Below are 56,463 nucleotides of genomic sequence, written 5' to 3'. Positions count from 1 at the left end.
AGCCGCCCGGCGCTTCCTGGACGCCCTGGCCGCCGACCTGCAGGCGCATCCGGGGGAGGCGGTGGCGCTGGCCGGCCCCTGGGCGCCGCCGGAGCTGCATGCGCTGGTGCATTGGATCAACGTCCGGCTTGGTGCCCCGGTCGATTACCTGCCGGCACCCGAGCCCGCCTTGCCCCTGGCGCCGCTGGCCGAGGCGCTGCGGGACGGCAGCCTGGACACCCTGCTGATCCTGGGCGCCAACCCGGCCTATGACGCGCCGGCCGATCTCGGCTTCGGTGAGGCGCTGGGCAAGAGCCGTGCCCTGACCATCCATCTCGGCCCCTGGCGCGACGAGACGGCGATGCTCTGCCGTTGGCACCTGCCGGAGCGGCACCCGCTGGAGGATTGGGCCGACCATCTGGCGCCGGACGGCACCGCCAGCATCGCCCAGCCGCTGATCACGCCACTGCACGGCGGCCATTCCGCCGCCACCGTGCTGGGCCTGCTAGGCGGGCGCGATGGGCTGGATGCCCATGCCGCCCTGCGCGAAACCTGGATGGAAGCCTGGGGCGAGGCTGCCTTCGAGCCGCTCTGGCGCCAGGCGCTGCATGACGGCGTGGTGGCCGGCAGCGCCGCCGTGCCCGTGCTGCCGCCCGCGCCAGCCCTGCCGGACCTGCCGCCCGCGCCGCTGCCGCCGGGCCTGGCCCTGTTGCTGCGGCCGGACCCCATGCTCTGGGACGGGCGCTTCGCCAACAATCCCTGGCTGCAGGAATGCCCGAAGCCGCTGACCCGGCAGGTCTGGGGCAATGCCCTGCTGCTGGCGCCCGCCGAGGCCCGCGCCCGCGCGCTGCGCGACGGCGATCTGGTGCGCCTGCGCCTGGGCGGCCGTGAGCTGACGGCGCCGGTGATGCTGCAACCCGGCATGGCGGAAGGCGTGGCGGCGCTGCATCTCGGCGGCGGGCGGCAGCGGGCGGGGGCGATCGGTGATGGCATCGGCGCCAATGCCTATGCGCTGCGCCAGGATGCGGCGCGCTGGATGCTGCCGGGCCTTGAACTGGAAGCCTCCGGGGAACAGGCGGAACTGCTGCGCCCGCAGGAAGCGCATAAGCTGGAAGGCGAGAGCACCAGGCTGCTGCCCACGCTGTCGCTGGAGGAATTCGCCGCCCGCGCCGCCATGCCACCGGCGGAACAGCCGCAGCCTGCCAGCCTCTTTCCGGCGGTGGGCGGGCAGGCCGGTGCCGCCTGGGCCATGGTGATCGACACCACGCTCTGCATCGGCTGCAATGCCTGCGTCCTTGCCTGCCGGGCCGAGAACAACGTGCCGGTGGTGGGGCCGGAGGAGGTGGCGGCCCGGCGGGACATGCACTGGCTGCGCATCGACACCTACCACCTGGGCGAGAGCGAGCAGGACCCGCGCCCCGGTTTCCAGCCCGTGCCCTGCATGCATTGCGAAACCGCGCCCTGCGAGCCGGTCTGCCCCGTCGCCGCTTCCGTCCATGATGCGGAGGGGCTGAACGTGCAGGTCTACAACCGCTGCATCGGCACCCGCTTCTGCCAGGGCAACTGCCCCTACAAGGTGCGGCGCTTCAATTTCCATGGCTATGCCGACGGGCAGGAATACGCCAACCAGGGCGACCCGCTGGTGGCGGCGCAGCGCAACCCGGAAGTGACGGTGCGCGGCCGTGGCGTGATGGAGAAATGCACCTACTGCACCCAGCGCATCTCCGCCGCCCGCCGCGCCGCCGCGCGGGAAGGGCGGGAGATCGCGGATGGCGAGGTGCAGACCGCCTGCCAATCCGCCTGTCCTGCCCAGGCGATTTCCTTTGGCGACCTGAAGAAGCCGGGCTCCGCCGTATCGGCCCTGCGGCGGGAGCCGCAGCATTACGCGCTGCTGGAGGAGCTGAACACCCGCCCGCGCACCACCTATCTGGCGCAGGCCCGCAACGCCAACCCGGCGCTGGAGGATGAGGCGTGAGCGCGCCCGACCCCGCCGCCGGCCTGCTGCCCCCGCAGGCGACCTATCGCCAACTGGTCGCTACCATCTCCAACCGCGTGCAGCGGCGAAAGCCCGGACGTGCCTGGCTCATCGCCTTCGCCCTGGCCTCGCTGATGACGCTGATGCTGGCGGGCTGCATCGCGCTCCTCTTCGTGCGCGGCATCGGCATCCTGGGCAACAACACCGGCGTGGTCTGGGGTTTTCCCATTGCCAACTATGTCTGGTGGATCGGCATCGGCAATGCCGGCACCTTCATCTCCGCGGCCCTGCTGCTGACGCGCCAGCCCTGGCGCGCCGCCATCAACCGCTTCGCGGAGGTGATGACGATCTTCGCCGTCTCCATCGCCGGGATCTTTCCCATCCTGCACCTGGGGCGGCCGGGCTATGCCTATTGGCTGACGCCTTATCCCAACAGCATGGACCTCTGGCCGCAATGGCGCAGCGCGCTGGTCTGGGACTTCGCTTCCATCGTCGCCTATCTCGTATTTTCCTTGATCTTCTTTTTTCTCGGCCTGATCCCGGACATGGCGACGCTGCGGGACCGTGCCCGCACCCGCGCGGGGCAGGTTATCTACGGGCTGCTGGCACTCGGCTGGCGCGGCTCCGCCCGCCATTGGCAGTTGCACGACAGGCTTTACCGCACGCTGGCCGCCCTGGCGCTGCCGCTGGTGGTTTCGGTGCACAGCGTGGCCGCCATGGATTTCGCCGCCAGCCTGATGCCCGGCTGGCAGGAGACGATCTTTCCGCCCTATTTCGTCATCGGCGCGCTCTTCTCCGGCTTCGGCATGGTGGTGGTGCTGGCGGCGCTGATCCGCCAGGGGCTGGGGCTGCAGGCTGTTATCACGCATCGGCATTTCGCGGTGATGGGCAAGATCATCCTGGCTGGCTCGCTGGGCATGGCGCTCTCCTACGGCACCGAATGGTTCAGCGCCTGGACCAGCGGCGACCCAGCGGAACGCGAGCATCTGCGCTTCCTTTTCACGGGCGATTACGCGCCGCTCTACCTCGCCATGCTGGGCTGCAACCTGCTGGTGCCGCAACTGCTGTGGTCCGGCCGCGCGCGGCGCAGCATTGCGGCGGTGGTGGCGGTGGCGGTGGTGCTGAATATCGGCATGTGGCTGGAGCGCATCCTGATCATCTGGAACACGCTCTCCCATACCCACCTGCCGGCCATGCGCGGCGTCTTCGTGCCCACGCTGTGGGACTGGCTGATCCTGGCGGGCTCTCTTGGCTTCTTCGCCTTCCTGATGCTGGTCTTCGCGCGCATCCTGCCGGCCGCCGCGATGCATGACCTGGGCAGGCTGCTGCACCAGCGGGAGCAGTCCCGATGACGGCGCCGCTGCTGCTGGCCGAGTTCGAGAATCCCGAGACGCTGTTGCAGGCCGCCCGCCGCGCCCGGGAGGCGGGGCTGCGCGGGCTGGATGCGCATACGCCTTTCCCCGTAGAAGGCCTGCCCGATGCCCTGGCGCTGCCGGAGCCACGGCTGCGGCTGCCGATGCTGCTGGCGGGGCTCGTCGCCGCCGGGCTGGTCTTCGCCATGTGCTGGTACAGCGCCGTGGTGGATTACCCGCTGAACCTCGGCGGCCGGCCGCTGAACAGTTGGCAGACCTTCGTGATCCTGGCTTTCGAGGCCGGCATCCTCTGCGCCACGCTGGTGGGGGCGCTGGCCTTCTTTCTCGGCAGCGGCTTGCCCCGGCTGCATCACCCGGTCTTCGCCGTGCCGGGCTTCGAACGCGCCAGCCAGGACCGTTTCTTTCTCAGCGTGGCGGACCCGCTGGCCGATATCCCGCGCCTCATGGCGCTGCTGGAGGGGATCGACACGATTTCGGTCCATGCGGTGCCGCGATGAGGCGGGCGTTGCTGGCCCTGCTGCTGCTGGCCCTGCCGGGCTGCAAGCCGGAGATGACGCAGCAGAAGCGGCTGGACACCTATGGCAATACCAGCGCCTGGCCCGGCGGCGCGGCCCGTACCCTGCCGGAAGGCACCGTGGCGCGCGGCGAGTTGGCGCGGCAGGCCGCCGGCGCCACGCCGCCACCGGTCGATGCCGCGCTGCTGGCGCGCGGGCAGGAACGCTACGCCATCTTCTGCACCCCCTGCCACGGCGCGGCCGGGGAAGGGGATGGCATGATCGTCCGCCGCGGCTTTCCGGCGCCGCCCTCCTACCACATCGCCCGGCTGCGCGCGGCGCCGGCCCGGCATTTCTTCGACGTCATCACGAACGGCTATGGCGTGATGTATTCCTATGCCGACCGCGTGGAGCCGGCCGACCGCTGGGCCATCGCCGCCTATATCCGCGCGCTGCAACTCTCCCGCCACGCGCGGGTGGCGGAAGTGCCGGGCCTCGCGGAGCAATTGCCATGAGGATGCCGCCCCCGCGCAGGGCCGGGCTGTGTGGCGCCGCCGCGTCGCTGCTGCTGCTGCTGGGCTGGGCGCTGCTGCTGCCGGGCGGCGGGCGGGATGCGGTGGCGGGCTGGCTGGTCGGGCTGGTCTTCTGGCTGGGGCTGTCGCTGGGGGCCATGGCGCTGCTGGCGCTGCATGCGCTGACCGGCGGCCGCTGGGGCGATGCGCTGCGCCCGGTGCTGGCCCCCGCCGTGTCGGGTCTGCCGCTGTTTCTGCCGCTGGCGGTGCCGCTGCTGGCGGGCGCCGGCGCGCTCTACCCCTGGACGGGCGGTGCCGCTGCGCTGCCGGCGGATCTGGTGCATCTCTATCTCAACCGGCCGGGCTTCGCGCTGCGCGGGGCGGTGGCGCTCTGCGGCTGGGCGCTGGCGGGCTTCCTGCTGCTGCGGCTGCGCCCCGGCGGCAGGCGGGAGGCCGCGGCGGCCCTGGCGCTGGTCTTTCACCTCGCCGCCACCACGATGCTGGGTTTCGACTGGATGCAGTCGCTGCAGGCATCCTTTTCTTCCACCGCCTTCGGCTTGCAGTGGCTGCTGTTGCAGGTGCTGGCGGCACTGGCGTGGGCCTGCCTGCTGCGCCCGGCGGGGCGGGGGGCGACGGGCGATATCGCCGGGCTGCTGATGGCCACATGCCTGGCCGCGCTCTACCTCGGCTTCGTGCAGTTCCTGGTGGTCTGGTACGGCAACCTGCCGGGCAAGGTCGCCTGGTACCTGCCACGCCAAGCCTCCGGCTGGGTCTGGCTGGGCGCGCTGTCCCTGCTGCTGGCGGGGCTGCTGCCGGCGCTGGCGCTGCTGGCCGGCCCGGTGCGGCGTAGCCCGGCGGCGCTGGCCGGGCTGGGCGGCTGCATCCTGGCTGGGCTCGGCGCGCACTGGGTCTGGATCGTGGCGCCCGCCCTGGGGGCGGCTGCGGCGGTGGCGGCGCTGCCGGGGCTGCTGGCGGTGGGCGGGCTCTGGCTCGGCGGGGCATCGCTGCTGGCGGCGCGGCAACCGGCGAGCGCCGTGCCATGACCGCCCCAACAGACCTTTCCGAACGGCGGGACCGCCTGCGGCTGCGGCCCTGGACCATTCTGGGCGTCGGCCTCGGCACGGCGGCGCTGCTGGCGGCGACGCTGGGTGGGGTGATGCTGCTGCGCCATTCCGCCGAATGGCCGCAGGCTGGCCAGCCGCCCAGCCGCTTCCCCGCGCCACGCCTGCAGGCCGACCCCGCCGCCGACCTGCAGGCCTTCCAGGCCGAGCAGGCGCGGGCCTTGCAAGGCTACGACTGGGTGGACCGGGAAGGCGGCCTCGCCCGCATCCCCGTCGCCCGTGCCATGGAGATCCTGGCCGGCCGTGGCCCCGCCGCCTATGACCCGCTGGAGCCGGCGCCATGACGCGCTGGCCCCGCGCCGCCTGGCTGCTGGCCTGCCTCGCTGCGCCGGCCTCTGCCGCCACGCCGCCCGCCGGCGGCCTGACCGAGGCCGCACTGGCCGAGGTCGCCCTCGCCCCGGCCCCCGGTGCCAGCCTGCCGCCCGGCCTGCCGCTGCGCGACGAGGCCGGCCGCGCGACCAGCTTCGCCGCCGCGCAGGGCGGCAGGCCCGCCGTGCTGGTGCTGGCGGATTACAGTTGCACCGTGCTGTGCGGCACCACGCTCGGCCTCGCCAGCGCCGCGATGCGGCAAGGTGGGGAAGGGGCGGTGCTGCTGGCCCTGGGCATCGACCCGCGCGACGGCCCGGCCGAGGCCGCCGCCATGAAGGCGGCCTATGTCGCGCCCGATGCCGCCTGGGCGCATTTCCTGCTGGCGGACCAGCCGGCGCTGGAGCGCGCCGAGGCCGTGCTGGGCTACCGCGCCGCCTATGACGCGGCGACGGACAGTTTCGCGCATCCGGTGGGGCTGGTGGTGCTGGCGCCGGATGGCCGCGTCTCCCGCGTGCTGCCGGGGCTGGAGACGGACCCGGCCACGCTGCGGCTGGCGCTGGTGGAAGCCTCGGAAGGCCGTGTCGGCTCGCTGGGCGAGCGTGTCCGGCTGTTCTGCTACGGCTTCGACGCGGCGCGCGGCATCTATGCCGCCATGGTGCGGCGGATGCTGACCATCGGCACGGTGCTGACCATGCTGGCCATGGCGCTCTTCCTGCTCTGGACCTGGCGGCGGGGGCGGGCGGCATGATGGGCAGCCTGCCCTTCTGGCCGCCGCAGGCCAGTGCCGGCGCGGCGCTGGTGGATGCCATCGTGCTGGGCATGCTGGGGGTCAGCGCCGCCATCGTGCTGCTGGTGACGGGGCTGCTGGTGACCTTCGCCATCCGCTACCGGCGCGGCGCCGGCCGCCCCGCCCAGCTATTTCAGCGCGGAGCAGGGCATCGCCTCCTGGCTCGGCACCACCGACCACAAGCGGGTGGCGCTGCTCTACATGGCGACGCTGCTGGGCTTCTTCTGCATCGGCGGCTTCGCGGCGGCGGCGATCCGGCTGGAGCTTTTCACCCCCGCCGCCGATGTCATGACGCCCGACGCCTATAACCGCATGTTCACCCTGCATGGCACGGTGATGGTGTGGTTCTTCCTGGTTCCCTCCATCCCGAACACGCTCGGCAACTTCCTGCTGCCGCTGATGATCGGCGCCAGGGATCTTGCCTTCCCCCGGCTCAATCTTTTCTCCTGGTACCTCTTCGTCTCGGCGGGCCTGCTGTTGCTGCTCTCGCTGCTGCTGGGCGGCGTGGACACGGGCTGGACCTTCTACACGCCCTTCTCCACCATGTTCTCCAACGGCTATGTCATGCTGGCGGCGCTGGCGGTGATCGTGGCGGGGTTTTCCTCCATCGCCACCGGGCTGAACTTCATCGCCACGGTGCATATGCTCCGCGCGCCGGGCATGCACTGGTTCCGCCTGCCGCTGCTGGTCTGGGCCATCTACGGCACCAGCCTGGTGATGGTGCTGGCGACGCCGGTGCTCTCCGCGTCCCTGCTGCTGATCGTGGCCGAGCGCGCCTTCGGCCTGCCGGTCTTCGATCCCGCCCAGGGCGGCGATCCGCTGCTGTTCCAGCACCTCTTCTGGTTCTACAGCCACCCCGCCGTCTATATCATGATCCTGCCGGCCTTCGGCGTGATCAGCGAGATCGTCACCTGCTTCGCGCGGCGCCGCGTCTTCGGCTACCGCTTCATGGTCTATGCCATTCTCTGGATCGCGCTGGTGGGCTTCCTGGTCTGGGGGCATCACATGTTCGTCTCCGGCCAGTCGCTGTTCGCCTCCATGGCCTTTTCCTTTCTCTCCTTCGTCATCGCGGTGCCCTCGGCCATCAAGGTCTTCAACTGGACCTTCACGCTCTACCGCGGCCAGATCACCTTCGAGGCGCCGATGTTCTACGCCCTCGGCTTCATCGGCCTCTTCACCATCGGCGGGCTGACGGGGCTGTTCCTGGCGGCCATCCCGATCGACGTGCATGTCACCGACACCTATTTCGTGGTGGCGCATTTCCACTTCATCATGGTGGGCGGCGCCGTCACGGCGCTCTACGGCGGGCTGCATTTCTGGTGGCCCAAACTCACCGGCCGCATGTATCCGGAAAGCTGGGCGCGGCTGGCGGGGCTGACGATGTTCTTCGGCTTCGTCTTCACCTTCTTTCCCATGTTCGTCATGGGTTTCGCCGGCATGCCGCGCCGCTATCAGGTCTACCCGCCAGAGTTTCAGGCCTGGAACGTCATGTCCTCCTCCGGCGCCGTGCTGCTGGCGGCGGCCTATCTGCTGCCCATCGGCTACCTGACCTGGTCGCTGTTCTTTGGCCGCCGCGCCGGCGACGACCCCTGGGATGCCACCGGCCTGGAATGGCGCACCGCTTCCCCACCCCCGCGCGAAAACTTCTTCGAGCTGCCGGTGGTGGATGAGGAGCCGTATCTCTACCACCCCGAGGCCACCGGCCCGCACCACAGCGCGCGTGAGCCGCACCGCAACCAGGGGCGCAACGCCCGATGAAGCCGGTGCCCCTGCTGCACGAGCCCTGGCGCAGCACCCAGCGGCAGGAACGCGCCGCCAGCTTCGGCATGTGGATCTTCCTGGGCAGCGAGGCGCTGCTCTTCGGCGGGCTGCTGCTGGCCTTCGCCGCCACCCGCGCCCTGCATGTGGAAGGCTTCCGCGCCGCCGGCCGCGCCACCGATGTGGCCCTGGGCACCGCCAATACCCTGATCCTGCTGACCAGCAGCCTCGCCGTCGCCATCGCGGTGGAGGCGGCGCGGGCGGAGCGGCGGCGGCTGGCCCTGGGCGGGTTGCTGGCCGGGCTGCTGCTAGGCCTCGGCTTCCTGGTCGTGAAGGGCTTCGAATGGCACAGCGACATCGCCAAGGGGCTCTTCCCCGGCGGCGCCGCGCTGCAAGGCATGCCGGGCGCGACGCTGTCGTCATCCTTCTACTGGCTGCTGACGGGGCTGCACGGGCTGCATGTGCTGGGCGGGCTCACCCTGCTGGGCTGGATGGGCTTGCAGGCCTGGCGCCGCCTGCGCCCGCTGCGCAGCCCGGGGCTGGAGGCTGCCGGGCTCTACTGGCACCTGGTGGACGTGGTCTGGGTGTTTCTCTACCCGCTGCTCTACCTGGACGGGCGTGCGTGAGCGGGCGCCGCGGCCTGCTGCCGGCGGAAGCCCGCGGCGCCGGTGCCATCCTGGGCCGTGCCCTGGCCGTCTGGCTGGCGCTGGTGGCGCTGGCGCTGGCCAGCCTCGCCATGGCCTATGTCCCGCTGGGCCGGGGCAACATGGCGGTGGCGCTCGGCATCTCCAGCCTCAAGATGCTGCTGATCGCCGCCTTCTTCATGCGGCTGCGGCAGGCGGAGGGGCTGCGGCGGCTGGCGGCGGCGGCCTGCCTGCTCTGGCTCGCCTTTCTCTTCGCGCTGACCTTCACGGACCTGCTGACGCGGGCGCCGGCCAGCCAGCCCGCGCCCTCCGACCTGGCCCGGCCGCCGGCGCCCACCACCGGGGAAGGGGCCTTCTGAAGCGACTCGGCTGCCCGCTGTTGCCTGCCGGGGCGCATAGATGTAGTGGCTCCCGCTCGCCAAAACCCTGACATGTTGTGGCTGAAAAGGTTGATCAGGCATTGCGGCCCGGCGCCGCTATGATCCGCCTTTGCCCGATGCGCCTCTACCGGAGACTGTTGATGTCCGAGACCCAGGACGCCCCCCAGAAGTTCGACCTGATGACGGCCAACCCCGTCTACAAGCCGTTCCGCTACCCCTGGGCCTATGATGCCTGGATGACGCAGCAGCGCGTCCACTGGCTGCCGGAAGAAGTTCCGATGGCCGATGACGTGAAGGACTGGCAGCGCACCCTGACGGACGGCGAGCGCAACCTCGTCACCCAGATCTTCCGCTTCTTCACGCAGGCGGATGTCGAGGTGAACGGCGCCTACATGAAGCATTACAGCCAGGTGTTTAAGCCCACCGAAGTGCTGATGATGCTCTCGGCCTTTTCCAACATCGAGACCATCCATATCGCGGCCTATTCGCACCTGCTCGACACCATCGGCATGCCGGAGGTGGAGTACCAGGCCTTCCTGAAGTATCAGGAAATGAAGGACAAGTATGACTACATGCAGTCCTTCTCTGTGGAGAACAAGAAGGAGATCGCCAAGACCCTGGCGGCCTTCGGTGCCTTCACGGAGGGCCTGCAGCTCTTCGCCTCCTTCGCGATCCTGCTGAACTTCCCGCGCTTCAACAAGATGAAGGGCATGGGGCAGATCGTGACGTGGTCGGTGCGCGATGAGACGCTGCACTGCCTCTCCGTCATCCGCCTGTTCCGCACCTTCATCCAGGAGAATCCGGAGATCTGGACGGAGGAGTTCCGTCAGGAGCTGGTGGATATCTGCACCACCATCGTGCACCACGAGGACGCCTTCATCGACCTCGCCTTCGAGATGGGCAGCGTGCAGGGCCTGACCGCGGATGAGGTGAAGCAGTATATCCGCTTCATCGCCGACCGCCGGCTGCAGCAGCTGGGGCTGGAGCCGCACTACAATATCGAGAAGAACCCGCTGACCTGGCTGGACGAGATCCTGAACGCCGTGGAGCACATGAACTTCTTCGAAGGCCGCGCCACGGAATATTCCAAGGCCAGCACCTCCGGCACCTGGGAGGAAGCCTTCGCGGATGGCGTGTTCAGCGACAAGCAGCCGGAAGGCACGCTGCTGCCGTAACGCCGGCAGGCCGGGGGCTTCCGCCCCCGGCCGCTGATCAGGCGCCCGGCTTCCTGCGGGGCGCGCGGCCCTTGGCGGCGGCCGGGGCTGCCGCGGCCGCTGCCGGAGCATCGGCCTTCTTCGCCGCGGCGCGCGGCTTCTTCACCGGCGCTTCCGGCCTGTCCTCCAGGGTGGCGGACTGGGCGGGGAAAGGCTCGTCCTCCGGCGCCGCCGGCAGTGCCCGGATATCGGTGTCAGGGGCGGTGATGCTGGGCGGATCGCTGGCGGGGAAAGTGTCCCTCAGCTGGTCGTCCAGGCTGCCGGAGATGCCGGTGCCCTCGATCTCCTGGCGCGCGCGGTGCCAGTGTTCCTCATGCGCGCCCTCTCGCCGCCCTTCGGCTTCCCAAAGGGCATAGGCACGTTCCCGGATGCGCTGCTCTCGTGCCTCTCGGTCGTCGCTCATCGATTCCATTCTCCACGGACTGGCTTCCGGGAAACTCGCCACCGGGCAGGACGTATCACGCAGCCGGTGATTTTTTCCGCCCGGCCTGCAACCCTGTGGGTCCCTGCCAGTCTCCGGCGCGCAGGCTGCCATGGCGGGTGCCGCAAATCACCCCCCTCGGCAGCCACAGAAGCGCGATCTGGCCGGGCTATTTCGCGGTGGTCACCGTGGGGCGGAACATCTCGAACATCTCGCCGATGGCGGAATAATAGCCGCGATAGCCGCAGCGGCTGATCGGCTGCGCCGCCATGGTGTCGAAGATGCCGTCCTTCAGATAGGCCGGGTCGATATGCACGCCGATCACCTGGCCCAGCACCATGTAGCTGTTCAGCACCTTGCCCTCGGCATCGTTGAGCCGGATGATCTGCAGCACCTTGCATTCCAGCGCGGCGGGCGTCGCCGCCACGCGGGGCGGGGCCACCAGTGTGCTGGGGGTGGCCTCCAGCCCGGCGAAGTCCATCTCGTCCTCCCCGTATTGCAGCGGGGCGCTGGTCTGGTTCATCGCCTCAGCCAGCGGGCGGGTGGCGAGGTTGTAGACGAATTCCCCCGTCGCCTCGACGTTGCGGATGCTGTCCTTGTAGCCCTCGCTGGCGAAGCCGATGATGGGCGGGTTGCCGTTGAAGGCGCCGAAGAAGCTGTAGGGCGCGAGGTTGACGCGGCCCTCGGCATCCACCGTGCTGATCCATCCGATGGGGCGCGGCGCCACGATGGCCTTGAAGGGGTCGTGCGGCAGGCCGTGGCCCTGCCGGGGGTCGTAGAAATAGGTGCTCATCGGTGGTCGTCCGTCCCGCTGGTTGTTTCCAGGTTCATGGCCTGTCCTTGTGCGCGCTGTCCAGGCAAGGCCCGGCGGGCGGCGTGCCGGGGCGCATGACCTGAGGCGCCGGCGCGGCGCTGTGGCATAATGGCCGCCAATGCCTCTTCCTGGCCCCTGGGCCAGGGCTCCCCCTCCGCCTCGGCGCTGCCGGCGGCTTGACCTCTGTTCGGAGTGGTTTCCTATGCAAGTGACACGGCGCCTGCTTCTCGGTGCTTCCGGCGCATTGGCGATGCCGGGCCTGCTGCGGGCGCAGGGCACGGGCCCGATCCGCATCGGCGAGATCAACAGCTACACCACCATGCCGGCCTTCACGCTGCCCTACCGCAATGCCATGCAACTGGCGGTGGAAACCCTCAATGGCCAGGGCGGTGTGCTGGGCCGGCAGCTGGAGCTGCTCACGCGCGACGATGCCGGCAAGCCGCAGGATGCCGTGCGCCTGGCCGGGGAGCTGGTGAACGACCAGAAGGTGGATGTGCTGGCCGGCGCCTATTTCTCCAATGTCGGCCTGGCGCTGAGCGAATATGCCGCGCAGAACAGGCGCCTTTACGTGGGGGGCGAGCCGCTGACCGACGCCATGGTCTGGGAGCGCGGCAACCGCTACACCTTCCGCCTGCGCCCCAGCACCTACATGCAGGCCGCCATCCTGGCCGAGGAAGCCGCGAAGCTGCCGGCCAAGCGCTGGGTCACCGTCGCGCCCAATTACGAATTCGGCCAGTCCGGCGTGAAGTGGTTCAAGCAACTGCTGAGCGCCCGGCGGCCGGATGTGCAATTCGTCGGCGAGCAATGGCCGGCGCTGGGGCGCGTCGATGCCGGCGCCACCGTGCAGGCGCTGGAGCAGATGAAGCCGGACGCCATCTTCAACGTGCTCTTTGGCCCGGACCTGACCAATTTCGTGCGCCAGGGCAATACGCGCGGGCTGTTCGAGGGCCGCGCCGTGGTCTCCCTGCTGACCGGCGAGCCGGAATATCTCGACCCGCTGGGTGACGAGGCGCCGGAAGGCTGGATCGTCACCGGCTATCCGGGCGAGCAGATCGACACGCCCGCGCACAAGGCTTTTGTGGATGCCTACCGCGGCAGGTTCAACGCCAAGCCGATGTGCGGCTCCCTGGTCGGCTATGCGCTGATCCAGTCCATCGCCGCCGGCATCGCCCGCGCGGAATCCACCAGCATGGAGCGGATGGTGGAAGGCTTCCGGGGCGCCGGCTTCGAGAGCCCCGTGGGCCCCGTCACCTATCGCGAGATCGACCAGCAGGGCACGCTCGGCGTCTTTGTCGGCAGGACGGGGCTGAAGAACGACGCCGGCATCATGGTGGACTGGCGCTACATCGATGGCCGCGACCTGCTGCCGGGCGACGATTTCGTGCGCAAGCTGCGCCCTGCCTGAGCGATGCTGGATCTCATCGTTCCGCAACTGCTGACGGGGCTCGCCGGGGCCTCGTCGCTGTTCCTGGTCGCCTCGGGGCTGACCATCATCTTCGGCGTCACGCGGATCGTGAACTTCTCGCATGGCAGCCTGACGATGCTGGGCGCCTATCTCGGCTGGAGCATCCTGACGCGGCTGCCGCGGGAGCCGGAATGGTTCATCCTCGGCATCCTCCTCACCGCGCTCTGCACCGCGCTGATCGGCGTGATGCTGGAACTGGTGGTGCTGCGCCGCGTCTATCGCGCGCCGGAACTCTTCCAGTTGCTGGCGACCTTCGGCGTGGTGCTGATCCTGCAGGATGTGACGCTGTGGCTCTGGGGCCCGGTGGAACTGCCGCTGCCGCGCCCGCGATGGCTGCGCGGCTTTGTCGAGATCCTGGGCAACCGCTTTCCCCTCTACGACCTCGTGCTGATTGCCATCGGCCCTGTTGTGCTCGGCCTGCTCTGGCTGCTGATGAACCGCACGCGCTGGGGGACGCTGGTACGCGCGGCGACACTGGACCGTGACATGGTGGCGGCGCTGGGCGTCGACCAGCGCCTGCTGTTCACCAGCGTCTTCGCGCTGGGCGCCGGGCTGGCGGGGCTGGGCGGGGCGCTGTCGCTGCCTAATGCTTCCGCCAATCTGCAGATCGACCTGTCCGTCATCGTCGATGCCTTCGTGGTGGTGGTGGTCGGCGGGCTGGGCAGTCTTGCCGGTGCCTTCGTCGCCTCGCTGCTGATCGGCATCCTCCAGGCCTTCGGCATCGTGCTGCTGCCGCAATCCACGCTGGTGCTGGTCTTCCTGGTCATGGCGGTGGTGCTGGTCTTCCGGCCCAATGGCTTGCTCGGCCGGCCGCAGGCGGAGGCGCGGGAGATGCTGGCCGCCGCCCCGGTCATCCGCGCCGCGCCGCCCGCGCTGCGCTACCTCGGCCTCGCCACGCTGCTGCTGGCTGCCTCGGCGCCTTTCTGGGTGGGCGACTACTATCTCACGGTGCTGACGGATGGCGCGGTGGCGCTACTCTTCGCCGTCAGCCTGCATGTCATGATGGGCCCTGGCGGCATGGCCAGCTTTGGCCACGCGGCCTGGTTCGGCATCGGCGCCTATGCGGCCGGGCTGCTGGCGCAATGGCTGGGCACGCCCATGCCGCTGGGGCTGCTGGCAGCGCCCATCGCCGCCGGCATCGTCGCAGCACTCTTCGGCTGGTTCGTGGTGCGGCTTTCCGGCGTTTATCTCTCCATGCTGACGCTGGCCTTCGCGCAGATCGTCTGGGCCATCAGCTTCCAATGGGTGGGCGTCACGGGCGGCGACAACGGCTTGCTCGGCCTCTGGCCGGAAGCCTGGGCGCGCGGTGCCGCCACTTATTACTGGATCGCGCTGGCGCTGTCCGTCGCCGTGGCCTTGCTGCTGCGGCGGATGCTTTACGCGCCCTATGGCTATGCCCTGCGCGCGGCAAGGGATTCGGCGGTGCGGGCGGAAGCCATCGGCCTTGATGTGCAGCACCTGCGGATGGTGGCGCTGGTCATCGCCGGGGCGGCGGCGGGGCTGTCCGGCGCGCTGTTCTCCTATGCCAAGGGCGGCGTCTTCCCGACCTATATCTCCATCCCGCATTCGGTGGAGGCGCTGCTGATGGTGCTGCTCGGCGGGTTGCAGACGATGGCGGGGCCCATCGTCGGCGCGCTGGTCTATACCGGCCTGGCCGATATCCTGGTCCGCTCCACCGATCTCTGGCGGCTGGTGTTGGGCGCGGTCATCCTGCTGCTGGTGATGGCCTTCCCGGAGGGCATCGCCGGTGCCGCGCGCCGGCTCTGGCTGCGGGGGCGAGAGGCATGAGCCTGCTGGCGGTGCGCGGCCTGCGCAAGGCCTTCGGCGGCGTGCAGGCGGTGGACGACGTGTCCTTCGACCTCGCCGCCGGCGAGATGCTGGCGCTGATCGGCCCCAATGGCGCCGGCAAGTCCACCTGCTTCAACATGGTCGGCGGGCAATTGCCGCCGGATGCCGGCAGCGTGCGGCTGGAGGGGCGGGAGATCGCCGGCCTCAACCCCCGCGCCATTGCCGCGCATGGCATCGGCCGCACCTTCCAGATCACCGCCACCTTCGGCTCCATGACGGTGCGGGAGAATGTGCAGATGGCCCTGATCGCGCATCACGGCGAGGTCTGGCGCTTCTGGCGCCCCGCCGCCGTGCGCTTCGCCGCGGAGGCCGATGCGCTGTTGGCACAGGTGGGATTGGCGGAGCAGGCGGAGCGCGCTACCGGCGTGCTGGCCTATGGCGACCTGAAGCGGCTGGAACTGGCCGTGGCGCTGGGCAATGCCCCCCGCCTGCTGCTGATGGACGAGCCCACCGCCGGCATGGCCCCGGCCGAGCGCGTGGCGCTGATGCAGCTCACCCGCCGCCTGGCCACCGAGCGCGGCGTCGCCGTGCTCTTCACCGAGCATGACATGGACGTGGTCTTCGATGTCTCCGACCGCATCCTGGTGCTGAACCGGGGGGCGCTGATCGCGGAGGGCGATGCCGCCGCCATCCGCGCCGACCCGGCGGTGCGGGAGGTTTATCTCGGCACCGGCGCCGCCGGTGGGGGGCATTGATGCTGGAGATCGCGGGGCTCAACACGTATTACGGGCGGGCGCATATCCTGCAGGGCCTGTCACTCTCGGTCGGCAAGGGGGAGGTGATGGTGCTGCTAGGGCGCAATGGCGCCGGCAAGAGCACCACCATGAAATCCGTCATCGGCCTGCTGCGCCCGAGTTCCGGCAGCATCCGCTTCGATGGCGCCGAGATCGCCGGGCAGGAGCCGCACCGCATCGCCCGCCTGGGCCTCGGCTATGTGCCGGAGGAGCGGCGCGTCTTCGCCGACCTGACGGTGATGGAGAACCTGGAGGTCGGCCGCCAGAAGCCGCGCGCGGGCCTGCGCCCCTGGACACCGGAGCGGCTGTTCGAGCTGTTCCCCAACCTGGGCCGGATGCGGGACCGCCCCGGCGGGCGCATGAGCGGCGGGGAGCAGCAGATGCTCACCATCGCCCGCACCCTGATGGGCAACCCGCGCCTGGTGCTGCTGGACGAGCCCAGCGAGGGCCTCGCGCCCGTCATCGTGGAGCAGATGGCCCAGGCTATCCAGGCCCTGAAGCAGGAAGGCCTGACCGTGCTGCTGGCCGAGCAGAACCTGCATTTCGCCGGCGGCGTCGCCGACCGTGCGACGGTGGTGGAGAAGGGGCGGGTGGTCTGGTCCGGCAGCATGGCGGAACTGCGGGCCAATGAGGAGGTGCGTGGGCAGTATCTGGCCCTCTGATCCGCGCGGACGGTGGAAGATGACGCCGAAATGAATTCTTCCTTAGCCCGGCCGCGAGGCAGCCCTCCTGGGCCTTTCTCCGTGCTGCGGGGCGGAGAAAGCGGCTGCCGTCAAAGGCCTTGCGCCAAGTCAGCCAGGGCTGCGCGGCGGCGTTGACTCACCCCAGGCGGCGGCGCAACTCTCGCCGGACTGCGCTCGCTTGGGGGAGACACTGTCATGGATATCGGGGTACCGCTGAAGGATCTGGGGGCCATCGACGTCTCGGGCCTCCTGAAGATGATCGAGACGCTGACCGAGGACGACTGGACCGGCAATACCTTCCGCCAGGATGCCGTGGCCTCCACCGCCCACTCGGCCACCGACAACATCATGATCAAGACCGAATGGCATCCCACGGCCTCCACCAGCGGGTTGCAGCATTTCGAAGACCTGATCTGCGTCTGGGCCCGTGCCAAGGGGCATGACCCGCAGCCCTTCCTGCCCATCGCGCGGGAGGATACGGATGTCTGGCCGGTCTACACCATGCCGGAATGGAACCGCTTCAAGGACGTGCTGGGCCCGGTGATCGAGCAGGCGCTGGCACCCGTCAGGACCCCGCGCGGCGTGGTGACGCGGCTGGCCCTGGTGCGGCTGAAGGCAGGGGCGCAGATCGCGCCGCATATCGATGCGCACGCCATGGCCGCCAAGGCGCACCGTATCCATGTCTCGCTGAGCGGCACGCCGGCGGTGGAATACAAGATCGACGGCCGCAAGTTCGTCATGGACATGGGCCATGTCTATGACTTCAACAACCGCGTCCGGCATTCCGTGCGGAACAAGGGCAAGCGGGACCGGATCAACCTCTTCGTGGATTACTATCCGAATCCCGGCCTGGTCTTCCGCAACCCCATGGATGTCTCGGTGCCGCTCTATGCGCCACCGACACCCCGGATCAACTGACCCGCCTTACGTGAAGCGCCGCGCCGCCGCCGGATGCGGCGCTTCCAGCAGCGGCCCGGCGCCGAAGAGCTTTTCGCGGAAGGTGCCGGGCGCATAGGCGCGCTTGTAGGCGCCGCGTTCCTGCAGGGCGGGCACCAGCAGGTCCACCACATCCTCCAGGCATTCCGGCATCACGGTGCGGGAGAGATTGAAGCCATCCACATCGGCTTCTTCCACCCAGCCGATCAGTGCCTCCGCCACCTGTTCCACCGAGCCGACGATCGGCGGTTGCCGGCTGCCGAGAATGAAGCGGTCGATCAGCCCGCGCTTGGTGAAGACCGGGCCAGCGGCCTTCTTCATCGCCTCGACATTGGATTGGATGGCCTGGGTGGGGCCGGTCTCGATGGGTTCGTCCATGCCGTAGCGGGCGAAGTCGATGCCCAGCGAGGCCGAGGCATGCGCCAGCGCGCCCTCCACGCTGGCATGGCGGCGGTAGTCTTCCAGCTTGTCCCGCGCCTCGGCCTCGGTGCGGCCGATCACCAGGGTGGCGCCCACCAGCACCTTCAGCGGGCGCGGGTTGGCCCGGGCGCGCAGGTCCGCCACCAGGGAGGCCACCGCCGGTTTGGCGCCGCCATTGACGAAGACGCATTCGGCATGCCGCGCCGCGAATTGCCGGCCACGGTCCGAGGCCCCCGCCTGGAACAGCAGCGGCGTGCGTTGGGGGGAGGGCTCGGCCAGATGGATGGCATCCAGCCGGTATTGCGCGCCCTGGTGACGCACCGGCCGCACCCGCGCCGGGTCGGCATAGGCGCCCATGGCCTCGCCGCGCGCCCGCGCATCCCCCGCCCAGCTGCCTTCCCACAGTGCATAGACGAGGTCCATGTATTCATCGGCCAGGTCGTAGCGGTCGTCATGCGCCATCTGGCGCTGCAGGCCCATGGCGCGCGCCGCGCTGTCCAGATAGCCGGTGACGATGTTCCAGCCCGCGCGGCCGCCGGTCAGGTGGTCCAGCGTCGAGACGCGGCGGGCAAAGAGGTAGGGCGCTTCATAGGCCAGGTTGCAGGTGATGCCGAAGCCGAGATGCTGCGTCGCCGCCGCCATGGCGGGCACCAGCAGCATCGGGTCCAGCAGCGGCACCTGCACCGCCTCCCGCAGCGCGGCGTCGGGGCTGCCGCCATAGACGTCGTAGATGCCCAGCACATCGGCCAGGAAGAGCCCGTCGAAGAGCCCACGCTCCAGCGTGCGGGCCATGCCGGTCCAGTAGTCCAGCTTGTTGTAGTCGGTGGCGCGGTCGCGCGGGTGGCGCCAGAGGCCCTGCTGGATATGGCCGACGCAGGCCATGTCGAAGGCGTTGAGGACGATCTCGCGGCGGGGCTGCGTCACAGGTAGCGGCCCCGTTCCATGATCTCCAGCGTATAGTCCTTGTAGCTCATGCCCAGTTCCTCAGCCCGGGCCAGGCGGCGCAGGGCGATCTCGCGTGGTGGGGTCTTCCAGGCCTTCTTGTGTGCCCGCCGCCAGACGAAGCGGCCCCAGGTGGTGGCGTGCTCCGGTTCTTCCTCCAGCGGCGGGCCACCGTTATGGCCGGCCTTGGGCGGCGGTTGGTCCAGCATGGGCGAGACTCCTGCGCGGCGGGATGATAGAAGCGAAGCTTGAACACTATGTTGGATGAATGAGCACTATACAAGACGCCGATGCGCATGACCTGACGGCCCCGCTGGCCGCGCGCCTGCGGGCGGAGCGGGAGGAACGCGGCTGGTCCATCGCCGAGCTGGCGGAACGCTCCGGCGTCTCCCGCGCCATGATCAGCAAGGTGGAGCGTGCCGAGGCCAGCCCGACGGCGGCGCTGCTGGGGCGGCTGGTGGGGGCGCTGGGCATGACGCTCTCCACCCTGCTGGCGCGGGCGGAAGGCGATGCCGGCGGTGGCCGCGTCGCCCGCGCCGCGGAACAGCCGGTGTGGCGGGACCCGGAGACCGGCTACCTGCGCCGCGCCGTCACGCCGCCGGGGGCGCAGCCGGAACTGGTGCGGGTGGAACTGCCGGCCGGGGCGCGGGTCGCCTATCCGGCGCATACCTATGTGGAATGGGGCCACGCCATCTGGGTGCTGGAAGGCGAGTTGCTCTTCCACGAAGCCGGTGCCCGGCACCGGCTGGGCGCCGGGGACTGCCTGGCACTGGGGCCGCCGGTGGATTGCGTTTTCGAGAATGCCACCGATGCGCCCTGCACCTACCTGGTGGCGCTGGCCCGGCGCTGAGGCGCGGCTTCCAGGTCCGGCAGCCGCCACCAGGGCAGGTAGGGGTAGAGGTGGTGCTCGTGGTGCCGCCCGAAATGGAAGCAGGTCAGCAGCGAGAGCAGCGGCCCGAAGCCGTTGGAGCGGGCATTGTGCCGGTCCTCGAAGCCCGGCTCGCCATGCCGGTGCGGCAGCCAGGTGCCGAACACGAAAAGTTGCAGCGCTGAAAGCAGCGCCGGCAGGGCCCAGAAGACCAGCATATTGGCGGTGGAAGCCCCCAGCACGCCGATGGCCACCACCAGCCACGCTGCCAGCACGCCGAATTCGAACAGGCCGAAATAGGTGCGGAAGAAGCGCAGGAACCAGGGCACGAGCTGCCGGGGCGCCTCGGGGTGGAAGTCCGGGTCGTCGGCGGTGCCGGAGGCCGCGTGGTGCCGGTGGTGGTTGGCCGCCAGCCGCCCGTAGCGGAAGCCGGCGTAAAGCCCGACGCAAAGCTGCCCGACGATGCGGTTCAGCCGTGGCCGCCCCGGCGCCAGGGAACCGTGGATCGCGTCATGCGCGATGATGAAGAGCCCGACGGAAAGCCAGGTCTGCACCGCCACCAGCAGCGGCGCCGCCACCCAGCCCCAGCCCTGCCAGCGGTGGAAATAGACGCCATAGACATGCAACCCCAGCCAGGCGGCGCCGATCAGCGCGGCCAGCGAGAGGCCAATGGCGGCCTGTGCCGGGATCACCGGCTGGAAACGGGGAGGGGCCGCGATCTCCGCGAGCCCGGCGGTGCTGTCGCGCGGCATGAGAGGGCATATGGGGCCTTCGCGGCGGATTGCAGGGGCGGCGGCGGCGTGCCAAGCCATGCCGCATGTCCCCGACCCCGCCGGCTCCCCAAGGCTATGACCTGCTGCTGGCGGGAGGCGGCCTGGCCAATGGGCTGATCGCGCTGCGGTTGCGGCAGCGGCGGCCAGAGCTGCGCCTCCTGCTGGTGGAGGCTGGCCCCCGTCTGGGCGGCGACCATACCTGGTCCTTCTTCGAGGCCGACCTGACGGCGGCGCAGCGCGACTGGGTGGCGCCGCTGGTGGCGCATCGCTGGGATGGCTACGAGGTGCGCTTCCCCGCCCGGCAAAGGCAGCTTTCCAGCGGCTATGCCAGCGTCACCAGCGCCCGCTTTCACGACCAGCTCTCACGGGTGCTGGGCGATGCGGTGCGGCTGGAGGCGCCCGTCGCGCATCTGGCCGCCGATGGCGCCACCCTGGCCGATGGCACGGCCTTGCCGGCGGCGGCGGTGATCGACGGCCGTGGCCCCGATGCGGCGGCGGAACTGGCGCTGGGCTATCAGAAGTTCCTGGGCCAGGAGGTGCGGCTGGCGGTGCCGCATGGCCTTCGCCGCCCCATCGTGATGGATGCCACGGTGGAGCAGCTGGATGGCTACCGCTTCCTGTACGTGCTGCCCTTGGACGACCGCCGGCTGCTGATCGAGGATACCCGCTACGCCGATGGGCCGGAGCTGGACAAGCCGGCGCTGCGGCGGGCCATTGCGGCCTATGCGGCGGCACAGAACTGGCGGATCCGCACGGTGCTGCGGGAAGAGGAAGGGGTGCTGCCGGTGGCGCTGGACGGCGACATCCAGGCCTATTGGCAGGCACGGGCTGCCACGCCGCAGGCGGGGCTGCGGGCCGCGCTCTTCCACCCCACCACCGGCTATTCGCTGCCCGATGCCGTGCGCCTGGCCGATGCCATCGCGGCGGCGCCGGCGCTGGACGCGGCCTCCCTCAACGCGCTGGTGCGGCAGCATTCCGTGGCGCTGTGGCAGCGGCGGGCCTTTTTCCGCCGGCTCAACCGCATGCTCTTCCGCGCCGCCCGGCCCGGCCAGCGCTACCGGGTACTGGAACGCTTCTATGGCCTGCCGCAGCCGCTGATCGAGCGCTTCTACGCCGCCGAGCCCAGCCTGATGGACAAGCTGCGCATCCTGTCCGGCCGCCCGCCGGTGCCGGTCCTGGCCGCGCTGCCCTGCCTGCTGGAGCGTGGAAGGCCCGGCTGAAGGCAACCAGTTCGCCCGCCAGCGGTTGTGAAGGGTTCACAGCAGACCGCCCTTCGTGCCTCGAACCGCTGAAGCCGCACCTCAGACCCTGCCCCGCCAGCCACCCCAGGCGCCGTCGCCGGGGGTGTTTTCGCGCGTGCTGGCCCGCTGGCGCCGCCGCCGCCGCCCGTCCCCGCCGCCTTGCCCCTGGCCGGCCTACTGGGCCACCGGGCTGGTGCTGCTGCTGCTGACCAACGGCATCCTGCTGGCACTCGGCCGGCCGCTGCTGCCGGAAGGCATGCCGCGCTTCTGGGACGGCAGCCTGGCGAGCGAGACCAACTCGCAGCACTTCCTGGACTGGTATTCGCTGCTGCACCTTGTCTATGGCCTGATCTGGGCCGGCATCCTGTGGCTGACCTCCCGCCACTGGCCTCTGGGCTGGCTTCTGGTGGTGGCGCTGGTGGCGGCGGCGGGATGGGAGGTGGCGGAGAACACGCCCTTCATGATCGCCCGCTACGGCACCTCCGGCGCCGATCCCAGCTATGGCGGCGATACCTTGCTGAATGCCACGGGCGATATGCTCTGCGTGGTGGCGGGCTGCTGGCTGGGCTTCCGGCTGGGCTGGAAGCGCGCGCTGGCGCTGGGCCTCGCCATCGAGGTGGCGCTGGCCTTCATCATCCATGATAGCCTCGCGATCGGCACCATCATGCTGCTGCACCCGCTGGAGGCGGTGCGGGCCTGGCGGATGTCGGCGGCGTGATGTCAGGCCCTTACCAATTCGGAAAACGCCGCCAAGTAGGAAAGAACGTCCCCCCGCGGCCCTGAGGCACGGGGAGGGTGCCAGACCGACCCCGACAGGTGCCAACCGCCGAAGGTGCCGCAGCGAACAGGACCCTCAGCATGCGGTACGCCGCTTGAGCATCGCCTCCACCCTCCGCCCGCCAGCACCGGCGGTGGTCGATTTCGCGCCCCTGCGGGGCATGATCGCGGCGCGGCTGCAGATGCTGCTGCCCGGCGTGGAGGAATCGCCCCAGCGGCTGCACGGTGCCATGCGCCACGCACTGGTAGGACCCGGCAAGCGGCTGCGGCCCCTGCTGACCCTGCTGGCCGCCCGCCGCTTCGGCGGGGACGAGGCGGCGGCGCTGGAAGCAGGCTGCGCGGTGGAGATGGTCCACACCGCATCCCTGGTGCTGGACGACCTGCCCTGCATGGACGATGCCGAGCTGCGGCGCGGCAAGCCGGCGACGCATCGCGCCTTTGGCGAGGATACCGCCATCCTGGCCGCCATCGCCCTGCTCAACCAGGGCTATGGCGTGATGGCCGCACTGCCGGGCGTATCGGATGCGGTGCGGCTGCGGCTGGTCACGCTGCTGGTGCAGGCAGTGGGCCCGCAGGGGCTGGTCGGCGGGCAGGAGCGGGACCTGCATGACCGCCATGGCCCCGCCGCCACCGGCGACGTGGACCTGCTGAACCACCAGAAGACCGGGGTGCTCTTTGTCGCGGCGCTGGAGGCCGGTGCCGTGCTGAGCCATGCCTCGGAGGAAGGCGTGGCGGCCATGCGCCGCTTCGGCCGCCACCTGGGGCTGGCCTTCCAGACGCTGGACGACCTGCTGGATGCCACGGCCACGGCGCAGATGGCCGGCAAGGATGTGCGGCAGGACGGCAACAAGGCCACCCTGATCTCGCTCTGCGGCCTGGAAGTGGCGCGGCGGCGGGTGGAGGAGCATCTGGATCAGGCGCGCCAGGAAGTCGCCTGGCCCGGCGGCCCCGCCTGCGTGTTGGAAGCCCTGCTGGACGAGATGACCGCGATCCTGCCCTTTCCGAACGGCTCAGTCCTGCCGTGCGATGGCCAGCACGCGGGCTGAGGCGGCGGCGCCCCCGTCCATCTCCGCCGCGATGGCCTGGCCGAGCCGCCGGGCGGCATCGCGGTAATGCGGCTGTTCCAGCAAAGGCCGCAGCGCTCGGCGGATGCGCCAGGCCGACGCGCGGCCGCCGCGCACCAGCCCGGCGCCGGCTTGCGCCACCCGCGCCGCATTGTCGGCATTGTCGCGCCCCAGCGGCAGGCAGAGCAGCGGCACGCCATGCAGCAGCGGCCGGATGACGGAGCCATGCCCGCCCTGCACGATGGCGGCGGCGCAATGGGGCAGGATGTCGTCATGCGCCGCGCCGCGCAGGATCTCCACGTGTTCGGCCGCCGGCAGGCTCTCCGGCTCCACCGCCGGGCCCAGGGTCAGCACCCCGCGCACGGGCAGGCCGCGCAGCGCCGCGATGCAACGCCGCAGCGCCCCCCGCTGGCCCATCTGGGTGCTGCTGAAGGAGATCAGCACATGCGGCAGGCCGGGCCGCGCGGGCTGCCAGCGCCCCGCCCAAGGGGGCGTTTCCAGCAGCGGCCCGGCATAGGCGAAGGGCTCCGGCACGCTGTCCAGCCCGAAATCGAAGGCCTGGGCAGTGGCCAGCAGCGACAGTCGCAGCATCTGCAACTGGTCCAGCACATGCGCCAGCGGCGGCAGGCCGAGTGCGGCGCGGGCGGCGTTCAGCGCCGGCAGGCCGGTATCGTAGAGCGAAAAGGTCCAGTCGCGGGCGAAGGTGTCGCGGCGGCTGTGCCATTCCTGGCTGCCGGAGCGGAAGCCAGGGCCGAAGGGCGGCAGGTCCGTCCGCGTCGGGTAGGGCCAGATATTGGCGGAAAAGGAAACCACCGGCACCCCGGCCTTCTCCCCCGCCAGCATGGCGCCCAGCAGCAGCTCGTTGCAGATGATGAGGTCGGCGGGTTCCTCCCGCAGCATGGCCAGCAGGTCCTCGGCATAGGCCAGGGCGGGGGCGCAGATCACTTCCTCGCAAAGGCTGCGCACCAGGGCAGGGGGCCAGAAGGCGCGCAGATGGTCCCGCAGCGGCGCGGCGGCCTCGGCCCCCGGCTGCCGGTTGGGGGCGCGGCGCCAGGGCTGGAAGGGCAGGCCGGCGGCGGCGGCGCGGCTGGCCTCGTCGCTGACGAAGCGCAGGGCGGCACCATCTGCCTGCAGGCGGCGGGCGAATTGCGCGGCGGGGGTGACATGCCCGCCGCCTTCGAAGGTGGCCAGGATGATGGCGGGGCGCATCAAGCCTCCCTATATGCCGGCAGCCGGTTCAGCACAGGGAGGCCGACTTGGCCGAAGCTTTCTTCTCGTTCTCTTGGCTGCTGCCGGCGGGCATCGTCCTCGGCACCGTGCTCGGCATGGAACTGGTGGCCTATCTGGCGCATCGCTACCTGATGCATGGCTGGGGCTGGGGCTGGCACAAATCCCATCATGAGGCGCATGACGGCTGGTGGGAACGCAACGACCTCTATGCCGTGGTCTTCGCCGGCTTCTCGCTGCTGCTGATGTGGCTGGACCCGGAGCACCGGGGCCTGTTCTGGCTGGGCATCGGCATGGCCACCTACGGCTTCCTGTATTTCGTGGTGCATGACGGGCTGGTGCACCGGCGCTGGCCTTTCCACTGGGTGCCGCGCCGGGGCTACATGCAGCGGCTGTATCAGGCGCACCGGCTGCACCACGCGGTGGAAGGCAAGGATGGCTGCGTCTCCTTCGGCTTTCTCTATGCGCCGCCGGTGCGGGTGCTGCGGCAGCGCCTGCGGGAACAGCATGGCACCGCGCCCGGCGATGTCAGGGCCGGCGCCACAGATCCGGCCGCCGAGGCGGCGCTGCCCGACGGGCCGTAAGCGCCGCCATGCCGCCGGCACCGACATGCCACAGCTTGCGGTGCTTCGGCACCACCACCCGCCGGTCCCAGCCGGCGGCGCCCTGGATGCGCAGGCGGGTGCCGATTTCGCGGTACACGCCGCGCGCCGTGGCCACCGCCCAGGCGGCGCGCGGCGGCAAAGCCGCCAGCCCGGCAAAGGCTGAATCGTAAAAAGGCTCCGCCGCATCCAGCAGCCGGGTGGCGACGCCGGCCAGCGCCGCGCGATGGCGCGGGTCGGCGATCTCCTCCGGCGGGATGCCGGCTTCCGCCAGCCACTCCGCCGGCAGGTAGATGCGGCCCAGCGCGGCATCGTCCAGCACGTCCCGCGCGATGTTGGTGAGCTGGAAGCCGAGGCCGAGGTCGCAGGCGCGGTCCAGCGTATCCTCCGCTTCCGGCGGCACGCCCATCACCAGCGCCATCATGATGCCGACCACGCCAGCCACATGGTAGCTGTAGCGCAGCGTGTCATCGAGCGTGCGGTATTGTGCGCCCTCCACATCCATCGCGAAGCCCTGGAGCAGTTCCAGCGGGTAGCGCTGCGGAATGCGGTGCCGCGCGGCGACGCGGGCGAAGCCGGTGAAGACCGGGTCCGGCATCGGCGTGCCGGAAAGGGCCCGGCGTGTCTGCATGAACAGCGCGTCCAGCCGCTGCTGCGGCGTCTCGCCGCTGTTCTGGCCGGCCGCGAAGCCGGCGACCTGCCCATCCACCACATCGTCGCAATGGCGGCACCAGGCGTAGAGCATCCAGGCATCCTCGCGCATCTCGCGCCCGAAGAGGCGCGAGGCGATCGCGAAGCTCTTGGAGCCGGTGCGGATCGAGGCCTCGCCGGCCTCCACCACCGCATCGGTCATGGCATGCCCTCCAGCATCAGCCCCGCCGTGGCCTTGGCGGAGCCCACCACGCCCGGCACGCCCGCGCCCGGATGCGTGCCGGCGCCGACGAAATACAGGTTGCGGATGACATCGTCGCGGTTGTGCGTGCGGAAGAAAGCCGATTGCGTCAGCACCGGTTCCAGCGAGAAGGCGGAACCGTGGTGGCTGTTCAGATCGTCCCGGAAGCCATCCGGCGTCAGGATATGGCTGGTGACGAGGTCGCGCTTCAACCCGGGAATGTAGCGTTCATCAAGGTAATCCAGGATGCGGTCGCGGTAGCGCGGGCCTTCCACCGACCAGTCGATCGGCGCGTTGCCGAGATGCGGCACGGGGGAGAGCACGTAATAGGCGCTGTGCCCCGGCGGCGCGAGGCTTGGGTCCGTCACGCTCGGCGCATGCAGGTAGAGGGAAAAATCCTCGGGCAATGCGCTGCCGCGGAAGATCTCCCGGATCAGCTCGCGGTAGCGGGCACCGAAGAGCACCATGTGGTGCCGCAGGTCCCGTCGCTCGCCCCGCAGCCCGAAATAGATCACGAAGAGCGACATGGACCAGCGCTTGCGTGCCAGCTTGCGCGCCGCCGCCTGCCCGCGCGGCGTGCCTTCCAGCAGGCGCGCGTAGGTGTGCATCACATCGGCATTGCTGGCGACATTGTCGAATTGGCCATGCCAGCCATCGGCGCAGCGGATGCCGGTGGCGCGCGGCCCCTGTGTCTCGATCCGCGCCACCTCGGCGCCGCAGCGGATGGTGCCGCCCAGATCCTCGAAGAGTTTTACCAACGCCCGCACCAGCGCGCCGGTGCCGCCGCGCGGGAACCAGACGCCCCAGCGTCGTTCCAGCGCATGGATCAGCGCATAGATCGAGGAAGTGGCGAAAGGATCGCCGCCCACCAGCAGGGAATGGAAGGAGAAGGCCTGCCGCAGATGCTCATTCCGGATGAAGCGGGAAACCATGCCATAGACGGTGCGGTCGGCGCGCAGCCGCACAAGCTGCGGCGCCACGCGCACCATGCTGGCGAAATCCAGGAAGGGTTTTGAGCCCAGCTTGATGTAGCCTTCCTGCAGCAGCTCCTCGGAATAGCGCAGGAAGCGGCGGTAGCCTTCCACATCGGCCGGCGACTTGGCGGCGATCTGCGCGTCCAGCGCCGCCTGGTCGTTCACGTAGTCGAAGCGGAAGCCGTCTTCCCAGCAGAGCTGGTAGAAGGGGCTGACCGGCAGCATCTCGATGTAATCCGACATGCGGCGGCCGGAGAGGGCGAACAGCTCCTCCAGGCAGCCGGGGTCGGTGATGACGGTGGGGCCGCCATCGAAGGTGAAGCCGTCCTGTTCATAGACATAGGCGCGGCCGCCGGGTTTGTCGCGCTTCTCCAGCAGGGTGACGTCATGGCCGGCGGATTGCAGCCGGATGGCCAGGGCCAGCCCGCCGAAGCCGGAGCCGATGACCGCCGTGCGCGGCCGCGTCACGACGTTCATCGCGGGGCGCGCGTGGGGGCGGTGCGCGTTGCGGCGCGGCGGGGAGGATGGATCATCAGGTTCATATAGAGGGGGTCTCCCCTTCGCCAAGCGGCCCGCCACGCATCGTGCTGGGGGTTTCCGCCGGCGCCGGTGGCGGGTGCGCCATATCCGCGCCCCACCACCGGCTGGCGCGCCTTACAGCGCGCCGGCGCCGCCCTTGGCCCAGGAGCGCAGGGTGGCGTCGTCCGTCATGGCCTTGTCGAACCACAGGCTGGCGCAGACGCGGGAGATGACATCGCCGTCGTGGCCGATATGCGGCACCGGCACCAGCGTCCAGTTGCAGGCCACGCCACGCCGCGCGGCCTCGGCCTGCCCGGCGGCCAGGTAGTTATGCGCCCGCGCGAAGCGGTGCGGCCCCTGCGCGATGGCGCCGGCATTGGCCGGCAGGCTGGGGCCGGAGGTCTCGATATCCTGCTCGCCCGCCAGGATCAGCAGCGGGAAGGCCAGCAGGCGCAGCAGCTCCGCCTCGCCCAGGCCGATGCCGCCGAGGCCGTCCGGGAAATCCTTCTCCAGCGTCGGCAGCGTGTACCAGCCGGGATTGCCGACCGCGATGGCCTCGAAGACATCCAGCGGCTGGGTGGAGGCCATGCGGTGGCCGAACTGCCCGCCCGCCGAGTGGCCGTAGAAATAAGCCTTCTGCCGCCGCGTGATGCCGGCCTGTTGCAGCCAGGCGAAGACGCGCGCGGGCACGGCGTAGCCCCACTTCTCGCGCGGCTGCACCGTGCCGTCCTTCAGCAGGACATGGCCGTTGTTGTAGACCTCGGCGCCCGGATAATGCTCGTTGTCGAAATTGGGCGCCACGATCAGCAGCCCGTGCTTGTCGGCCGCCGGAATCCAGAAGTCGCGGTATTCGTCGCCATTGCGGTTCATGCCGTGCTGCACCAGCACCACCGGGCTGTCCGGCGTGAAATTCGCCGGGCGGTAGGTATGCAGCACCAGCGGGCGCGTGGGTTCGCCGGCCTCGTCGGTGAAGGGAATGGCATTGCGGCCGGGGGCGGCGAGCGCCTGGGCCAGGATATCGGCAAAGCTCATGGAACAGTCCTGCTGAAGGGGCAGATGCGGGCGCGCCGAGCGGGCGGAAGGCCCGGCGGCGCGTGGCGCGGCGTTATTCGGCGGCCGTGACCTCGGTCGCCATCGTGGTCTGGTCCACCCGGCCCGGATAGGCCAAGCCCTTGCGGAAGGCCCAGACCGCGCTTTCGAACTGCACCGGGATCACCGGCATCTCTTCCAGCGCCACCTTGCCGGCTTCCTGCAGCAGCTTGACGCGCGCGGCCTCGTCCATGGTGACCTTGGCGCGGCCGGCCAGCTCATCGAAGCGCGCATCGGACCAGCCGCCGTAGTTGCTGGTGCCAAGGCCGCGCTCGCGGTCCGTGCTCATCAGCCAGGCGTTGAAGAACATCAGCGTCTCCGCCGCATCCGAGCCCCAGCCGCCCATGGCGACGCTGAATTCCCGCTTGCCGCGCCGGCCGAAGTAGACGGAGGAGGGCATGGCATCCAGCTCCACCTTCACGCCGATGCGCTGCCAGAACTGCGCCAGCACCTGCGCCAGCCGGGCATCGTTGATGTAGCGGTTGTTGGTAGCATGGAAGGTGAAGGAGAAGCCGTCGGGGTAGCCCGCCTGCTTCAGCAACTCCTTCGCCTTCGCCGGGTCATAGGGCAGCACCGGCAGGCCGGGGATGGTGCCCGCCATGCCATCCGGCAGGAACTGCGCCGCGGGCAGGGCGATGCCGTCCATCACCCGGCTCTCGATCGCCTTGCGGTCGATGGCCAGGGACAGCGCCTGCCGCACCCGTGCGTCCTGCAGCGGGTTCTTGCCCTGGCCGCCATTGATGAAGGGGCTGGGGCTGCGGCCGGTATCGAGCTGGATGAAGATCTGCCGCGTGGTTGGCTTGGCCGTGATGCGGAAGCCGGCATTCTCCCGCAGCCGCGGCAGGTCGCCGGTGGCGGGGCTCTCGATCACGTCGTAGTCGCCCGCCAGCAGCCCGGCGAGGCGCGGCCCGGCAGCGGTCACCGGCGTCATGCGCACCACCTGCCAATGCGGCTTGGGGCCCCAGTAGTCGTCGTTGCGCCGCAGCTCGGTGGTGGCATTGCGGCTGTAGCTGGCCAGCTTGTAGGGGCCGGTGCCGATGGCGGCGGAAGTGTCGTTGAACTGCGCGGCGGAAGGCCAGGGGCCGGCGAAGCCGCAATCCTCGCCCTTGGAGAAGTCCAGCTTCGTCTGGTTGATCAGGCTCTGCGGCAGGATCGTCAGGTTGCTGATGTCGCTCAGCAGCAGCGGCTCCGGCTCCTTGGTGGTGACGCGGATGCTGCGCTCGTCCAGCACCTCCACCTTCTCCAGCCGTCGCACGATGCGGGAATAGGACTGGACGACCTCGTCCTTGTTGTTCTGCGCGCGGCAGAAGGTGAAGAGTACGTCGGCCGCCGTGAAGGGCTGGCCATTGTGGAAGCGCACGCCCGGGCGCAGCCGGAAGGTCCATTCGCGGTCGCCCTCCCGCGTCCAGCTCTCGGCCAGGCCGGGCTGCGCGACGAGGTCGGCATCCAGGTCCACCAGCCCTTCGAAGATATGCTGGCGCAGGCTGTTGTTCGGCGTCAGCGAATAGTTCAGCGGGTCGGCCGAGGTGGTCTCGGCGGAGAGTGCGATGCGCAGCGTCTGCGCGCCGGCGGGCAGGGCGGTGCCGCCCAGGACCAAGGCCAGCGCCGGCAGCAGCGCGCGCCGGGCCAGGGTGGCGGTGATTCCTGTCATGGGGCGATATCCTCTGGGTTTGCGGAGAAGAACACTCCTTCGCAAACGATTGCAACCGGCCCACCGGACTGGCCGCGTCCCGGCCGCTGGGGCATAGGCGCCGCGCGGCGCCGCTTTGCCGTGGATGGAGGAGACGGATGATGCAGCGCCGCGATGTCGCGAAGCTGGCCGCCTGGATGGGCCTTTCCGGCGGGCTTTCTGCCCTGCCGCTGCGCCGGGCGCAGGCGCAGAGCCGGGCGGAAAGCCTGCGCGTGCTGACGGAAGGCGCGCCCAACAGCTTCGACCCCATCGGCCCCGGCGTGAACCGCTATGCCATCGAGCTGCACTGGAACGCCTATGACCGGCTGCTGCGTTTCGGCACCGTGGAGCGGCCCGACGGCACGCTGTCCTACGATTACTTCACGCTGGAAGGGGAACTGGCGGAGCGCTGGGAAGTCTCCGAAGGCGGCCGCGCCATCACGCTCTTCCTGCGCCCCGATGCCCGCTTCCATGACGGCAGCCCGGTGACGGCCGAGGATGTGAAATGGTCGCTGGACCGCATGGTCAGCCTGCCCATCGGCCGCGCGCAATTCGCCACCGGCTCCATGACCGGCACGGAGCAGTTCACCGTGCTGGACGCGCGCAGCATCCGCATCACCACGCCGCGCCCGGACCGCTTCACCCTGCCCAACCTGGCCCTGGCGCAGCCGGTGATCTTCAATGCCCGCATCGCCCGCGCCCATGCCACCGAGGCCGACCCCTGGGCGGCGGAATGGCTGCGCACCAATGTGGCCGGCGGCGGCGCCTTCCGGCTGGACAGTCACACTCCCGGCCAGTCCCTGCTGCTTTCCCGCAACGACGAGTGGAAAAGCGGGCCGCTGCCGGCCTTCCGCCGGGTGCTGTGGCAGGTGGTGCCCAGCGCGCAGTCCCGTCGCATCTCGCTGGAGCGCGGTGATGCTGACCTGGTGCAGGACCTGCTGCCGCAGGATGCCGTCTCGATGCGGGAGGAAGGCAAGGTGAAGGTGGTGGGCGTGCCGATGACCGGCGCCTTCCATTTCATCGGCATGAACAATGCCCTGCCGCCCTTCGACAACGTGAAGGTGCGGCAGGCCATCGCCTATGCGCTGCCCTACCGCCAGATGTTCGAGGCCGCGCTGTTCAGCCGCGGTGCGCCGCTCTTCGGCGGCACGGCCGGGGAGGCGGAGGGCACGCTGTTTCCGCAGCCGCTGGGCTATGACACCGACCCCGCGCGGGCCCGCGCGCTGCTGGCCGAGGCCGGGTTGCCGGATGGCTTCGAGACCACCTTCTCCTTCGACCTCTCGCTCGCCACGGTGGCAGAGCCGGTGGCGCTGCTGGTGCAGGAAGCGCTGGGCAAGGCCGGCATCCGCGTCACCATCAACAAGGTGCCGGGCGGGCAGCTCGGCACGCTGCTGGAGAAGAAGGCAGTGCCCTTCTTCTATGAAAGCTCGGCCGCCTATCTGGCGCCGGCGGATTACTTCTTCCGCATCTTCTACCATGGCCCGACGCGTTGGAATTTCGGCAGCTACGACAACGCGGAATTCAAGGCGCTGGTGGAGCGTACGCGCTTCCTGCCCGAAGGCGCGGAATACGATGCCGATGTGAAGCGCATGATCGCGCTGGCGAAGCAGGAGGTGCCGATCATCCTGCTCTGGCAACCGGCGCTGGACACCGGCATGCAGAAGAATGTGGAAGGCTATAAGTATCTCTTCCACCGCATGCTGGACATGCGCACCCTGAAACGGAGCTGATGGAAGTGGCGGGGATGACGCGGCAGGCCGCCCGCCCGCGCGCGGGCTGATCCGGTGGCGGGGCTGCTGCGCCGCCTGCTGGCGCTGGTGCCGGTGCTGCTGGGCGTCACGCTGGCCAGCTTCCTGCTGACCTGGCTGCTGCCGGGGGACCCGGCGGTCTTCTTCGCCAACAGCGTCACCGCCGATGCCGCCACGGTCGCGGCGCTGCGGGCCAAAATGGGGCTGGACCTGCCGCTGTGGCAGCAGTTCCTGGCCTATCTGGCGCAACTGGCGCGGGGCGACCTCGGGCAATCCATCCAGACCGGCCAGCCGGTGGCGGCGGACCTGCTGCAACGCCTGCCGGCCTCGGCGGAGCTGACGCTGGCGGCGCTCGGCGCCGCGCTGCTGCTGGCGCTGCCGCTCGGCATCGCGGCGGCGCTGCGGCCGGGCTCCGTCATCGACCATGCGTGCCGGGTGTTGAGCGTGGCCGGCGTGGCGCTGCCCAGCTTCGTCACCGGCCTGCTGCTGATCTATGTCTTCTACTTCCACCTGGGCCTGGCGCCGGAGCCGATCGGCCGCCTCGACCCCTTCGCCATCCCGCCGCCGCGCGTCACCGGCTTCCTGCTGCCGGATACGCTGCTGGCAGGGGATGGCGCCGGCTTCCTGGCCGCCGCGCGGCAACTGGTGCTGCCGGCCGCCACCATGGCGCTGTTTGCCCTGGCGCCGCTGGCGCGGATGACGCGCGCGGCCATGCTGGATGTGCTGGGCAGCGACTTCATCCGTGCCGCCCGCGCGCATGGGCTGCGGCGCCGACGCATCGTCTTGTCCTATGCCCTGCGCAATGCGCTGCTGCCGGTGGTCACCACGCTGGGCATGGTGTTTTCCAGCATGCTCGGTGCCAATGTGCTGGTGGAGCGCGTCTTCGCCTGGCCCGGCATCGGCTCCTACGCGCTCGATGCGCTGCTGGGGCTGGATTACGCGCCGGTGCAGGGCTTCATGCTGGTCATGGCCGGCCTGCTGGTGGGCGTGAACCTGCTGGTGGACCTGCTCTGCGCCATCATCGACCCGCGCAGCGGGCTGCTGCGCGATGCGTAGCCCGCTGGCCCTGGCCGCCGGCCTTATCCTGGCCCCGCTGATTTTCTGCGCCCTGTTCGGCCTCTGGCTCGTGCCCTACGACCCCATCGCCACCCAGGCCGGCATGGCGCTGCATCCGCCCTCGGCGGCGCATTGGTTCGGCACGGACCAGTTGGGGCGCGATGTCTTTTCCCGCGTGGTGGTGGCGGCGCGGCTGGACCTCGGGATCGCCTTCGTGGCGGTGCTGCTCTCGCTGGCCCTGGGCGCGGTGCTGGGCGCGGCGATGGGCTACTTTCAGGGCTGGCTGGATGCGGTGGCCGGGCGCGTCACGGATGTGCTGATGGCCTTTCCGCTCTTCATGCTGGCCATGGTGCTGGTGGGGGCGCTGGGGCCTTCCGCCACCGCCGTGGTCTGCGCCACCGCCGCCGTGAACCTGCCCTTCTACATCCGCCTCGCCCGCGCCGAGGCCAGCATCCGCCGCCACCTGGGCTATGTGGAGGCCGCGCGGGTCGGCGGCTCCGGCCACGGCCGCATCCTGCGCGTCTTCCTGCTGCCGAATATCCTGCCGCCGCTGCTGGTGCAGGCCTCGGTCAATCTCGGCTGGGCGGTGCTGAACACCGCCGGGCTGTCGTTCCTCGGCCTCGGCATCCGTGCCCCGGCGCCGGAATGGGGGATCATGGTGGCGGAGGGGGCGCAGTTCGTCATCTCCGGCCGGTGGTGGATCGCGGCTTTTCCCGGCCTCGCGCTGATGCTGGCGGTGCTCGGCTTCAACCTGCTGGGCGACGCGCTGCGCGAGGTGGTGGACCCACGCCGGCGCGGATGAGCCCGCCGCTGCTCTCGGTGCGCGGCCTCGCCGTCGCCTTCCGCACCCGTGGTGGCGACGTGCAGGCGCTGCACGGCATGTCGTTCGACCTGCGGCCGGGCGAGATGCTGGGCATCGTGGGGGAGAGCGGATCCGGCAAATCCACCGCCGCCCTGGCCTTGACCGGCCTGCTGGGCCCCGCCGGGCGAGTGACGGCCGGGCAGGCGCTTTTCGAGGGCCAGGACCTGCTGGCCATGGAGGAGCGCGCCCTGGCCCGGCTGCGCGGCGCCAAGCTGGCCATGGTCTTCCAGAACCCGCGCGCGGCGCTGAACCCGGTCCGCCCGGTGGGGCTGCAACTGGCCGATGTTATCGCCCGGCATCATCCCGGCACCGCCGCCGAGACCCGCGCGCGCATGCTGGACGCGCTGCGCCGGATGCGCGTCCCGGACCCGGAGCGGCGCGCCGCGGCCCTGCCGCATGAACTGTCCGGCGGCCTGTGCCAGCGCATTGGCATCGCCCTGGCCATGGCCGGCGAGCCGCGCCTGCTGATCGCGGATGAGCCGACCACCGGCCTCGATGTCACCACCCAGGCGGCGGTGATGGACCTGTTGCACGATGCCCTGCGGGCGCGCGCCGCCGGCTCGCTGCTGATCACGCATGACCTCGCGCTGGCCGCGCAATATTGCGACCGCCTGCTGGTGATGCAGGCGGGGCGGGTGGTGGAGGAAGCGCCGGTCCGCATGCTCTTCGCCGCGCCGCGCCATGCCTATACGGCCCGGCTGTTGCGCGGCATGCCCGCCGCCGCCCGGGGCCTGGAGGATCTGCTGCCGGAGGAAGGCGGCCTGCCGCTCGCCGTCGGCAGCGGGCCTTTGCTGTCGCTGCGCGGGCTGCGCAAATCCTTTCCGCTGCGGCGCCCCGGCCTGTTCCGCCCCCGTCCGCGCCTGGTGGCGCTGGATGGCCTGGACCTGGATATCCATCCGGGGGAGGCCCTGGGGCTGGTAGGGGAATCCGGCTGCGGCAAATCCACCCTGGCCCGGCTGGCCAGCCGGCTGATCGAGCCCGATGCGGGCGAGGTGCTGCTGGAAGGCCAGCCCATCCAGGCCATCCCGCCCGCCGCCTTCGCGGCCTCGCCATGGCGGCGGGCGATCCAGATGGTGTTCCAGGACCCGGCAGGCAGCCTGAACCCGCGCTTCACCGCCTTCGACTGCATCGCCGACCCGCTGCGCCAGTTGCTGCCGGCGGAAGGCGCCGCCGCCCGCCGCGCCAGGGTGGAGGCCGCCGCCGCCCAGGCAGGGCTGCCGCCCGCGCTGCTGCCGCGCTACCCGCACCAGCTTTCGGGCGGGGAGAAGGCGCGGGTGGGCATCGCCCGCGCCATGGCGGTGGAGCCCCGCCTGCTGGTGCTGGACGAGCCCACCGCCTCGCTGGATGCTCCCGTGCAGGCGCTGGTGCTGCGGCTGCTGGCGCGGCTGCGGCGGCAGGCCGGCGTGGCGCTGCTCTTCATCAGCCATGACCTGCATCTGGTGCGGCTGCTCTGCGACCGCGTGGCGGTGATGTATCTGGGCCAGGTGGTGGAGGAAGGCCCGGCCCGGCAGGTCTTCACGGCGCCCCGCCATCCTTATACCGCAGCGCTGCTCTCCGCCCTGCCGCGCCCGCCCGGCGCCATGCCTGCCCAGCCCCTGCGGCTGGAAGGCGAGCCGCGCAGCCCGGTGGAGCCCGATCCCGGCGCCTGCCGCCTGCATGGCCGCTGCCCGCGCGGCACCGCTTTCTGCGCCACCAACCCACCGGCCCTGCGGCCCGTCGCGACCGGCCAGCAGGCGCGCTGCCACTTTCCGCTGGAAGGAAGCAGCGGCTGAAATCCATACCGGCCAGTCGTCATGCATCAGGAAACCTGATCAATCATTCAGGTAAACGCGATAGACGCCTCCGGATTCCGCCCTAGTTTGCACCAGGAGATCCGGCCCGGACCCATGAGGCGCCCGGCTGGCGGACGGCGCATCGAAAGATGTCCGATTAGTAATTTAGAAGAATGAACAAGAACCCGGGGGAGGGGATGGCGATGGCCTCGCATGTCGTCAACGCGGCGGGCCGGCTCGACCGGCTGCCGATCGGCCGCTTCCATTGGCGGCTCTTCGCGCTGATCGGCGCGGGCATGTTCTTCGATGGGCTGGACAGCTACATCGCCGGCGGCGTGCTGGGCGCGCTGACGCAGTCGGGCTGGTCCGATCTCGGCCTCAACGCGCATTTCATCTCGGCAACCTTTGTCGGCATGACCATCGGCGCCTGGTTCGCCGGCATCGTCGGCGACCGCTACGGGCGGCGCACCGCCTATCAGGTCAACCTGCTGATCTTCGGCCTCGCCTCCCTGGCCGGCGCCTTCGCGCCCTCCATGCCCTGGCTGATCGCGGCGCGGCTCTTCATGGGCATCGGCATCGGGGCCGAGGTGGTGGCCGGCTATGTGATGATGGGTGAGTTCATCCCGCCGCAGCAGCGCGGCCGCTGGGTGGGCGCGCTGGCGGTGATCACCAATTCCGCGCTGTTCTTCGCTTCCGTGATGGGCGCCTTCATTATTCCCGCCCTGGGCTGGCGCTGGATGTTCGGCATTGTCGGCGCCGGCGCGCTGCTGATCTGGCTGGCCCGGCGCGGGTTGCCGGAATCGCCCCGCTGGCTGGAAAGCAAGGGCCGCTTGGCGGAAGCCGAGGCCGCGATGGCGGGCATCGAGGCCGAGGTCTCGCGCGGCGCCCCGCTGCCCGAGCCCTCCCGCCAGGTGCAGCCGGTGCGGAAGCAGGCCGCGATGGCCGATCTCTTCAAGGGCGCCATGCTGGTCCGCACGCTGGTGGGCAGCATGATCATCATCGCCATCAGCGTCGCGCTCTACGGCTTCGTGGGCTGGCTACCGACCTTCTTCGTGAAGCAGGGCCTCGACCTCAACCACTCGCTGGGCTTCACGGCTGCGATGACCCTGGGCAGCCCGCTGGGCAATGCCTTCGCCATGTGGCTAAGCGACAAGGGCGGCCGCAAGGCGGGCCTGCTGGGCTTCACCCTGGCGGCGGCAGTGCTGGGCGTGGTCTATCCCTTTGCGGGCGCCGGCCTGCAGGTGGTGCTGATCGGCTTCCTGCTGGTCTTCTGCATCGGCGTCATGATCGGCGTCGGCTGGGCCGTCTATGTCTCGGAACTCTTCCCCACCGAGATGCGCATGCGCGGCGTCGGCATCTGCAACACCGCCGGGCGCATCGTTTCCATCGCCACGCCCTATGCGGTGGTGGGGCTGTTCAACTTCGGGGGCGTTTCCGCCGTGGTCTTCACCCTGGCCGGCATCCTGGTGGTGATGGCGCTGCTGGTGGCCCTCTTCGGCATCGAGACCCGCAGCCGCAGCCTGGAAGACCTGCGGCCGGAGGAAGCGGCGCCGCCCATGGCCGCCCCTGCCATGGCGCCGCGCCCGCAGGCCTGAGGGCGCCGATTTCCCTTGCTGGTGCCGCCGGCACCTGCGCTACTCGCCCCCTCGGGAACAGGCGGGATGGCAGGCATGGCGGCCCCCGACCAGGATGGCGCCGAGCCCGGCCTCTGGGCGGCGGGCGAGGCCTATGAGCCTTATGTCGGGCGCTGGAGCCGCCTGGTCGCGGCGGAATTCCTGCGCCGCCTCGGCATCCCGCCCGGCGCCGACTGGCTGGATATCGGCTGCGGCACCGGGGCGCTGAGCGGCCTGATCCTGCGGCACCACGCGCCCGCCTCCGTCCTCGGGGTGGACCCATCCGAGGGCTTTCTCGCCTATGCCCGGCGCGGCCTTTCCGACCCGCGCCTCACCTTCCGCCAGGGCGATGCCCAGGCGCTGCCCGTGCCCGATGCCGCCTTCGATGCCCTGGTCAGCGGGCTGGTGCTGAACTTCGTGCCGGACCCGCCGAAGGCGCTGGCGGAGATGCGCCGCGCCGCCCGCCCGGGTGCCACCGTCGCCGCCTATGTCTGGGATTACGCCGAGGGCATGCAGATGATGCGCCGCTTCTGGGATGCCGCCGCCGCGCTGGACCCCGTCGGCGCCGGCGGCAAGGATGAGGCACTGCGCTTCGCGCTCTGCCGCCCCGAACCGCTGCGCGCCCTGTTCGAGCAGGCCGGGCTGCGCGGGGTGGAGGTGGCGGCCATCGAGATCCCCACCCGCTTCCGCGACTTCGAGGATTACTGGACGCCCTTCCTACGCGGCGGCGCCCCCGCGCCCGCCTATTGCGCGGCCCTGCCGGAGGATCGGCGTGCCGCGCTGCGGGAAAGGCTCCGCGCCACCCTGCCGGTGGCGGCGGATGGCGGCATCCCCCTTTCGGCCCGCGCCTGGCCGTGCGGGGCACCGCCGGTTAGGCCTTCAGGCCGGGTTGTGCGGCAGGGCGGCTTCCGGCGCGCGGCGGTAGCGCGGCAGGCCGTCGGCGCCGTCCTCACGCAGCAGCACGCCGGTGGCCACCAGCCGGTTGAGATGCGCCAGCCCCTCGCCGATGACGAAGCCGATCTGGCTGTCCTCCACCACGCGGGGGAAGAGCACGCGGGCGGCCTCATAGGCCGTCATGGGCACGGTCAGGGCCTTGGTCAGCGTGTCCAGCCGCTCGGCATGGTGGGCGTCCAGCGCATCGATGCGCTCGAGCAGCCCGGTGAAGGGCTCGCCGTGGGAGGGCAGCACCAGCGTGTCGCGCGGCAGGTCGCGGAAGGTCTGGTTGCTGGCCAGGAAGGCGGCCAGGGGGTCGCCATCCGGCTCCCAGCTCACCACGCCGATATAGGGCGAGATGCGCGGCAGGATCTGGTCGGCGCCGATCAGCACGCCCTGCTCGGCCGAGTAGAGGCAGACCATCTCCGGCGCATGGCCACGGCCGACGCGGATCTGCCAGGGGCGGCCATCCACCACCAGCGTCTCCCCGGCCACGAGGCGCTGGTAATGCGGCGGCAGCGGCGTCACCTCGCTGCGGTAGAGCGGGCGGCGGCGGGTCAGGTGGTGCAGGTAGCTCTCCGGCGCGCCGGCGGTGCGGCCGTGGTGCAGCATCTGCGCCGTCAGGTTCGCGCTGTCCTCGGCCAGCAGCAGGCGGGCCAGCAAGTATTCCGTGCGGCTCATCAGCAGCGGTGCCTGCCAGCGCTCGCACATCCAGCCGGCCAGGCCGACATGGTCATAGTGGAAATGCGTGATCAGCACCCGCGTGATGGGCCGGCCTTCCAGCACGCTCGCGAAGGTCTCTTCCCAGAGCTGCTGCGCCCCCTCAGTCTTCGCCCCCGCATCCACCACCAGCCAGCCTTCGCCATCCCGCAGCAGCCAGCAGTTCACGTGGCTGGGGGGGAAGGGTAGGGCCATGCGCAGCCGGAAAAGGCCGGGCGCGATCCGGGTGGCTTCGGCGGGAAGGGTGGCTTGCATCGCCTGGCTTGCTCCACAGCGGTTCTGTTCCGGCGTAGCGCCTGACCCGGCACTTGACCACCAACCTTATGTTGCAATGCATCCAGGGCGGTCGGAAGGCGGCGCCGCCACGGCGCGCGACGCTGGAAACGGAGAGGTCTTTCCCGCCGCAAGCACTGCCGGCGGGCAGGCCTAGCGGCGGCCGAAGAGCTTCTCGAATTCCGCCTTGCCGAAGCGCAGGAAGGTGGGGCGGCCGTGGGAGCAGGTGGCGGCGCGCGGCGTCGCCTCCATCTGCCGCAGCAGCGCGCTCATTTCCTCGGTCTTGAGGCGGCGGCCGGCGCGGATGGAGCCATGGCAGGCCATGCGGGCGATGGCGGCATCCAGCCGGCGGTCGAGCGCGGTGGCTTCCTCCCATTCCGCCAGTTCGGCGGCGAGGTCGCGCAGCAGCGGCGCCGGGTCCGGGTTGCCCAGCAGCGCCGGCATGGCCCGCACCAACAGCGCGCCCGTGCCAAAACCCTCGATCTCCAGCCCCAGCCGGGCCAGGGCGGGGGCGGCCTCGGCTAGGCGCGCGGCATCCAGCGCCGGCATTTCCACCACGGCGGGCAGCAGCAGCGGCTGGCTGCGCACCTCGCCTTCCAGGAACTGCGCGCGCAGCTGCTCATGCATCAGCCGCTCATGCGCCGCGTGCTGGTCCACCAGCACCAGGGCGCCATCCGGGCTTTCGGCCAGGATGTAGGTCTCCAGCAACTGCGCCAGCGGGCGGCCCAGCGGCTGGTCCTCCGGCGGCACGGACGGGGGCGGCGCGGCTTCGGTCGGTGCCTGGGCCGGCAGCGGCGCCGGCAGCCGCAGCCCGGGTTGCCAGCCGCCGGCGCGGGATGCGCCGGGGCGCCAGCCGCCCACCGCCCATTCCTCCAGCAGCCCGCCGGCCGGGCGCGGCGGCGCGGGGGTGAAGCCTTCGCCCTGCGGTGCCTCGGCGAAGCCGGAGGCGGAGGGGGCTGGGGCCTCAGGCAACTCGGCGGAAACAGGGGCGGCGGTGGCGGCGGGCGCGGTGCCGGCGCCCACCGCCAGGGCACGCCGCAGGGCCGAGATCAGCGCGCCGCGCACATTGCCGCCGTCGCGGAAGCGCAGCTCGGTCTTCATGGGATGGACGTTCACATCCACCGCCTCGGGCGGCAGGTCCAGGAAGAGCGCGGCCACCGGGTGCCGACCGCTGGCGATCAGGTCCCGGTAAGCCACCCGCAGCGCTGCCCGCAGCAGCGGGTCCCGCACCGGGCGGCGGTTGACCACCAGATGCTGCTCCGCTCCCGTGGCGCGGGTATGGGTCGGCAGCGCCGCCACGCCATCCAGCGCCAGGTCGTTCCACAGCCCGGACACCGGCACGGCGGCGCGGGCGAATTCCGGCCCCAGCAGCGCCGCCACCCGGCCGGGGCGGTCGCTGGCGGCGAGGTTCAGCACCTCCCGCCCCTCGACCTCGACACGGAAGGCGGTCTCGGGCCAGGCCAGGGCCAGGCGCCGCACCGCCTCCACCGCATGGGCGGCCTCGGTGGGCGGGGTCTTCATGAACTTGCGGCGGGCGGGGGTGGCGAAGAACAGGTCCCGCACCTCGATGCGCGTGCCCGGGGCGCCGGAAGCAGGCGTCACCTCGCCCTTGCGCCCGGCCTCGACGCTGAGGCGATGCGCATCGCCGCCCGCGGCGCGGCTGGTGATGGTCAGGCGCGCCACGGCGGCGATGGAGGGCAGCGCCTCCCCCCGGAAGCCCAGGGTCTGAATGGCGAAAAGGGTGGCCTCGTCCGGCAGCTTGGAGGTGGCGTGGCGCTCCACGGCCAGTTCCAGGTCGGCCGGGCCCATGCCGATGCCGTCATCCTCCACCAGGATGCGCGTCAGGCCGCCGCCTTCCAGCACCACGGAGACATGGCGGGCGCCGGCATCCAGCGCATTCTCCACCAGTTCCTTCACCGCCGCCGCCGGGCGCTCCACCACCTCGCCGGCGGCGATGCGGTCGGCGGTGCCAGGGGGCAGCAGGCGGATCACGTTCATGGCGCAACCGCTAGAGCAGATGGGGGCCGGGCGGCAATGCCCGGCCGCATGGGCTTAGAGGTCCAGCCCCTGCCACGCGCGCAGCTGCTGGATCAGCCCGGTGGTGGAGGGGTCGTGCGGCCCCACCCGGCCTTCCGGCAGCAGCTCCGGCAGGATGGAGGTGGAGAGCTGCTTGCCCAGCTCCACGCCCCATTGGTCGAAGGCATCGATGTCCCAGAGGGCGCCGAGGCAGAAGACCTTGTGCTCATAGAGCGCCACGAGCTGGCCCAGTGTATGCGCATCCAGCCGCGGCAGCACCAGCGTGGTGCTGGGGCGGTCGCCGGGGAAGACGCGGTGCGGCAGCAGGCGCTCGATCTCTTCCGGCGTCTTGCCGGCGGCCAGCATCTCGGCCCGCACGTCCTCCTCGCCCCGGCCACGCAGCAGCGCCTCGGCCTGCGCCAGGCCATTGGCCAGCAGCAGCCGGTGGTTGGCGGCATAGGGGTGGCTCGGGTTGGCGATCAGCACGAAATCCGCCGGCACCGGCGTGGTGCCCTGGTGCAGCAGCTGCATGAAGGAATGCTGCGCATTGGTGCCGGGCTCGCCGAAGAGCACAGGGCCGGTCAGGTGCTGCACCGGCGCGCCGCCGCGCGTGGTGCGCTTGCCCAGGCTTTCCATCTCCAGCTGCTGCAGATGCGCCGGGAAGCGGGAGAGGCGGTGGTCGTAGGGCAGGATGGCGTGGTTATCGAGGCCCAGGCCATTGACGTGCCAGACCGTGGTCAGGGCCAGCAGCAGCGGCAGGTTGCGCTCGGCGGGGGCGGACAGGAAATGCTCGTCCATCGCCCGCGCGCCTTCCAGCAGGCGCATGAAGTCGTCCCAGCCGCAGCCCAGCGCAATGGAAAGCCCGATGGCCGACCAGAGCGAGAAGCGCCCGCCCACCCAGTCCCGGAAGCCGAAGACGCGGTCCGCCGGCACGCCGAATTCGGCGGTGGCCTTGTGGTTGGTGGACAGCGCCACGAGGTGCTGGCGCATCCCCTCGGTGCCCAGGGTCTGTTCCAGCCAGCCGCGCACCAGCCGGGCATTGGCCATGGTCTCGGCCGTGGTGAAGGTCTTGGAGGCGATCAGCACCAGCGTACGCGCCGGGTCCAGCCGGGGGCGGATCAGCTCCCAGTTATGCGCATCCGCATTGGCGAGATACAGCGGCCGCATCGGCGAGGCCTCGTGCCACAGCGCGCGCGAGGCCATGAAGGGCCCGAGGTCGGAGCCGCCGATGCCGATGTTGATGACATCGGTGAAGGGCTCGCCCGTGGCACTGCGGATCTCGCCGGCATGGACGGCGCGGGTGAAGCGCTCCATCGCGGCCAGGGTGTCTGCCACCTCGTCGCTGGCGTCCTCGCAGCCGCCATCCGGGGTGCGGGCATGGAAGCCGGCGGAGCGCGGCGCGCGCAGCGCCATGTGCAGCACGGCGCGGTTCTCGGTGTTGTTCACCAGCTCACCCGCCGCCATGGCATCGCGCGCCGGCATCACCTGCATCGCCTCCGCCAGGCCCAGCAGCGCGCGCATCGCGTCATCGTCGATGGAGGTCTTGGACAGGTCCAGCAGGATGTCGCCGCCCTGCCAGTGGAACTTCTCGAAACGGTCCGGCTGGCGCGAGAACAATGAGCGGATGGCCGCGGCGCCGGGGCGTCGGGCCAGGGACATCAGCCGGGTCCAGGCGGCTTCTCGCGCGGTGGGCGTCATCCAAGTGTCCTGATTGTCTCACCACGCGGGAATCGGTGGCGAAGGCTGTGAAAGCGCCGGAAGAGCCGGCCAGTTTCTACTTCCTGTAGCGAATCTGCCACCACCGTAAAGCCCCGCTGGCGCTACAAACCCTCGGGCTGCCCCGCGATGGTCATGGAGAGCGCCTCCGGCACCAGCAGCCGCTCCGCCACCCGCGCCGCATGGTCCCGCGTCACGGCGCGCAGGCGCTCGGGCCGCTTTTCCAGCCAGTCCAGCGGCCGGCCGTTGCGGCGCATGGCCAGCAGCGTGCCGGCGATGCGGCGGCTGTCGGTGAATTGCAGCGGCTGGCTGCCGGTCAGGAAGGACACGGCATCATCCATTTCCGTCTGGGTCGGACCGCTTTCGGCCATGCGGGCCCATTCGGCGCGCAGCACGCCCAGGGCCTCGCCCACCCGGGCATTGGCGGTGGCGGCGGAACCCACCAGCACGCTGCCCTCGAAGAGCGAATCGAGCCCGGCATAGATGCCATAGGTCAGCCCGCGCTCCTCGCGCAGCGCATGCATCAGGCGGGAGGAGAAGCCGCCGCCGGAAAAGACCCGCAGCAGCACCTGCGCCGCTTCCCAGTCCGGGTCCTGCACCGGAATGCCCTGCTGGCCGAAGATCAGCGTGGATTGCGAGGCCGTGACCGGCACCACCTGGGTGCCGAAGGCGGTGAAGGCGGGCAGCGGTGGCAGGGTGGGCGGCGTGCCTTCCGGCAGGCTGCCGAAGAGCGTGGGCAGCAGGTCGGCCAGCTGCGCGGCGGTGATGGCGCCGCTGGCGGCCACCAGCAGCCCGCCGCGATGGATCTGCCGCGCCATCAGCCCGCGCATGCCATCGACGGTGATGGCGGCGATGCTTTCAGCGGTGCCACTGGAAGGCCGCCCCGCCGGATGGCCGGGATAGGCCGCCGCCCAGAAGGCGCGGGAAGCGCGGCCGCGCGGCCCTTCCAGCGCCTGCCGCGCACCGGCGATGGCGCGGGCGCGCACGCGGGCCACGGCCTCGTCATCGAAGCGCGGCACGGTCATGGCCAGCCGGGCCAGTTCCACCGCGCGCGGCAGGGCCGGCAACAGGGCGCGCAGGCTGCCGTCGAAACCGTCGCGGTCGGCATCGAAGCCGATGCCGATGGCCTCGTCCCGCGCCGCATCGGCGAAGGCGAGCGCGTCCATGGACCCGGCGCCCTCGGTCAGCAGGGAGGAGAGCAGGGAGGCCGCGCCTTCCTGCCCCTCCGGGTCCAGCGCGGCGCCGCCGTCCCAGCCCCAGGCGAGGGACACGACGGGCACGGAATGGTCCTCGGCCAGCCAGGCGGTGAAGCCGCCGGCCTCGACCACCTGGATCGGCAGGGAAAAGCCCTGGGGCACGGTGCCGCTCATGCGCCGCCCACCCCTTCGGGCAGCAGCCAGCCGGTCATGGCCGGGCGGCCCAGCACGGCGCGGGCGGCGGCCTCCACCTGCCCGCGCGTCACGGTGCGGATGCGGGCGGGCCAGTATTCCACCACGTCCAGCGGCAGGCCGGTGGCCAGGGCGCCGCCCAGGATGCGCGGCGCGGTGCCCAGGCTATCCAGCGCCAGCAGGGCGCCGGCGGTGATCTGGCGCGTGGAGCGGGCCACTTCTTCCTCCGTCACGCCGCCATCGAGCAGGGAGGACAGCACGGCCTCCAGCGCCGCCTCCAGCCGGGGCGGGGTGGTGGTGCGGGCGGGGGTGATCTGGATCTCGAAGCCGCCGATGCCGACCGAGTCGCCATCGTATCCCGCATTGGCGCCGACGGCGAGGCCGCTGCGCACCAGCGCCGTGTGCAGGCGCGAGCCCTGGCCGCCGCCCAGCAGATGCGCCAGCACCTCCAGCGGATAGACATGCCGCTGGTCCAGCGGCGCCGGGCCGGCGGAGAGCAGGCTGGGCGCCACCCAGCCGCGCAGGAAGGCGGCTTCCTGCACCTGGGCGTCATGCCGTACCAGCCGCGAATCCAGCGGCGCCGAAGGGGCCGGGGCGCGGCCGCGCGAGGGCAGGGCGAAGGCGGCGCCACGGCTGGCGACGCCGCCGTATTCCTGCTCCACCACCTTCGCCAGCTCGTCGCGGGACACGGCGCCGGCCACCACCAGCGTGGCATTGGCCGGGCTGTAGCCGCGGCTGAAGAATTCCGTCAGGTCGTCGCGCGTCAGGGCCGCGATTTCCTCCGACCAGCCGATCAGCGGCCGGCCGCGCCAGTGCTGGCGGCCCCAGAAGGTGGCGTCATAGGCCTCGCGGAAGCGGCCGCGCGGGGTGCTTTCCACCCGCTGGCGCCGTTCCTCCAGCACCACCTGCCGTTCCGACTCCAGCTCCGCCTGGGGAAAGAGGGGGGCGGCCATGCGGTCCGCCTCCATGCCGGCGACCAGCGGCAGGCGGGAGGCCTCGACATGCTGGTGATAGGCGGTGACGTCGCGGCTGGTGAAGGCATTGTCCTGGCCGCCTTCCTGCGCCACACGGCGGGAAAAGGCGCCGGAGGCCACATGGGCGCTGCCCTTGAACATCATGTGTTCCAGGAAATGCGCCAGCCCGGACTTGCCGGCGGGGTCGTCGCCGCCGCCGATGCCATAGAAGACGTAATGCGCCACCACGGGGGCGCGGCGGTTTTCCACATGCACCACGGCCAGCCCGTTGGGCAGGTGCCAGGTGGCGGCGCCAAAGAGCGGCTTCTCGCCGGCTGACGGCGTGAAGGGGGCGGGCTGGGCTTCCGCTGGCGGCAGGTGGCCAAGCGCGGGAAGGACGGCTGCGGCGGCCAGAGCCGCGCGGCGGGTTATGGGGGCCATGTCGTCCTCCCATGTTGCGCTTTCCGCGCCGAACTCAAGCCCGGGCGGGGCGTCTTCCTCCCGCGCGGGATCGCCGGGCGCGGGTCCGGGTTCCATGGGCGCCGCGCTGTGTTCCGGCGCGGCGATCAGAAGATGCCCTGGAACAGGCCCTGGCGGCGCCGCTGGATGATGGCGGTCTCGCCCTGGTCCAGGTCACGGCCCAGGGCCGCGTTCTCGCGCAGGCGCTGCGCTTCCCGCTGCGGGTCCACCACGGTGCCGGGCTGCGGCGCGTCGCGCCAGAACATCAGGCGGTCCACCAGGCCGCGGTCCGGCTGCTCCAGCCGCAGGCTTTCCTCGTCCACCTGGCGGCGGATGCCGCCCGGCACCGCACCGCCGGCCTGGGCCAGCAGGGCGCTCTCGCCGGCGGAAGGGGCGGTGGCGGCGCCGGCGCCATGCGCCGCGCCGGGGGCCAGGATGGCCTCGCCGGCGGCGGCGCCGGTCAGTTCCTGCGGCCGGGTGCTGCCGGGGCGGGGCACCGGCAGGTTGCCCAGCGAGGGCGGCAGCGACAGCGGCGCGCGGGTGACGACGGAGAATTCATCCGGCGCATCGCGCGTGAAGCCTAAGGTCCGCGCCGTGTCCTGACCGCATCCGGCCAGAAGTGGCAGCAGAAGCAGGGCGGCGGCGGCGGGAACCGCGAGGCGGGAGGACTGCGTCATGCCGCTTCCTTACCTGTCTGTTTTGGCCGGAACAAGGCATCGGCCATCAGCGCGATCACGCCCAGCACGATGCCGGCATCGGCGATGTTGAAGACATACCAGTGCCAGTCGAAGGCCCAGGTATCGATGAAGTCCACCACCGCGCCGAAGCGCAGCCGGTCGATCACATTGCCGACCGCGCCGCCGATGACGGCGCCCAGCGCCACCACCGTCAGGCGGTTGTCGGCACGCCGCAGCCAGTGGACGAGAAAGCCCACCACGGCCAGGGCCAGCAGGGCCAGCAGCAGCCGATGCCAGGGGGCATCGCCCGCCAGCAGCCCGAAGGTGACGCCACGGTTCCAGACCATGGCGAATTGCAGGCCGAAGCTGCCGAAATCGAGCAGCGGCAGCCGGCCGATCTCCGGCAGGCGCAGCCCTTCCAGGATCCACCACTTGGAGAGTTGGTCCACCACCAGGGTGGCGGCGGCGATGCCCAGGCCGAACTTCAGGCTCATGCCGGCTCCACCACCGCTTCGCAGCGGAGGCACAGACCGGGATGGGCGGCGGAGCGGCCGACTTCGGGCAGCACGCGCCAGCAGCGCTCGCACTTCTCGCCGGCGGCGGGGGCGAAGGCCACGGCGACGCCGGGCACGCCTTCCACCGTGAAGGCATCCTCGGGCGCCGCCCCGGCCGTCAGTTCCAGGCCGGAGGTGATGCACAGCTCGGCCCAGGTCCCGGCCGGCAGCAGGGGCAGATCGGCCTCGGGCAGGTGCAGGCTGGGCGCCGCCTGGAGGGAGGAGCCGATGGTGCCGGCGCCGCGCGCCTTCTCCAGCGCGCCGGTGACCACGCGGCGGATGTCGCGCACCCGCGCCCACTTGGCCGCCAGTGCCTCATCCCGCCATTCCGCCGGAATCTCGGGGAAGAGCTGCAGGTGCACGCTCTCGCCCTCGCCGGGGAAGCGGGCCAGCCAGGCTTCCTCGGCCGTGAAGGGCATCACGGGCGCCAGCCAGGCGGTCAGGCAGCGGTGCAGGGCGGCCAGCACGGTGCGGGCGGCGCGGCGGCGCTGGCTGTCCAGGGCATCGCAGTAGAGGCTGTCCTTGCGGACATCGAAGTAGAAGGCGGAAAGATCCGTGGCGCAGAAGGCGTGGATCTCGGGATAGACGCCGTTCCAGTCGTAGTCCTTGGCCGCCTTGCGGATGCGCGCATCCAGCTCCGACAGGCGGTGCAGCACCCAGCGCTCCAGCTCCGGCAACTGGTCATGCGGCAGGATTTCCGCGTCCTGGAAGCCGTCCAGGTTGCCCAGCAGCCAGCGCAGGGTGTTGCGCAGGCGGCGGTACAGCTCGGCCTGCTGCGTCAGGATGTTCTTGCCGATGCGCAGGTCGTCGGCGGTGTCCGAGTTCATCACCCAGAGGCGCAGGATATCGGCGCCGTACTGCTTGGTGACTTCCTGCGGCGCGGTGACATTGCCCAGCGACTTGGACATCTTCCGCCCGGTCTCATCCAGCACGAAGCCGTGGGTCAGGATGGCCTTGAAGGGCGCGACGCCGCGGGTGCCGATGCTTTCCAGCAGCGAGGAATGGAACCAGCCGCGATGCTGGTCCGAGCCTTCCAGGTAGAGGTCCGCCGGGAAGGGCAGGTCCCGCTCGGGCGTGAGAGTGAAAGCGTGGGTTGAGCCGGATTCGAACCAGACATCGACGATGTCCATGACCTGCTCGTAGTCGTCCGGGTTCCGCTCATTGCCCAGGAAGCGCTGGGCGGCGCCGGGCTGGTACCAGGCATCGGCCCCTTCCTCGCGGAAGGCGGCGGTCACGCGCTCCATGATGGCGGGGTCGCGCAGCGGCTCGCCGGTGCGCTTGTCCACGAAGATGGCGATGGGCACGCCCCAGGCACGCTGGCGGCTGATGCACCAGTCTGGCCGGCCCGCGACCATGGAGCCGATGCGGTTGCGGCCCTGGTCCGGCACGAAATGCGTCTTGGCCAGCGCATCCAGCGCCTTGGCGCGGATCTGGTTGGCGTCGTCCATGGCGATGAACCACTGCGGCGTGGCGCGGTAGATCACCGGCTTCTTGGAACGCCAGCTATGCGGGTAGCTGTGGGTGATGAAGCCCTTGCCGGAAAGCTTGCCCATCTCCGTCAGCGCGGCCCAGACCGGCTCATGCGCCTTGAAGACATGCACGCCCGTGAAGCCCGGCGCCTGCATGGTATAGGTGCCGTCATCCGCCACGGCTTCCGTGACGGGCAGGCCATAGGCGCGGCCCAGGGCAAAATCGTCCTCGCCATGGGCGGGGGCGATATGCACCACGCCGGTGCCGGCCTCGGTGGTGACGAAGTCGCCAGCCAGCAGCGGCACGTCGAAGCCATAGCCCGGCGCGCCGGCTTCCCAGCCGCGCAGCGGATGGGCGGCGATGGCGCCGGCCAGTTCCGTGCCCTTGAAGATGCGCAGCACGCTATGGGCGGTGATGCCCACTTCCTTGGCGAAGGAGGGGATCAGCGCCTCCGCCACCACCAGCCTGCGGCCGGGGGTCAGCAGCGCGCCGTCCTCGACCGCATCCACCTGCAGCAGCGCGTAGTCGATCTCCTCGCCATAGGCGAGGCCGCGGTTGGCGGGGATGGTCCAGGGGGTGGTGGTCCAGATCACCACCTCCGCCCCCACCAGGTCCGGCGCGGAAGCGGAGATGATCGGGAAGTTGGTGAAGAGGATGGCGGACTTGTGGTCCTGGTACTCGACCTCGGCCTCGGCCAGCGCGGTCTTTTCCACCGGGCTCCACATCACCGGCCGCAGGCCGCGGTAGAGCGAGCCGTTCATCAGGAACTTGCCGATCTCACCCGCGATGGTGGCCTCGGAGGAGAAGTCCATCGTGGCATAGGGATGCGCCCAATCGCCGGCGACGCCGAGGCGCTTGAACTCCTCCCGCTGCACGTCCAGCCAGTGGGCGGCATAGGCGCGGCATTCGGCGCGGAATTCCAGGACCGGGACGCTGTCCTTGTCCTTGCCCTTGGCGCGGTACTCTTCCTCGACCTTCCATTCGATCGGCAGGCCGTGGCAGTCCCAGCCCGGCACATAGCCGGCGTCATGCCCGGCCATCTGGGCGGCGCGGTTGATGACGTCCTTCAGGATCTTGTTCAGCGCGTGGCCGATGTGCAGCGGGCCGTTGGCATAGGGCGGGCCGTCATGCAGCACGAACTTGGGCAGGGCCTTGGACCGTTCCCGCAGCTCCTGCCACAGACCCATCCTCTCCCAGCGCTCCAGCCAGCCCGGCTCGCGCTTCGGCAGGTCGCCCTTCATGGGGAAGGAGGTCTTGGGCAGGAAGACGGTGCCGCGATAGTCGCGGGCGGCGGGGGTCTCCGTGGAGGGAGCGTCGGTCATCGGTGCATCCATGCCGCCATGCGGCGGGCTTCAGGCAGGGGGAGGAAAGCGCGGCGCGATAAAGGTCCCGGCCCTCGGGTCAGAGGACCGGGCGGCTAATTCGCAACCCTGCGGTGTGAAGCGCGCGCGGCATGGCCGGGTTTTTGCGGCCCGGCGCGACGGGGGTCAAGGGATGGCCACCCGGCCTCAGGCGCCCAGCAGCTTCCGCGCCGCGGCGGCATCGGCGGCGATCTGCGCCGCCAGCTCCTCCAGGCCGGAGAATTTCTTCTCCGCCCGCAGGAAGCGGATCAGGCGCACGCCGACCTCCTGGCCGTAGAGGTCCCCGGCGAAGTCGAAAAGGTGGGCCTCCACCCGGCTCTCGGTGCCGCCGACGGTGGGGCGGGCGCCGATATTGGCGACCCCCGGCACCACCCGCCCGTCCGGCAGCGCCACCTGCACGGCGTAGACGCCGCGTGCCGGCTCCAGCTGCCGGCCCAGCGGCACATTGGCGGTGGGGAAGCCGATGGTGCGGCCGCGCTTATCGCCATGGCTGACCGGGCCGACGATCTCCCAGGGGCGGCCCAGGCGGTGGGCGGCGCGTTCCGGATAGCCGTCCTGCAACAGCCGGCGGATGGCGGTGGAGGAGATGGGGCCGTCCTCGTCCGCCACCGGCGGCACCACCGTCATGCCGATGCCGAGCGCCTCGGCCTCCCGCGCCAGCATGGCGACATCGCCGCCGCGCCGGTGACCGAAGGCGAAGTCATGGCCGCAGGAGAGGTGGCTGGCGCCCAGCGCGCCATGCAGCACCTCCTGCACGAAAGCCTCGGCCGGCATGGCGGCGAAGGCGTCGTCGAAGCGGATGGCCAGCACGAAGGCGCAGCCCAGCGCCGAGAAGAGCGCCAGCTTGGCCGGCAGCAGCGTCAGGCGGAAGGGCGGGTCGCCGGGGCGGAAATGCTCGCGCGGGTGCGGCTCGAAGGTCAGGACCGCCAGCGGCCGGTCGGGGCGGCCGGCATGGGCGGCGGCCAGCACGGCGCGGTGGCCGAGATGGATGCCGTCGAAATTGCCCAGCGCCAGGGTGGCGCCGCGCGCCGCCTCCGGCAGGCCGCGCCAGTCCTGGAAGAGCTGGGTCATCGCTGCTGCGGGCTGGCCCAGCTCTTGACCGCCGGAGCCTCGAACCGGGCCAGGGCCTCCAGCGCTTCCTCGGGGCTCGCCACGAAATCGGCGATGGGGCGCTGCTCCGGCTTCACGAAGCCCTCGGCCACCATGTGGTCCAGCAGTTCCGCCATGCGCTGCCAGTAGTTGTTCACGTCCAGGAAGACGATGCCCTTGTCGTGGATGCCGAGCTGCGTCCAGGTGAAGGCCTCCACCGCCTCCTCCAGCGTGCCGACGCCGCCGGGCATGACGATGAAGCCGTCCGACAGGTCGGCCATCATCTTCTTGCGCTCATGCATGGTGCCGACGACATGCAGCTCGGTGATGGCGCCATGGCCGACCTCGCGGCGCATCAGCACCTCGGGGATGATGCCGATCACCTCGGCGCCGGCCTTCATGGCGGAATCCGCCACGATGCCCATCAGTCCCACATGTCCGCCGCCATAGACCAGGCCCAGGCCGCGCGCCGCGATGGCCTCGCCCATGGCGCGGGCGGCCTCGGCGAAGGCGGGGTTCAGGCCGGGATTGGCACCGCAGAAGACGCAGACGCGCTTGAGGCGGGGGGCGGGGGGAATGCTGTCGGTCACGGGCTCTCCCAGGGTGGAAGTCAAGGGGGTTCAGGCTGGGCTTAGACCCGGCGCCCCGGATGGACAAGGCCGCGTGCCAGGGGCCACAAGGGCGGCGGCTTCAGGAAGGATTGAACACCCCATGCCTCAGACCCGCATCGGCACCAGCCAGGACCTGCTCCAGGAACTGCGCGGCTGGGTGGAGCACGAGACGCCCACCACCGACCCCGCCGCCATCAACGGGCTGCTGGACAAGGCCGAGGCCGAGCTGCGGGCCGTGGGCGCGGAGGTGGAGCGCATCCCCGGCCGCGACGGCTTCGGCGACCACCTGGTGGCGCGCACGCCGGCCAATGCGGCGCATGGCAACCGCAAGCCCGTGCTGGTGGCCGGCCACCTGGACACGGTCTGGGACCACGGCACCCTGGCCAAGACCATCCCCTTCCGCGTGGAAGGCGAGAAGGCCTATGGCCCCGGCATCTATGACATGAAGTCCGGCAGCTTCGCCGCCTTCCATTCGCTGCGGGAGATCCTGCGGCAGAAGGTGGCGACGCGCAGCCCCATCACGCTGCTGCTGACCTCGGACGAGGAAGTGGGCAGCCCGTCGAGCCGCGCGCTGATCGAGGCTGAGGCGGCCAAGGCCTGCGCCGTGCTGATCCCCGAGCCCGCCGGCAATCCGGGCAAGGCCTGCGTCACCGCCCGCAAGGGTGTGGGGCGCTTCGTGGTGCGGGTGCAGGGGCAGAGCGCCCATGCCGGCGGCAACTGGGAGGAAGGCAGCAGCGCCGTGGTGACGCTGGCGCGCCTGATCACGCAGATCCATGCGCTGGTGGACCTGCCGGGCGGCACCACCACCAATGTGGCGCCGATCTGGGGCGGCACCCGGCCCAACGTGATCGCGGCCGAGGCCGGCTGCGAGGTGGATTTCCGCGTCTCCTCCATCGCCAAGGGCGCGGCGCTGGTGGATGCGGTGATGGCCATGGCCGGGCCGCAGCCGGAAGGCACCAACGTCACCATCACCGGCGGCCTCAACCGCCCGCCGATGGAGGAAAGCCCGGCCATCCTGGCGGTCTACGAGCGCGCCCGCGCCATCGCGGCCGGCCAGGGCTATGACCTGCCGAAGCAGCATCGCGGCGGTGGCTCGGACGGCAACTTCACCGCCGCCATGGGCATCCCGACCCTGGACGGGTTGGGCTGCTCCGGCGCCGGGGCGCATGCGGAATTCGAGCACATCCTGTGGGAAGAGCTGGCCCCCCGCACCGCGACGCTCTGCGAACTGCTCGAGACCCTGGAATAAGGTCCTGACCCAGCCGGGGGCCGCCCTGCGAAGGCAGGCGGCCCCCGGCCGGCGGGGCTCTACCCCCGCATGATCTGCTGGAAGACCGGCACCGCCGCCGCCAGCCATTCCACCCGCGCCCGCTCCTTCGGGCTATGGGCGGTGTCCATCACCTCCGGTCCCAGGATGGCGCAGGGGGCGATCTCCTGCAGTTCGCTGGCATCGGTGCCGAAGGGGCGCGTCTCGGCGCTGCGGCCGGTCGCCGCCTCCACCGCGCGGATGAAGGGGTGATCCGCCGGTGTTTCCGGTGGCGGGCCCTGGCGCACCACGGTCAGGGCGACGCCCGCGCGCTCCGCCGCCGCCTGCACCGCCGCCACGACCGGGCTGGGGTCGATCCGCTTGCTGTAGCGGAACTTGATGCGCGCGGTGGCCACCGGCACCGTCACGTTCACCGCCGCGCCGTGGTTGTCCAGGATCAGGTTGAAGTCGGAAAAGGGCGGCGAATAGGCATCGTCGTGCAGGGAGGTGTCGTCCCGCAGCCGCTGCTGGATCTCCCGCATCTCCACCAGGAAGGGGATCAACGCCCAGTTGGCGTTGCGCCCGATGCCCAGCGAAGAATGCGCCTGCACCCCTTCCGCCACCGCGATGAAGTCGATGTTGCTGCGGTGGCCGCGCACCGGCACCATCCCGGTCGGCTCGGCCACGATGATGCCGCGCGGCGCAGCCCGGCGGGCCAGGGCGGAACGGTCCGCGATCAGCCGCGCGCCCTGCTTGGTGGTTTCCTCATCGGTCGTGATCAGCAGCGTGGCGGGCAGATGTGCCGGCAGGCTGCGGGCGGCGATGATGCAGGCGGCCAGCGGCCCCTTCATGTCGGCGGCGCCCAGGCCATGCAGCACGCCGTCGGGGTCGATGCGGCCGGAGAAGGGGTCGTCCGCCCAGCCGGTATCCGGCACCGTGTCCATGTGGCCGGAGAGCGCCACGCCGCCCGGCGGGCCGCGATGCGCCACCAGCACGCATTTGGCGACGCCGCGCGGGTCGGTGAAATCCAGCCGCTCCAGCTCGAAGCCCTCCAGCTCGGCCGCGATGCGGTCGGCCAGGGGGTTGTTGGAGACGAAGCTGCGGCTGTCGATCCGGACAAGGTCGGCAGCAAGGCGGGCCACCGCGGCGGCCGGTGAATCGATATGGGACATGGCGCACTACACCTTGCGGGCCGCGCGAGAGCAAGCCACGGTGATGCCTCCATGACCGCACCCGCCTATCTCGACCCCCGCACCGGCCAGACCTGGCCTCTCGCAACCCCGCGCTGGTGCGGCCCGGATGGGCAGCCCCTGCTGCTGACCGACCTGCCCGGCATCGGGCGGGAGGATATCGCGCAGGGGGAGCGCTCGCTCTGGCGCTACCGCGCCGCGCTGCCCTTCCTGCCCGAGGCGCCGATCAGCCTGGGGGAGGGCTGCACGCCGCTGGTGGCCGGAAGCTGGGCCGGGGCGCCGGTCCGCTTCAAATGTGAGTGGTTCATGCCCAGCGGCTCCTTCAAGGACCGGGGCGCCTCGGTCATGCTCTCGCTGCTGCGGGCGCAGGGGATCGCGCATGTGCTGGAGGATTCCTCCGGCAATGGGGGCGCCGCCATCGCCACCTATGCCGCCGCCGGCGGGATGCGGGCCAAAATCCTGGTGCCGGATTCCACCAGCCCGGCCAAGACGGTGCAGTCCCGCGCGGCGGGGGCGCAGATCGAGCTGGTCCCCGGCAGCCGGCAGGATTGCGCCGATGCCGCCCTGGCCCAGGCCGAGCGCATCTTCTACGCCAGCCACAACTGGCACCCCTTCTTCCTGCACGGCACCAAGACCCTGGCCTATGAGCTGTGGGAGGACCTGGGCTTCCGTGCGCCGGACAATGTCATCGTGCCCTGCGGCGCCGGTTCCAACGTGCTGGGCTGCGGCATCGGCTTCGGGGAACTGCTGCGGGCGGGGCAGATCTCCCGCATGCCGCGCATCTTCGCGGCGCAGCCGGCCAACTGCGGCCCCGTGGCCCGCGCCTTCCTGAACCAGCCGCTCGAGGCCGTGCGCCCCACCATCGCGGAAGGCACCGCCATCGCCCAGCCGATCCGCACGCCGGAGCTGCTGCGCGTGCTGCACGAGAGCCGTGGCGGCGCCGTGCTGCTGGAGGAGGAGGAGATCGCCGAGGCCACGCGCGGCCTGGCGCGCCAGGGCCTCTATGTGGAGCCCACCTGCGCCCAGGCAGCCGCGGCCTTCGGCCACCTGCTGGCCGCCGGCACGATCCGGGAGAGCGAGACAACCGTGGTGGTCCTGACCGGCACCGGATTGAAATCCACCCAGCGCCACGCCGAGCTGATGGGCATGAAGCTGTGAGCGGCGCCGGTCCGCGCATCGCGCTGCTGGGCTTCTCCATCGAGTGCAACCGCTTCGCCCCCACGGCGGCGCGGGCGGATTTCCGCGTCTGGCTGGAAGGCGAGGCGATCCTGGCCGATGCCCGCAGCCGCGCCCCCGGCGCGTTGGGGGAAATGCCCGGCTTCGTGCGGGCCATGGACAAGGCCGGCGCCTGGCAGCCCCGTCCGGTGCTGCTGACCATGGCGGAGCCCAATGGCCCGGTGGAGCACCCGCTCTTCGCGGAGATGATGGCGATCTGGCGCCAGGGCCTGGAAGCCCTGCGGGGCCAAGTGGACGGCATCTACTGCGTGCTGCACGGCGCCGGCCTGACCACCGAGCTGGACGACCCGGAAGGCGCCTTGCAGGCCCTGGTGCGCGAGGTGCTGGGGCAGGGCGTGCCGCTGGTCTGTTCCTACGACCTGCATGCCAATGTCTCGGACGGCATGGTGCGGGATTGCGATGCCTTTGTCGGCTACCGCACCAACCCGCACCTGGACATGCGGGAGCGCGGCGCGGAATCGGCTGGCCTGCTGCGCCGGCTGATGGCGGGGGAGCGCTTCCACCGCGCCTTCCGCCGCCTGCCCATCGTCGCCCCCACCGTCAGCCAGCTGACCTCGGAAGGCCCTTATGCCGAGGTGATCAACCTGGGCCAGGCACAGGCCAATGCACTGGGGCCGAAGAAGATCGCCAATGTCTCCGTCATGGGCGGCTTCGCTTATGGCGACACGCCCTTCAACGGCTTCGCCATCATCGTCACCGGCCCTGACAAGCCGGCCTGCGAGGCACTGGCCGACGAGCTGGCGAAAGCCGCCTGGGAACGCCGCGCGCGCTTCGTGGCGAAGCTGACCTCGCTGCGGGAATCGGTGGAGCGGGCGCTGACCAGCGAGGTGCCGCTCTGCTTCGCCGATGTCGCCGACAATCCCGGCGGCGGCGGGCGCGGCAATACCATGTATATCCTGGAGGCCTTCCATAAGGCCGGCGTGCAGGACGCCATCTTCGGCATCATCCACGACCCCGCCCTGGCGGCGGAAGCACATGCCCTGGGTGGCGGCGCCAAGTTCACCGCGCGTTTCAAC

51 protein-coding genes and 1 pseudogene (2 of these 52 running past the window's edge) are annotated in these 56,463 nt (G+C 70.8%); 30 read left to right on the top strand and 22 right to left on the bottom strand.

Annotated elements, in window-relative coordinates:
• The 11 genes from EBE87_RS12785 to EBE87_RS12735 form a co-directional block, all read left to right on the top strand.
• Positions 1-1,954: the 3' portion of a 4Fe-4S dicluster domain-containing protein gene (locus tag EBE87_RS12785; RefSeq protein ID WP_233560097.1), read on the top strand. Its footprint begins 860 nt before the window's first position; 1,954 of the gene's 2,814 nt are visible here — the last part of the coding sequence; the start codon falls outside the window, past its left edge; the stop codon is at positions 1,952-1,954.
• A complete protein-coding gene (gene nrfD, locus EBE87_RS12780) occupies positions 1,951-3,306 on the top strand; it encodes an NrfD/PsrC family molybdoenzyme membrane anchor subunit (RefSeq protein WP_199708040.1) in 1,356 nt (451 codons plus the stop codon). The genes EBE87_RS12785 and nrfD overlap by 4 nt, the downstream gene beginning before the upstream one ends.
• Positions 3,303-3,824 (top strand): DUF3341 domain-containing protein, encoded by a 522-nt coding sequence (locus tag EBE87_RS12775; RefSeq protein WP_120640999.1) that lies wholly within the window; start codon positions 3,303-3,305, stop codon positions 3,822-3,824. The genes nrfD and EBE87_RS12775 overlap by 4 nt, the downstream gene beginning before the upstream one ends.
• On the top strand, positions 3,821-4,336 hold the full coding sequence (locus EBE87_RS12770; protein ID WP_120640998.1) for a c-type cytochrome: 516 nt from the start codon (positions 3,821-3,823) through the stop codon (positions 4,334-4,336). The genes EBE87_RS12775 and EBE87_RS12770 overlap by 4 nt, the downstream gene beginning before the upstream one ends.
• Positions 4,333-5,376 carry a hypothetical protein gene (locus EBE87_RS12765; RefSeq protein WP_147465032.1) on the top strand — a complete coding sequence of 348 codons (1,044 nt, stop codon included), beginning with the start codon at positions 4,333-4,335 and terminating at the stop codon, positions 5,374-5,376. The genes EBE87_RS12770 and EBE87_RS12765 overlap by 4 nt, the downstream gene beginning before the upstream one ends.
• Positions 5,373-5,738 (top strand): hypothetical protein, encoded by a 366-nt coding sequence (locus EBE87_RS12760; RefSeq protein ID WP_120641343.1) that lies wholly within the window; start codon positions 5,373-5,375, stop codon positions 5,736-5,738. Before EBE87_RS12765 ends, EBE87_RS12760 begins: the two co-directional genes overlap by 4 nt.
• Complete coding sequence (locus EBE87_RS12755; protein ID WP_122140019.1) at positions 5,735-6,511, top strand: thioredoxin domain-containing protein; 777 nt, start codon at positions 5,735-5,737, stop codon at positions 6,509-6,511. Before EBE87_RS12760 ends, EBE87_RS12755 begins: the two co-directional genes overlap by 4 nt.
• Positions 6,512-6,700: 189 nt before the next feature.
• Complete coding sequence (locus tag EBE87_RS12750) at positions 6,701-8,308, top strand: cytochrome c oxidase subunit I (RefSeq protein ID WP_120639112.1); 1,608 nt, start codon at positions 6,701-6,703, stop codon at positions 8,306-8,308.
• The gene (locus EBE87_RS12745; RefSeq protein WP_120639113.1) at positions 8,305-8,934 is read left to right on the top strand and encodes a cytochrome c oxidase subunit 3; all 630 of its coding nucleotides are present in this window, start codon (positions 8,305-8,307) and stop codon (positions 8,932-8,934) included. Before EBE87_RS12750 ends, EBE87_RS12745 begins: the two co-directional genes overlap by 4 nt.
• Complete coding sequence (locus tag EBE87_RS28985) at positions 8,931-9,311, top strand: cytochrome C oxidase subunit IV family protein (RefSeq protein WP_158600930.1); 381 nt, start codon at positions 8,931-8,933, stop codon at positions 9,309-9,311. The genes EBE87_RS12745 and EBE87_RS28985 overlap by 4 nt, the downstream gene beginning before the upstream one ends.
• A gap of 161 nt (positions 9,312-9,472) precedes the next feature.
• Positions 9,473-10,507 carry a ribonucleotide-diphosphate reductase subunit beta gene (locus EBE87_RS12735; RefSeq protein WP_120639115.1) on the top strand — a complete coding sequence of 345 codons (1,035 nt, stop codon included), beginning with the start codon at positions 9,473-9,475 and terminating at the stop codon, positions 10,505-10,507.
• Positions 10,508-10,544: 37 nt separating this feature from the next.
• Here EBE87_RS12735 and EBE87_RS12730 read toward each other — a convergent pair whose 3' ends face one another.
• Positions 10,545-10,949: a DUF2934 domain-containing protein gene (locus tag EBE87_RS12730; protein WP_158600931.1), complete on the bottom strand. Its 405-nt coding sequence runs from the start codon at positions 10,947-10,949 to the stop codon at positions 10,545-10,547.
• A 187-nt stretch (positions 10,950-11,136) separates the two neighbouring features.
• A complete protein-coding gene (locus tag EBE87_RS12725) occupies positions 11,137-11,760 on the bottom strand; it encodes a flavin reductase family protein (RefSeq protein WP_120639117.1) in 624 nt (207 codons plus the stop codon).
• Positions 11,761-11,983: 223 nt separating this feature from the next.
• Here EBE87_RS12725 and EBE87_RS12720 point away from each other — a divergent pair, with 223 nt between their 5' ends.
• The 5 genes from EBE87_RS12720 to EBE87_RS12700 all read left to right on the top strand — a co-directional run bounded on the left by EBE87_RS12720 (position 11,984) and on the right by EBE87_RS12700 (position 17,429).
• Positions 11,984-13,186: an ABC transporter substrate-binding protein gene (locus tag EBE87_RS12720; protein WP_120639118.1), complete on the top strand. Its 1,203-nt coding sequence runs from the start codon at positions 11,984-11,986 to the stop codon at positions 13,184-13,186.
• 3 nt (positions 13,187-13,189) lie between these two features.
• Positions 13,190-15,034: an ABC transporter permease gene (locus tag EBE87_RS12715; RefSeq protein ID WP_120639119.1), complete on the top strand. Its 1,845-nt coding sequence runs from the start codon at positions 13,190-13,192 to the stop codon at positions 15,032-15,034.
• A complete protein-coding gene (locus EBE87_RS12710) occupies positions 15,031-15,789 on the top strand; it encodes an ABC transporter ATP-binding protein (protein WP_120639120.1) in 759 nt (252 codons plus the stop codon). Before EBE87_RS12715 ends, EBE87_RS12710 begins: the two co-directional genes overlap by 4 nt.
• Positions 15,789-16,490 (top strand): ABC transporter ATP-binding protein, encoded by a 702-nt coding sequence (locus EBE87_RS12705; protein WP_120639121.1) that lies wholly within the window; start codon positions 15,789-15,791, stop codon positions 16,488-16,490. The genes EBE87_RS12710 and EBE87_RS12705 overlap by 1 nt, the downstream gene beginning before the upstream one ends.
• A 216-nt stretch (positions 16,491-16,706) precedes the next feature.
• Positions 16,707-17,429, top strand: a complete 723-nt coding sequence (locus EBE87_RS12700; protein ID WP_120639122.1) for an aspartyl/asparaginyl beta-hydroxylase domain-containing protein — start codon at positions 16,707-16,709, stop codon at positions 17,427-17,429.
• 6 nt (positions 17,430-17,435) lie between these two features.
• Here the strand turns inward: EBE87_RS12700 and EBE87_RS12695 are convergent, their stop codons facing one another.
• On the bottom strand, positions 17,436-18,791 hold the full coding sequence (locus EBE87_RS12695; protein ID WP_267898252.1) for an LLM class flavin-dependent oxidoreductase: 1,356 nt from the start codon (positions 18,789-18,791) through the stop codon (positions 17,436-17,438).
• Positions 18,788-19,018 (bottom strand): hypothetical protein, encoded by a 231-nt coding sequence (locus EBE87_RS12690; protein ID WP_120639123.1) that lies wholly within the window; start codon positions 19,016-19,018, stop codon positions 18,788-18,790. Before EBE87_RS12690 ends, EBE87_RS12695 begins: the two co-directional genes overlap by 4 nt.
• Before the next feature lie 59 nt (positions 19,019-19,077).
• On the opposite strand from EBE87_RS12690, the gene EBE87_RS12685 reads away from it, so the two are divergent.
• A complete protein-coding gene (locus tag EBE87_RS12685) occupies positions 19,078-19,659 on the top strand; it encodes a helix-turn-helix domain-containing protein (RefSeq protein ID WP_120639124.1) in 582 nt (193 codons plus the stop codon).
• Here the strand turns inward: EBE87_RS12685 and EBE87_RS12680 are convergent.
• Complete coding sequence (locus tag EBE87_RS12680) at positions 19,632-20,429, bottom strand: fatty acid desaturase (RefSeq protein ID WP_120639125.1); 798 nt, start codon at positions 20,427-20,429, stop codon at positions 19,632-19,634. The two genes, EBE87_RS12685 and EBE87_RS12680, sit on opposite strands and share 28 nt — an antisense overlap.
• Positions 20,430-20,494: 65 nt before the next feature.
• On the opposite strand from EBE87_RS12680, the gene crtY reads away from it, so the two are divergent.
• The 3 genes from crtY to EBE87_RS12665 all read left to right on the top strand — a co-directional run bounded on the left by crtY (position 20,495) and on the right by EBE87_RS12665 (position 23,514).
• Positions 20,495-21,670 carry a lycopene beta-cyclase CrtY gene (gene crtY / locus EBE87_RS12675; RefSeq protein ID WP_120639126.1) on the top strand — a complete coding sequence of 392 codons (1,176 nt, stop codon included), beginning with the start codon at positions 20,495-20,497 and terminating at the stop codon, positions 21,668-21,670.
• Between the two features lie 55 nt (positions 21,671-21,725).
• On the top strand, positions 21,726-22,409 hold the full coding sequence (locus EBE87_RS12670; protein WP_147426102.1) for a DUF2585 family protein: 684 nt from the start codon (positions 21,726-21,728) through the stop codon (positions 22,407-22,409).
• Between the two features lie 154 nt (positions 22,410-22,563).
• Entirely contained in the window at positions 22,564-23,514 is a 951-nt protein-coding gene (locus EBE87_RS12665) for a polyprenyl synthetase family protein (RefSeq protein WP_158600932.1), read from the top strand.
• Here the strand turns inward: EBE87_RS12665 and EBE87_RS12660 are convergent.
• Entirely contained in the window at positions 23,479-24,741 is a 1,263-nt protein-coding gene (locus EBE87_RS12660) for a glycosyltransferase (protein WP_122140018.1), read from the bottom strand. The genes EBE87_RS12665 and EBE87_RS12660 overlap by 36 nt on opposite strands.
• Before the next feature lie 47 nt (positions 24,742-24,788).
• Between EBE87_RS12660 and EBE87_RS12655 the strand changes: the two genes are divergently transcribed.
• Positions 24,789-25,343, top strand: coding sequence for a sterol desaturase family protein (locus tag EBE87_RS12655; protein ID WP_199707597.1), 555 nt, complete (start codon positions 24,789-24,791; stop codon positions 25,341-25,343).
• Here EBE87_RS12655 and EBE87_RS12650 read toward each other — a convergent pair.
• The 4 genes from EBE87_RS12650 to EBE87_RS12635 form a co-directional block, all read right to left on the bottom strand.
• Complete coding sequence (locus EBE87_RS12650) at positions 25,288-26,214, bottom strand: phytoene/squalene synthase family protein (RefSeq protein ID WP_120639494.1); 927 nt, start codon at positions 26,212-26,214, stop codon at positions 25,288-25,290. The two genes, EBE87_RS12655 and EBE87_RS12650, sit on opposite strands and share 56 nt — an antisense overlap.
• Positions 26,211-27,695, bottom strand: a complete 1,485-nt coding sequence (locus EBE87_RS12645; protein WP_233560095.1) for a phytoene desaturase — start codon at positions 27,693-27,695, stop codon at positions 26,211-26,213. The genes EBE87_RS12650 and EBE87_RS12645 overlap by 4 nt, the downstream gene beginning before the upstream one ends.
• 186 nt (positions 27,696-27,881) lie before the next feature.
• Positions 27,882-28,778, bottom strand: coding sequence for an alpha/beta hydrolase (locus tag EBE87_RS12640; RefSeq protein WP_120639492.1), 897 nt, complete (start codon positions 28,776-28,778; stop codon positions 27,882-27,884).
• 73 nt (positions 28,779-28,851) lie between these two features.
• The gene (locus EBE87_RS12635; RefSeq protein WP_120639491.1) at positions 28,852-30,486 is read right to left on the bottom strand and encodes an ABC transporter substrate-binding protein; all 1,635 of its coding nucleotides are present in this window, start codon (positions 30,484-30,486) and stop codon (positions 28,852-28,854) included.
• Between the two features lie 137 nt (positions 30,487-30,623).
• Between EBE87_RS12635 and EBE87_RS12630 the strand changes: the two genes are divergently transcribed.
• From EBE87_RS12630 to EBE87_RS12610, 5 genes are all read left to right on the top strand, one after another.
• A complete protein-coding gene (locus EBE87_RS12630) occupies positions 30,624-32,234 on the top strand; it encodes an ABC transporter substrate-binding protein (RefSeq protein ID WP_233553319.1) in 1,611 nt (536 codons plus the stop codon).
• 54 nt (positions 32,235-32,288) lie between these two features.
• Positions 32,289-33,308 carry an ABC transporter permease gene (locus EBE87_RS12625; protein WP_120639490.1) on the top strand — a complete coding sequence of 340 codons (1,020 nt, stop codon included), beginning with the start codon at positions 32,289-32,291 and terminating at the stop codon, positions 33,306-33,308.
• Entirely contained in the window at positions 33,301-34,110 is an 810-nt protein-coding gene (locus EBE87_RS12620) for an ABC transporter permease (protein WP_120639489.1), read from the top strand. The genes EBE87_RS12625 and EBE87_RS12620 overlap by 8 nt, the downstream gene beginning before the upstream one ends.
• Positions 34,107-35,942, top strand: coding sequence for a dipeptide ABC transporter ATP-binding protein (locus tag EBE87_RS12615; protein WP_120639488.1), 1,836 nt, complete (start codon positions 34,107-34,109; stop codon positions 35,940-35,942). The genes EBE87_RS12620 and EBE87_RS12615 overlap by 4 nt, the downstream gene beginning before the upstream one ends.
• Before the next feature lie 173 nt (positions 35,943-36,115).
• Complete coding sequence (locus EBE87_RS12610; protein WP_199707589.1) at positions 36,116-37,537, top strand: MFS transporter; 1,422 nt, start codon at positions 36,116-36,118, stop codon at positions 37,535-37,537.
• A 39-nt stretch (positions 37,538-37,576) separates the two neighbouring features.
• On the opposite strand, the gene EBE87_RS29690 is transcribed toward EBE87_RS12610, so the two are convergent.
• A complete protein-coding gene (locus EBE87_RS29690) occupies positions 37,577-37,807 on the bottom strand; it encodes a hypothetical protein (RefSeq protein ID WP_233553318.1) in 231 nt (76 codons plus the stop codon).
• Here EBE87_RS29690 and EBE87_RS30470 point away from each other — a divergent pair.
• Positions 37,700-38,152: pseudogene (locus EBE87_RS30470) on the top strand (class I SAM-dependent methyltransferase); the annotation flags it as partial. The gene EBE87_RS29690 and the pseudogene EBE87_RS30470 overlap by 108 nt on opposite strands.
• 282 nt (positions 38,153-38,434) lie before the next feature.
• On the opposite strand, the gene EBE87_RS12600 reads toward EBE87_RS30470, so the two are convergent.
• The 10 genes from EBE87_RS12600 to EBE87_RS12555 form a co-directional block, all read right to left on the bottom strand.
• A complete protein-coding gene (locus tag EBE87_RS12600; RefSeq protein ID WP_120639486.1) occupies positions 38,435-39,463 on the bottom strand; it encodes an MBL fold metallo-hydrolase in 1,029 nt (342 codons plus the stop codon).
• Between the two features lie 171 nt (positions 39,464-39,634).
• On the bottom strand, positions 39,635-41,479 hold the full coding sequence (gene mutL / locus EBE87_RS12595) for a DNA mismatch repair endonuclease MutL (protein ID WP_122140017.1): 1,845 nt from the start codon (positions 41,477-41,479) through the stop codon (positions 39,635-39,637).
• A gap of 54 nt (positions 41,480-41,533) precedes the next feature.
• Entirely contained in the window at positions 41,534-43,195 is a 1,662-nt protein-coding gene (gene pgi, locus EBE87_RS12590; RefSeq protein WP_120640837.1) for a glucose-6-phosphate isomerase, read from the bottom strand.
• Between the two features lie 122 nt (positions 43,196-43,317).
• Positions 43,318-44,583: a M16 family metallopeptidase gene (locus EBE87_RS12585; RefSeq protein WP_120640838.1), complete on the bottom strand. Its 1,266-nt coding sequence runs from the start codon at positions 44,581-44,583 to the stop codon at positions 43,318-43,320.
• Positions 44,580-45,995 (bottom strand): M16 family metallopeptidase, encoded by a 1,416-nt coding sequence (locus EBE87_RS12580; RefSeq protein ID WP_120640840.1) that lies wholly within the window; start codon positions 45,993-45,995, stop codon positions 44,580-44,582. Before EBE87_RS12580 ends, EBE87_RS12585 begins: the two co-directional genes overlap by 4 nt.
• Positions 45,996-46,120: 125 nt before the next feature.
• The gene (locus tag EBE87_RS12575) at positions 46,121-46,690 is read right to left on the bottom strand and encodes a DUF3035 domain-containing protein (RefSeq protein WP_122140016.1); all 570 of its coding nucleotides are present in this window, start codon (positions 46,688-46,690) and stop codon (positions 46,121-46,123) included.
• The gene (gene lspA / locus EBE87_RS12570; protein ID WP_120638134.1) at positions 46,687-47,184 is read right to left on the bottom strand and encodes a signal peptidase II; all 498 of its coding nucleotides are present in this window, start codon (positions 47,182-47,184) and stop codon (positions 46,687-46,689) included. Before lspA ends, EBE87_RS12575 begins: the two co-directional genes overlap by 4 nt.
• Positions 47,181-50,036: an isoleucine--tRNA ligase gene (gene ileS, locus EBE87_RS12565; RefSeq protein ID WP_120638135.1), complete on the bottom strand. Its 2,856-nt coding sequence runs from the start codon at positions 50,034-50,036 to the stop codon at positions 47,181-47,183. Before ileS ends, lspA begins: the two co-directional genes overlap by 4 nt.
• 186 nt (positions 50,037-50,222) lie before the next feature.
• The gene (locus EBE87_RS12560; RefSeq protein ID WP_120638136.1) at positions 50,223-51,146 is read right to left on the bottom strand and encodes a bifunctional riboflavin kinase/FAD synthetase; all 924 of its coding nucleotides are present in this window, start codon (positions 51,144-51,146) and stop codon (positions 50,223-50,225) included.
• The gene (locus EBE87_RS12555) at positions 51,143-51,754 is read right to left on the bottom strand and encodes an LOG family protein (protein WP_233553180.1); all 612 of its coding nucleotides are present in this window, start codon (positions 51,752-51,754) and stop codon (positions 51,143-51,145) included. Before EBE87_RS12555 ends, EBE87_RS12560 begins: the two co-directional genes overlap by 4 nt.
• Before the next feature lie 121 nt (positions 51,755-51,875).
• Between EBE87_RS12555 and EBE87_RS12550 the strand changes: the two genes are divergently transcribed.
• On the top strand, positions 51,876-53,024 hold the full coding sequence (locus EBE87_RS12550) for a M20 family metallopeptidase (RefSeq protein WP_120638137.1): 1,149 nt from the start codon (positions 51,876-51,878) through the stop codon (positions 53,022-53,024).
• Between the two features lie 59 nt (positions 53,025-53,083).
• Here EBE87_RS12550 and EBE87_RS12545 read toward each other — a convergent pair whose 3' ends face one another.
• On the bottom strand, positions 53,084-54,193 hold the full coding sequence (locus tag EBE87_RS12545) for a M20/M25/M40 family metallo-hydrolase (RefSeq protein WP_120638138.1): 1,110 nt from the start codon (positions 54,191-54,193) through the stop codon (positions 53,084-53,086).
• 51 nt (positions 54,194-54,244) lie between these two features.
• Between EBE87_RS12545 and EBE87_RS12540 the strand changes: the two genes are divergently transcribed.
• Positions 54,245-55,369, top strand: a complete 1,125-nt coding sequence (locus EBE87_RS12540; protein WP_120638139.1) for a threonine synthase — start codon at positions 54,245-54,247, stop codon at positions 55,367-55,369.
• On the top strand, positions 55,366-56,463 hold the 5' portion of the coding sequence (locus tag EBE87_RS12535) for a M81 family metallopeptidase (protein WP_120638140.1). Its footprint extends 417 nt past the window's final position; only the first 1,098 of its 1,515 coding nucleotides appear in the window; it begins with the start codon at positions 55,366-55,368; its stop codon lies beyond the right edge, outside the window. Before EBE87_RS12540 ends, EBE87_RS12535 begins: the two co-directional genes overlap by 4 nt.

It is taken from the genome of Teichococcus wenyumeiae, from assembly GCF_003696345.1.
GTDB lineage: Bacteria > Pseudomonadota > Alphaproteobacteria > Acetobacterales > Acetobacteraceae > Pseudoroseomonas > Pseudoroseomonas wenyumeiae.
Note: the sequence above shows the minus strand (reverse complement) of the source record. Positions and strands in the feature narration are given on the sequence as shown.

Coding starts and splice junctions, on each gene's coding strand:
- pgi (WP_120640837.1), bottom strand. CDS start 43,195: ATGACGCCCACCGCGCGAGAAGCCGCCTGGACCCGGCTGATGTCCCTG.
- crtY (WP_120639126.1), top strand. CDS start 20,495: ATGTCCCCGACCCCGCCGGCTCCCCAAGGCTATGACCTGCTGCTGGCG.
- EBE87_RS12585 (WP_120640838.1), bottom strand. CDS start 44,583: ATGAGCGGCACCGTGCCCCAGGGCTTTTCCCTGCCGATCCAGGTGGTC.
- EBE87_RS12580 (WP_120640840.1), bottom strand. CDS start 45,995: ATGGCCCCCATAACCCGCCGCGCGGCTCTGGCCGCCGCAGCCGTCCTT.
- EBE87_RS12745 (WP_120639113.1), top strand. CDS start 8,305: ATGAAGCCGGTGCCCCTGCTGCACGAGCCCTGGCGCAGCACCCAGCGG.
- EBE87_RS12720 (WP_120639118.1), top strand. CDS start 11,984: ATGCAAGTGACACGGCGCCTGCTTCTCGGTGCTTCCGGCGCATTGGCG.
- EBE87_RS12550 (WP_120638137.1), top strand. CDS start 51,876: ATGCCTCAGACCCGCATCGGCACCAGCCAGGACCTGCTCCAGGAACTG.
- EBE87_RS12640 (WP_120639492.1), bottom strand. CDS start 28,778: ATGAGCTTTGCCGATATCCTGGCCCAGGCGCTCGCCGCCCCCGGCCGC.
- EBE87_RS12730 (WP_158600931.1), bottom strand. CDS start 10,949: ATGAGCGACGACCGAGAGGCACGAGAGCAGCGCATCCGGGAACGTGCC.
- EBE87_RS12635 (WP_120639491.1), bottom strand. CDS start 30,486: ATGACAGGAATCACCGCCACCCTGGCCCGGCGCGCGCTGCTGCCGGCG.
- EBE87_RS12545 (WP_120638138.1), bottom strand. CDS start 54,193: ATGTCCCATATCGATTCACCGGCCGCCGCGGTGGCCCGCCTTGCTGCC.
- EBE87_RS12735 (WP_120639115.1), top strand. CDS start 9,473: ATGTCCGAGACCCAGGACGCCCCCCAGAAGTTCGACCTGATGACGGCC.
- EBE87_RS12725 (WP_120639117.1), bottom strand. CDS start 11,760: ATGAGCACCTATTTCTACGACCCCCGGCAGGGCCACGGCCTGCCGCAC.
- EBE87_RS12710 (WP_120639120.1), top strand. CDS start 15,031: ATGAGCCTGCTGGCGGTGCGCGGCCTGCGCAAGGCCTTCGGCGGCGTG.
- EBE87_RS12560 (WP_120638136.1), bottom strand. CDS start 51,146: ATGACCCAGCTCTTCCAGGACTGGCGCGGCCTGCCGGAGGCGGCGCGC.
- EBE87_RS12600 (WP_120639486.1), bottom strand. CDS start 39,463: ATGCAAGCCACCCTTCCCGCCGAAGCCACCCGGATCGCGCCCGGCCTT.
- mutL (WP_122140017.1), bottom strand. CDS start 41,479: ATGAACGTGATCCGCCTGCTGCCCCCTGGCACCGCCGACCGCATCGCC.
- EBE87_RS12610 (WP_199707589.1), top strand. CDS start 36,116: ATGAACAAGAACCCGGGGGAGGGGATGGCGATGGCCTCGCATGTCGTC.
- EBE87_RS12620 (WP_120639489.1), top strand. CDS start 33,301: ATGCGTAGCCCGCTGGCCCTGGCCGCCGGCCTTATCCTGGCCCCGCTG.
- lspA (WP_120638134.1), bottom strand. CDS start 47,184: ATGAGCCTGAAGTTCGGCCTGGGCATCGCCGCCGCCACCCTGGTGGTG.
- EBE87_RS12770 (WP_120640998.1), top strand. CDS start 3,821: ATGAGGCGGGCGTTGCTGGCCCTGCTGCTGCTGGCCCTGCCGGGCTGC.
- EBE87_RS12685 (WP_120639124.1), top strand. CDS start 19,078: ATGAGCACTATACAAGACGCCGATGCGCATGACCTGACGGCCCCGCTG.
- EBE87_RS12705 (WP_120639121.1), top strand. CDS start 15,789: ATGCTGGAGATCGCGGGGCTCAACACGTATTACGGGCGGGCGCATATC.
- EBE87_RS12765 (WP_147465032.1), top strand. CDS start 4,333: ATGAGGATGCCGCCCCCGCGCAGGGCCGGGCTGTGTGGCGCCGCCGCG.
- EBE87_RS12775 (WP_120640999.1), top strand. CDS start 3,303: ATGACGGCGCCGCTGCTGCTGGCCGAGTTCGAGAATCCCGAGACGCTG.
- EBE87_RS12660 (WP_122140018.1), bottom strand. CDS start 24,741: ATGCGCCCCGCCATCATCCTGGCCACCTTCGAAGGCGGCGGGCATGTC.
- EBE87_RS12650 (WP_120639494.1), bottom strand. CDS start 26,214: ATGACCGATGCGGTGGTGGAGGCCGGCGAGGCCTCGATCCGCACCGGC.
- EBE87_RS12760 (WP_120641343.1), top strand. CDS start 5,373: ATGACCGCCCCAACAGACCTTTCCGAACGGCGGGACCGCCTGCGGCTG.
- EBE87_RS12715 (WP_120639119.1), top strand. CDS start 13,190: ATGCTGGATCTCATCGTTCCGCAACTGCTGACGGGGCTCGCCGGGGCC.
- EBE87_RS12630 (WP_233553319.1), top strand. CDS start 30,624: ATGATGCAGCGCCGCGATGTCGCGAAGCTGGCCGCCTGGATGGGCCTT.
- EBE87_RS12540 (WP_120638139.1), top strand. CDS start 54,245: ATGACCGCACCCGCCTATCTCGACCCCCGCACCGGCCAGACCTGGCCT.
- EBE87_RS12680 (WP_120639125.1), bottom strand. CDS start 20,429: ATGCCGCGCGACAGCACCGCCGGGCTCGCGGAGATCGCGGCCCCTCCC.
- ileS (WP_120638135.1), bottom strand. CDS start 50,036: ATGACCGACGCTCCCTCCACGGAGACCCCCGCCGCCCGCGACTATCGC.
- EBE87_RS12575 (WP_122140016.1), bottom strand. CDS start 46,690: ATGACGCAGTCCTCCCGCCTCGCGGTTCCCGCCGCCGCCGCCCTGCTT.
- EBE87_RS12700 (WP_120639122.1), top strand. CDS start 16,707: ATGGATATCGGGGTACCGCTGAAGGATCTGGGGGCCATCGACGTCTCG.
- EBE87_RS12615 (WP_120639488.1), top strand. CDS start 34,107: ATGAGCCCGCCGCTGCTCTCGGTGCGCGGCCTCGCCGTCGCCTTCCGC.
- EBE87_RS12755 (WP_122140019.1), top strand. CDS start 5,735: ATGACGCGCTGGCCCCGCGCCGCCTGGCTGCTGGCCTGCCTCGCTGCG.
- EBE87_RS12690 (WP_120639123.1), bottom strand. CDS start 19,018: ATGCTGGACCAACCGCCGCCCAAGGCCGGCCATAACGGTGGCCCGCCG.